The organism is Metamycoplasma auris 15026, assembly GCF_000367765.1.
Classification (GTDB): domain Bacteria; phylum Bacillota_I; class Bacilli_A; order Mycoplasmatales; family Metamycoplasmataceae; genus Metamycoplasma; species Metamycoplasma auris_A.
The window spans coordinates 57,672-115,342 of the sequence record NZ_AORI01000012.1 but is presented as its reverse complement, the minus strand read 5'-3'; the positions used below and the strand labels follow the sequence as shown (position 1 = coordinate 115,342).

Genomic DNA, 57,671 nt, shown 5'->3' with positions numbered 1-57,671 from the left:
TAAATGTCTGAAAGAAATTTCCTAAAAAGATGCTTATGGTCTTTATTTCAGCTATTTTATATAACTTAGCTGTAGCAATTTTTTTAGGAAAAGCAGCGGCTGTAGCTACAGGGCTATCTGCAATTGTGCAAGCAGTTACTTTAACACTTTCAAAAGCTGCGCCTTATTTTGCTTATATTTATTTAGGACTAAACTTACCTTTTATCTTTATTTTTTGAAAGAAAAATTCAAGGTTGTTTATGATCCTAACAACTTATTGACTTCTATGGCAAGTAGCTTTCCAAACGCTTCTTTTAGTTCCTCAAGTATCTGATATTTTTAAACGTATTTCTATTTACTATGTTAACTGATATTCACCTGATAAAATTGGTTCTCCTAAATTTAAAAATGAATTTCGTGGCCTAATTCCATGAGAAACATATGGAGCTTATAGTAATTCATATAAGAATTTATTTAGTTGAATGAATGGAAATGTTGATAAGAATAAGATTTTATTTGATAATGCAAATTCTATTTATAACTTTAATTTATCTAATCCTCTTGAAGCTAGTGTTTCTTTGGAATTAGGAAAAATTAAATTTATTACCCAAAATCAATATTTCCAATTAGCGCATTTTAAAAGCTTAATTGAAAATGGTTATAATAACCCAACTTGGCCAATTATAGTTTATGTGGCAATTGGAGCTATTATGGCTGGAATTGCAGGAGGAATGGCTTGAAAGAATTCTGCTTCAACTTCTGGGGCTGACTTTGTTGTTTATTATTTATCAAGAGTAAAACAAAAAAGCATTGGACACATTTCTTTAATTCTTTCAATTATCTTTGGTAGTTTTGCTTTCATTTTAATTACAATCGTGGAAGCTTTGGGTGTTACTGTGGATAAACCATTTAACTTTGGAGGCTTACTACTTAGATTTTTAGGCTCTGCTTTATATGTTGTTATATATATTTCAATGCTTGAATTTATTTATCCTAAATACCGCAAGATTCGCATTGAAATCTATACAAAAGAACCTGAAAAAATTATTGCAAGATTCAAAGAAATCAATTACTGACATGGCTATAACATTGAAAAACTTGTCGGTGGTTATACTAATACTGAAACAGCTAAGATTGAAACTTATGCACTATATTTAGAACAAAGTCTAATTAGAAATGAAATTCTAATTGCTGATCCAAAAGCTTGAGTTACAATTACGCGTGTCCACAAGATTTATGGTGGTTTTGATACATCTAAAATTGAATCTTAAACAAATCTCATCTTAAAAACTTGCATGTGAAATATTTGCAAGTTTTTTATTTATAAAAAATCAATAAAAAATAAGAATTTAGCAATCAAATTTCTTATATTATGAAGTAAGAAAAGATTATTATTTTTATTCAAGTACAATTATTAATATAACGTTTAACTTTTATTAATAAAGGTTTTAATGAACTAAAAATAAGATAAAAAATAGGAAGCGATATTTTAATTAATTAAGTCTCAAGAACATGATTTTTAAATTCTTTTATGGTTTAAATCGAGTTTAGAGTAATTATTTGAAAAATAGTAATAGGAATCTAAACGTTATAAACAATATTTTTAAATTTAAAAGGAGGATTTATGGGAGCTTTTTTTAGAATGCAGCTAAAAATTTATTTTAGATTATGAAGTTCGTATATTACTCCCCTAGCAATTGGAATTTTTTATATTATTCTTATTGGTCTAATTAAGTTAGCATTAAGTGCTAATGAAGTAGATAAACTAGTAAATAGCAACAACTATGTTGAAGCAATTGGAAACTTTTGTATGATTGCTTCGTTTATTATTTGTACATTTGTGACACAAACATTTTTTTACCGTTATCGAAGAGAAGGTATTGAATATATTTTATATTCCAAACCAATTAGACGTTTTGAGATTTATTTAAGTAATGTTTTTGCTAGTATTATAGGACTACTGCTTTCTATGTTTCTTATGGGATTTACTTTTTTTATTAGTAAATTAATTGTTCCAATTGAAGCAAAACAAGCTTTAATTTCATCTTTATCATTAACATGAGCAGGACTTTTATGTGGACTGCTAGGACTTGGTATTGCTTCATTAGTCCAAAATTTTGTGGAAATGAAAGTATTTCAAATCATTGTTGGAATAATTCCAATTTTTGGCGTTTTGGTGATGAATTTTGTTAAATTTGCCCAAGGGATTAATGTAGTCAAGGTTGGCTTTAGAGTAGCTAGTAATCCAGCGCTTTTAATTCCAAATAAGGATGTAAAAGATGCTAATGATGCAGTTGATAATTTAAATAAAAGAATTGCTTCACTTGATGATTTATTAATTGTCAATGAAGGTATTGGTAATAAATTTGAAAATGATAATGAACTTATCTTTAATCCACTTGAAAAAGAATTCCAAACTAATAAAATTGATACAACTTTAGATATTATTAATAACTCAAGAAATTCTTTATATTCAAGCATCTTTTTTTTAAACTTCAAAGAATACTATTTTCCTTTAGTAACATTGCACAATAGAAGTTTACAAAATGCTAGTGTTTATGTTGATTATAATCACAAACTAAATGGCAAAGAAAACAAATACTATAGGGTTCTAGATGGAAATGGTAAGCTTAATGAAAGTACACTAAAAAAACTTAAAGAAAAATATAGCTTAGATTTAAAAAAACAAATTCTTTTTAAGACTAATAATGGCGATGTTTTTGCTTTAAGTTACAATGTGGATAATTTTAGAAGTATATTTGAAATTACAAATCAATCATTTGATCCTCAATTTGAATCATTTTTAAATTATGCAACTGAGGATATTCAAAATAATAACTTTGATAAGTTTAAAGACTTCAATAACAAAGTTATTAATTTCATTTTAAATGAAGAATATACTAAAAAAATTAAAGGTCTATTATTAAATGGTATATCCCTAACGCAACAAAGTGGACTTGGACTTTCAGAATTTCTAATCCCAAAAGATAAAAACAAAAATCCAAGTGTTATTGGAGTGCATCAAATTATTGATATTCTAAGTCGTTTAACTAAATATGTAATCCTGGATGATGAAAATAAATTCAATGAAGAAAAGACTAAACTACAAAATGAGTTTCAAAATGAAAAAAACGAAGAATTAAAGAAAATTAATGCAAAATTCAGTCTTCCCTTAAGCCTATTATCTCTTAAAGCAATTAAAGAAAGATCTAATTTAAAAAATATTAGTGGCTTTGTGGATGAGTATATAAAAGCTAACTTTGATACAAAAAAACTAACTAATATTCAAAAAACAAGACTTGAACACACTCTAGCTTCCATAAAAGAAAAAGCAGCAGAAGAGCTAAGTAAACTTCTTTGAACAATTAATGTTTTTAAAATCATTGGAATCCAAGAAGATGGCAGTTTTGCAACAAAACTTTCCACTGATGGCTTACTTGATTATTTAGCAGCTTCCAAAGCTAATTACAATAAATATGTTAACTATAGATGAGGAATTATTAAGGCGATTAAATTAAATAATAATCTAATTGAATTTCAAAGAAAACCTTATTTAGAACCTCATACAGCAATTTTAATTACTTCTTTATTTTCATTATTCTTAATAGTTATTGGATATCTAAAATTTCAAAGAAAGAACTTTAAATAATGCTAAAAAAATCGATTTTACAAATGTTAAAAGAAAATAAAGTAATGTTTGTCCAAGCAAAAAAACATACGTATCAAAATCCATCTTTTGATGCAGCTTTAGCAATTCAGCATTTAAATGTCTTTTTTAAACAAGGATTTCTTAGATATAAAAAAGTCCTTAATGATATTAGTTTTGAAGTTAAACAAGGCCAATTTCATGGTTTTATAGGAAATAATGGGGCTGGAAAAACAACAACAATTCGTTCAATTTTAGGCTTTTATCCAAATGCCATTGGCAAAATTTATATTAATGGCATTGATAGCAAAAGCCCTAAATCTAAAACAAAAATCGGTTATGTTCCTGAGATTGCAATTTTTCCTAAAACACTAAGTGCTAAAGAATACTTACACACATTTGGACTTATGTCAGGGCTTAAGAAAAAAGATTTAGACAAAAAAATTAAAGAAATCATTGAGAAATATAATTTTGTACTTCCTGATTTAAATAAAAGTCCAGAATATATGTCTTCAGGCCAAAAAAAGACAATTCTTTTAATCCAAGCTTTGCTTAATGATCCACAACTTTTAATTATGGATGAGCCTGCTGCGAATTTAGATCCAAGTTCTAGAGTTATTTTATATAAAACCCTAAAACAGCTGCACAACGAAGGAAAAACTATTTTTATTTCTAGTCATATTCTTGATGAGCTAGAAAAATATATTGATAGCTTTACTTTGCTCTCCCAAGGGAATATCCTTTATTCAGGTTATATTGATGATGCAATTGATGAAACATATAACACAAAAATGATTTTAAGCAGCTATGAAGAAATAACTTTATTTCTAACAGTCAACAAAATTCCTTTTGAAATTAAAAATAATGTTCTTTTTTTACAACTTGATAAAAATCAAAAGAAAAATCTACTAGCAAGACTTAATAAATTAAACATTGAAATTCTTTTATTAAAAGAAAATAAAAACTCAATTTTAAGCAAATATTTTGAAGAAAATCCTGGAATTTAAAAAGCAAATAAAAAAATCAAAGAGTTAACTAAATTAAGTTTCTTTGATTTTTATTTTATTCTGCAAGCAACAAAAAAAGGTTATGCTTATTATTTATCTTGGCCAACTTCATCAAGTTTATTTATTCTAGCTAAATGTCTACCACCTTCAAATTCAGTATGTTCTCATGTATGAAACATCTCTTCAACAGCATCAGCTTCTAAAAGGCGGCCTCCCATGCATAAAATATTTGCGTCATTGTGTAATTTAGCAAGTCTTGCTTCTTCTTTTGATGAAACACGCGCACAGCGGATATTTTTAAAACGGTTTAAAGCAATTGAAATACCAATACCAGATCCGCAAAATGCAACAAATTTTGTATCTTTTTCATTGATATGTTTTTTTGCTTCTTTAGCAAATTCAATGCCAACATCAGCATATGAAATAGAAGTATTTGGATCCATAGAACCAAAAGTTTCTACTTCATACCCTTCCTTTTGTAATCTACGCGCTAATTCCATTTTTGCTTCATGACCAGCATGGTCACTTGTGATTTTTATTTTCATAAGTTTAATCCCTTAAAATTTCTTTATCTTCAACTCGAATGATTTTGCTTGGCTTTTGGCTCATTGGTCCAAAATTATAAATATTTGTAATCTCAGGAAAAATTAATTTGGCATTCTCAATGCTTCTGCAAACAGGGGCATTAGAAAGATTACAACTTGACATATAAACTGGCCCATTTGCTTCCAAATAATCTAAAAGAGGTTTTTGGTTTGGCATACGAAAACCTTGGTCATTAACAACTAAAGTAACAGCACCAGGTCAATATATTTTAGCTAGTTTTTCAGCTTCTATATTTCATTCTTTAAATGTTCTTGCTTGTTTAATTGATGAAACTAAAATAATTAATTTTTTATTTCTATCTCTACCCTTAATTTCATAGATAAGATCTAGAGTTTCTTTATCTACAGGTCCTCCAATTCCAAGAACTGTATCAGTAGTTGAAATAAAAAGTTTATTGTATTTATTTGTCATAGTTTTATTATATAACTTATACACTTTTAAGTAATTAAAAGCAAATAAAGATAATATAATAAATAAGATATGCCTGAATTACCAGAAGTTAAAGTTGTCATAAAAAACTTAAAAGAAGCAATCTTGTTTAAAAAAATTAAAAAGATTGAAATTTTCAAAGAAAAACTTTTTAAAGAATATAGTCCAAAAGAATTTCAAGATAGATTGCATGATGCAACTATTATAGATATAACTAATATAGGAAAATTCATTATTTTTCATTTTGATAATGATGCTATTTTGCTATCGCATCTTCGTATGGAAGGAAAATACCGTTTCTTTGAAAAAGAAACAGAGCCAAATAAGCATGTAATGGTGAAATTTGTTTTTTATGATGGAAGTGAACTGCATTATTTAGATACAAGAATGTTTGGAACAATGCATCTAAGAAACAAAGATAACTATTTATTTTTATCTCCGCTAGTAAAAATGGCAGCCGAGCCTAAAGATACTGATATTGATTGATTGTATGAACAACTATCTACTTCAGGTTCATCTATTAAATCAAAATTATTAGACCAATCTTATGTAGTTGGACTTGGCAATATTTATGTTGACGAAGCTCTTTTTGCTTCAAAAGTACACCCTTTGAGTAAAGCTAAAAACATTCCCAAAGAAAAACTTGAAGAAATTCTTAAAAATGCCCAAGAAATTATGGATCAAAGTTATTTAATGGGAGGTTCTACTATTCATACATATGAAAGTTTTAATGGACAAATAGGATCTTACCAAGAACATCTTAAAATTCATAATGATAAGCTTGAATGATGCAAGGTTTGTGGCGATGAAGTAGAAAAAATCAAAGTTAGTGGCCGGGGAACTTATTTATGCAGCAGTTGCCAAAGGAGATATTAAGCATTATGAATTTTGATTATTCATTTAGTATTGATCTTCATGGTCAAGATACCACTGAAGCAACGGCTTCTGTATTAAATGCTTTATTTTCTTTTGAGCAAAATAGAAACTACGAATTCTTTGATATTATTACAGGAAATGGTAGCGGCGCTCTTAAATTTGTTGTATTGGATTTATTAGAAAAAGAAAGATATAACTATAGATTCCTTAATCAAAGCCAATCAGCAATTCGTGTCTTTAAAAGATTTAAACGACACTTTGATTAAGGCTTCTTTAGTTTAAAAAAAGTATTTAAAATTATTCTTTGTTTAATAATGCAAACAAGTTAATTATTGTAGTTAACTTGTTTTTTTAGTTTTTTGTGTTATATTTTGAGTTATGAAAGCAAAGAAATTTTTATTGATAAGTGCAACTTTATTTGGAAGCTTAATTCCTTTAGCTGCAGTGTCATGTAAGAAAGAAAAAACTGAAAACAATACAGATAAAACTGACAAAGATAAAGACGGAAATAAAGACGGTAATTCTAATAGTAATGGAAATGCTACTAACCCAAATGAAGGTGGCAAAAACGACAATACAAACAATGATGGCAATGCAAATGGCAATAGCTCTGGGGGCAGTAGTTCTAATAATCCAGAAAATAATAATCCATCAAATCCATCAGAAGGAATGCCAAGTGATGCACCAAATGATATAGAAAAAGAAGTTGAAGACTATTTAAACAAGATAAAAGAATATGGTCCAGAAGCAAAAAAACTTCTCGACCTAATTACTCAAATACTTGATAAAAATAAAGAGAAAGGTGAAGAAATTATTAAGAAATATGCTGCTTTTGGTTCTATAGTAAAAGGAATTGCTGAAATCTACACTCTATTTCAACAAGATCTAGAACAAGTCAAAAAAGACATTAAAGAAGGTTTTGAAGATAAAGAAAAAAGAAGAAAAGATTTACTTTCTGGTATAAAACAATACGAAGATAGTAGAGAAGACATTAAAAAAGCAATTACCGACCTCGAAAATCTAGTTAAAGAAAAGTAGCACTTCCTAGAAGCCTACTTTTTTTATACTAATTAATCTTTTTTAATTCTCAATACTCAATAAGATTCAATCAAATTCAATCTTGCATACCACTTGTACTTCTTTATTGGTGTAGATTGCCTTTGATTATTAATTTTGGTATTATAATTTTTCATACTATATATTAATAATTCTAAAGATTACTTTATAAGTCAAATATATTTAATTAGGAGAAAAAATGGCCAAAAATACTTGAGAGATTGCAAAGAATGCAATTGAATCTCATGATAATATTTTTATTTTTCATCATATTCGCCCAGATGGAGATTGTTTAGGTTCACAATTTGGATTAAGAGAATTAATTAAAACGAATTTTCCAGAAAAAAGAGTATTTGTTTTTGGAGATACTGGTGGAATATTTCCATTTATGGAATGAGACTTTGATAAATTTGAAGATGTACCAAAAGAATACTTTAATAATTCTTTAGGAGTTGTTGTCGATGCTAACTCATATCACCGAATTTTACTTTCAGATTACATTAAAGAAAAAAACTTTACACACCTTCTAAGAATTGATCACCATCCTGTTGATCCAGATGTTCCTTATGATTACACTTGAGAAGATGCAACTTATGCAGCTTCTGCTGAACAAATTGGTTATATTGCAATGAAAGCTAAATGAGTAGTAACTGAAAAAGCAGCTAGATATATTTATTTAGGAATTAACACAGACTCAGGTAGATTCCAATATGAATATGTGCAAAAAAGAACATTTGAAGTTATGGCTTACTTGCATAAAAATAACAATTTTAGAGTTTGAGATGTTAACTTTGATTTATCTAAAAGAGACGAAAGAAAAGTTAGATTTGCAGCTTATGTTTTACTTAACTACAAAAAAGATGGCAAAGTACTACACTTCTATGTAACTAAAAAAATTCAAAAGAAATTTAATCTCAAGGATAATGAAGCTAATGATGTAAACATTTTAGCTAACATTGGCGATTGCAAAGTTTGAGTGTTTTTTATTGATATGCCAGATGGAACTATTAGAGTGCGTGTGAGATCAAATGGTATTTGAATTAATCATATTTGTGAAAAATACAAACCAGGTGGTGGACACGAAGTTGCCGCTGGCGCTACAGCAAGATCAAAGGCTGATATGAAAAATATCATTAGTGATTTAAAAGCTGAGGTTGAAAAGTATGATAAAAATTAGTGATGAAAGACTTGCAATTTTTAAAAATATTGAAAATAAAATCAAAGCACACAAAAACATAGTTATTTTTCATCACATTCGCCCAGATGGAGATTGTTTAGGTTCACAATTTGGACTTAAGAATCTAATTAAAGAAACATTTCCAGATAAAAATGTTTATACAATTGGAGATTCAAAAAATAGTTATCCATTTTTAGATTTTGCAATGGACAAACTAGAACTTAAAAAAATCGATGATTCATTAGGAATAATAGTTGATGCTAATTTTAAAGAAAGACTAGAATGCCGAGAATTTTTAGATAATAATGTTTTTGATGAAGTAATAAGAATTGACCACCATCCAAATGATGATGACTTAAATGCATCACTTGTTTGAGTTGACCCTTTTTCTCCTGCAGCAGCCCAACAAATTGCTGAAATAGCTTATTTTTTAGATTGAAAAGTAAATGTTGATGCAGCAACATATTTATTTTTAGGAATTTATACTGATTCAGTAAGATTAACTACTAATTTAACAGATGAAAAATCCATGTTTTTAGTTGCTTGACTTTGATCTAAGGGGGCAAAAAAAGATTTGATTTTTGAAAACATGGCAATTCGCAGCTTTGCTGACATTAAAATCAATTCATTTGTGCAACAAAATATGCAAATTAAAAATGGTGTTGTTTCATTCTATTTTAGTTTAGAAGACCAAAAGAAATTTGGTATTGATGATCCTCTTAAGGCAAATCGGCCATTTCTTTTATCTTCTATTGATGATAATAAAGCATGAGTATTTTTTACCCAAGAAAAAGAAAACCAAATCCGCTGCGAATTTAGATCAAATGGCGCTTGTGTGCGAAATGTAGCCATTAAATGAGGTGGTGGTGGACATCATCGAGCTTCTGGAGCCCAAATTTCAGATCCAAATTTAATTCCTTTAATTATTAAAGACTTAGAAGAAGAAATTAAAATTCTAGAAAATTATGACAATTAAAATGCTGCACCTTCAGCATTTTTTTAATCTAAAAAAACTAATAAAAAAAAGATTGCTCTAATTTTTAAAGGGCAATCTTTTATTAGTTTTTAAAAGTCTTTATTGTTGGACATTGATATATTTATCATAAATATAATCATCTGCTGTTTGATGAATATTTCTTATGTAAGTAAAGTAAGTTTTATATTTTTTAAAATCACTTTTTCAGATGAATTTTTTATTGATTGTTTTGGCAAAATCAATGACTAAATATAAATCAAAAAAACCAAATTCTTCAATGCCCTCCATAATCATTTTTTGCATTAGCATCCTGATTTTTGAAGAAGTTAAATCAATTTCTTTTTTATATCTTTTCTTTTCAATTTCATAGAATGCACCAAACAAAATATTTAGATTATTTATCTCAGAACTAAAAGCATCTAGGAATAGAGCATTGACTTTTTTTTCTTCATCATTTAGGGGCATATCTTCAAATAATTTATTGACATCAATTGCTTGTTTGGCATATTTGTTTTGGGATTTAAGAATTAAAATAATTTTTATAATAATTAAAAGAAAAATAAGTAAAAATAAACTTCCAAAAATATAACAAGCAATAATGCCAGCTAAATTAATTTTCCCAAGTTTTTTAGTGGCACCTAAAAAAAGAATGATCCCAATTGCTAAAAAAGCAAAAATGACAAAAAAACCAAGAATATTTAAAATGGAATCTTTAATGTTTTTTCTTTTGATTTCATTTTCATTCATTAGAGTTTTTCTCCTTTATAGATTTTTAATCTTTTATTTTGGCTGTAGTGTCTACCTACTTTTGCTACTAAATTACCATTTAATTTTGTTGCATCAGCACTGAAATTAATTCATATTTTTAGTAAAGAAGCGCCCACTCCATAAATATCAACAGGTGTATTTAGGTCTTCAAATTCTTTAATTCTTTTAGCATTAAAACCAGAAGAAACAATAATTTTTACATGACGACCATTATTTTTATCTAGTGCTTCTCTTAATCTTTTAATTTGATTTGGAGTTACGCCATATTCTTTTTGCTCTTCATTTTCAAACATTTTGTCAGAAACACCTTGGGAGGTGTCAACTCTTATTCCTCATAAATCTTTTTTAAATTTATTTAAACAAATTAAAGAGTCTTTAATGACGTCGTTATTAAAATCAACTAAGGCAATTAGATTATCATTTGGAAATGTTTCATGGAAAGCTTCTACTGCTTTTAGAGTGTCACCATTAAACATTTGAATTAAAGCATGTGGCATACTGCCATATGTTTTTTTGTAATTAAAAGAAGAAGCAGCTAAAGTAGAGTGATTATCGATACCTCCTACTTCAAGTGCATAGGCATCATTAAGCTGGTTAATGTAATGGTCGGCTCGATCTGCCATACTTACAACTTGCTTGTTTTTAGCTTCTTTTTTTATATAGTAGGCATTTGTTGCAATCGAAGTTTGACGCGCTAGAATGCCATCAATAATTCCTTCTCAAATGCCAAATAAAGAATAATGTCCTTCTAGTTCAAGGACAACTTCTTTATTGTTAATGATGCTACCTTCTTCTAAATATCTAATTGTGTATTTTTTAATATCAGTATGTTTTTTTAGCAAATTTAAAACTTCATTAATCCCACACAGTTTGACATTATCATGTCTTTGAAAAAATTGCAGTGTGACAATGTCGTTTTTTTTGTAGATTTTTGAAATCTTATTTGTCTTAAAAAAATATATTGAAATATAATCTTTTAATTTCATTTTATACCTACTTAGTAATTGCTTTTTAAGCAATCTATTAAGATTATTTAATATTATAATTATATAATTAATAACTAATTGTAATAATAGTAATTTTAGCCACAAATAAATAGCTTTTTTTATTGCTATAAAAGGAAAAAATATGGAAAAAAATCCAAAACAAAAAAAGACAGATGAATATGTAATATGCCGCTTCCAATTTTGAAGCGGACTTTGATTCCTTGTTAGTTTAGTGATGCTTATTTCTGTTGCAATTGCATTATATATCAAACTAAAAAGTGAAGAAGGTTTTAATTTTATTCCCTATGGAATAAGTTATAGTGTTGTTTTTGGAATATTTTTTATTAGCGCAATGCTTGTAATCATTAATTCAATTAAAGGCATTTTGCTAGCAAAAAAGAAAAATGATAGAAAAATGTTTGTTAGATTTCTTTTAGCTGTAATTTTAATTATTCCTTTTGTTTCAATCTATGCAATATTTGCTTCTTCAATCAGTTTAATTCATTATAAAAAATATGAAAATGAAGCAATCTCAACTCAATTAGTTGTGTAGGTTAGTTTCCAGAAAAATAAAAATAAAAAAATCAAGCTTAATTTAATTGCTTGATTTTTCATTTATACTGTTTTAAACAATCATGGACTTAATTTATTCTTGTATCATTTTGTTTTTTGAATGTAATGGACAATGACACTTTGAATAATAGTAAATATACCACCTATGATTCAATAAATTTGCAATCCGGCACTAAATAGGACACCAATAAATGAAAGAATTATAGGGAGAAGAATTGTTTTTTTACTTGCCTTTTTCATTTCAGCTTTTTGGTAAGCATCGACACGTAAGAATTTCTTTTTGCGCAGCTGCAGAATTTTAGGCATAAATTGCGCTACAATTTGCACTCCGACAGAAAGAATTAAGATAGGTAGATATTGCATCTCACCAGCTTTAAATACTCTATATAGTGAAGTTGCTGAAAGTTGCACTGAGTATAGAAATGCTTGCTTAATTTCTGGTAGCGTTGAAATAATTCTAAAGACAACGATTAATATAGGAAGCGTTATAAATGAAGATACAAGCTGTGAAAAAGGAGAAATTTTTTCTTTTTTGTATAGTTCAGCTATCTCCATTTGTTTTCTTTGTTGCATTTGTTTATCAGCTTTGTATGCTTGATATTTGGCATCAATTTTTGCTTTCTTTTGGTTTAGTTCTTCCATTTTTTGTGTACTAAAGACAGATTTAGCAGTTAAAAAGAAAGTAATAAGTCTAACAATAATAACAGTAATAACTAATGCTAAAACAATGCTTCAACCAGTCGTACCTAAACTTCTTATGATAGCATTCATAAATTGTGATACTGGATACATAAAGAATCCATAAAATGGTCCATAGCTTCAGTGATCTTTATATGTTATGATATGCTTTTGAGGAATTAATGAATCAGCTGACAACAAGTTGTTTTTTCAAGCTGCTTCATTATAGTTACCTGATGGATTAATTGGTGAATATTGATAAAGATTTACTTCAGCATTTAATTTTTCATCTTTAATCTTATAGTTAGATTTACTTAAAGAAGTAATTTGAGTGTAACTGTTGAACATTGCAGCAGTTGCATTAAAGATTTTATTTAGTTCAAATCCTTCTTTTTTACTTATTTTTCCAGGGCCAACTGAATCTTTAAACTTTAAGATATAGGCATTTCATTCATCAATTAATTGTGCATTGCTTAGTTTCTTTAAATCTTCAATTGATTTGTTATTTTTCTTTGCAATTGCTTGGGCAAAACCAGAACGATTATTTGGATCATTAACTCAAATTTTAAAAGTTTCGCCAACTAATGTTGTAAAAATATCTGAAAGAAGAATGTTATCTATGTTTTTAGTTGCAATTGTTGATAGAGAAGTTTTTGAGATATTTAACTTCTTAATATGCGAGTAATCTGTTTTAAAAATAACCTTATCTTCTTTACCATCTTCTTGTTTTTCGTATTTATTATATGTTTCAAAGACGATTGAAGATGGAATATAAATGTTTTTTATTTCATTTACTGGTGTATATGTTTGGGTTTTTCCATTTCCTTTAGCATCACCAAAGTTAACATAAATATGGTTTTTTCCATTTCCATAAACAACACCTCTTTCTCCGTCTTTGTTTGTGATGTTAATATTGGAAATATTTTGTCAACTTGTTTTGTTTGCGGAATTTGAATGGTTTGGTTTTTGTAGTTGAAGAGCAAATGAAGTTCCACCATAAATGCCATAAGTTCCACCATTATTTTTATCTTGTTCTCTTAAGGCTTCAATTTGCTTTTTATCTTCTAAACCAAGATATGTATTGGCAACAATACCTGTTTTTGAATTAGTGTTAGGAACAATAAATTCGTTTCGATCTTCATTTCATCTTAGAGTAGCAATATTTGGTGAAACATAGTCAGCTTTAGTATAGATTTCATGCCCGCTACCAACTTTGTTTCCTGATTTTGTCGCAAACGATTGGACGCAACCTACAAGACCAATTGAAATAAAAAAGATAATGAAAGCAATCTTAATTCATTTTCAAACTTTTTTCCAAATATATTTTGGTTGCTTGTCTTCAGGCGTTTTGTTAATTCTAAACGCATCATAATGTTTAGAATTATGATTTTTTGCCATTACTTATCCTTTCATAAATTTTGTGAACTGCCAATATTTTTTGCTCTCAAGATAAATTAAGAAAATTTTTTCTTGCAATGATGACAGTATCATAGTTGATATTATTTGTGTCCATTTTTCTTAAGATTGCTCTTATTTGATTTTTATAGTGATTTCTTTGAACTGCATTTGCAAATTGTTTAGGGATTGAAATTCCTACTCTAAAATGGTCAGATCTAGTGAAATAAACAATTAGATTTCTTGAAATAATTTGATTGCGACTATCAATTATTTTTTGAAATTCCCAATTTTTTTTGACAACGTTTTTTTTGTCCATAAAGCTTATTAAAATTCAAATTTAATTTTTAAATTGGATTTCTAATTATTTTTCATCTGATACAGTTAATTTATGTCTACCTTTAGCACGTCTAGCAGCTAAGACTTTACGACCATTTTTAGTTTGCATTCTAGCCATAAAACCGTGCACTTTAATGTGTTTACGTTTCTTAGGTTGATATGTTCTTTTCATATGAATCCTTCTCCTTTTTAATTATTAATTAAGATTTTTTATTAGATTAAAATACTTCTTAATATTTTACCAAAAATCTAGTAAAAGTATTTTATCAAATTCATCATAAATTTATTACTCTTAAATTAATTATTTCACTTAGAAATATAACTAATTATTTGAAATCTAACTTAAGGATTTCTATATTGCTTTAAAAGGGTATTTTAATCTTAAAAAAACACCAAATAATTTAAGCAAAAGTCTTAAGTTATTTTTAGACTTAACAAGACTTAATTTCAATAAATTCACTTCAGTTTCAGTTGTTTTTTTGTCATTTTTCATTTTAAAAAAACAAATTAAAAAGGAAAATAAATTAACTTAATTTAGCTTATTGCTATTTTGTTTTTTTATTATAAATAACACATTTATTAACTTACTTTTTAACATTTTTTAAGTAACTAACAAAAGCGATGTCAATTAAGTAAATAGGTATATTTTTTCAACTTAATTTAAGAATAAAAATAAGTTTTTATAGTGTTAATAAAATGTTAATAATTATGTTTAAAAAGTTAATTAATTCACATTTAAATTCGCATACTTATCAATAAAATATAATTTTAAGATATGAAATATAAAGATGAAGAATTAAATCTAAATATTAGTAATCAAATTTTTCAAAATGAACTAAAAAATACAGCAAGTGATGAAATGACATATAACAGTTTTTTTTCAAGCTTAAAACTTGTTTATTTTTCAAACAGTAATGCTTATGTTTTAGTTCCAAGCCACATTATTGATTTTATAAAGTCTAGATTTCTTGAAACAATTCAGCGCGCAATTACTAATGCTCTAGAAAAAAAAGTTTTTATTATTTTTGTTAGTTCACTTGATGAAATTAAAGAACTTAATAATAAAGAAAATTCGAGTTTCATAGTTGCAAATGAAGTTGAAACAAAGATTAATAATAATGTAAAAAACAATCTAACTTTTGATAATTATGCTGTGGGAAATTTCAATAAGATGGCACTAAAGGCTGCTAGAAGAATTTGTTTACAATATACTGATGAATATAATCCGCTTTTTATTCATTCAAATAGTGGACTTGGAAAAACGCATTTACTACATGCAATAGGAAATGAGTTTGCTAAACAAAATAAAACTTGTTTATATATTAATCCGGATATTTTAACAAGAAGACTAGTAGAACAATTAAGACAAAAAAACCAAGAACAAATTAATAAGATTATTGATGAATTAACCTCTTATGATTGTTTGATGTTTGATGATGTACAGCAATATGGTAGTAAAGAAAGTACACTGAATGTTTTGTTTAATGTGATAAACATAATGAAAACAAATAACAAACAAATTATTTTTTGTGCAGATAAAGGACCTAGTGACCTTGGGGGTTTTGAACAAAGATTTCTAACGAGATTTGAAGGCGGGCTAACAATTGAAATTAATAATCTACAGCTTGAAGATGTTATTTCAATTTTGAAGTTCAAACTGAAAGAGAATAATATTAATGTGGAACTTTGGGAAGATAATGCTCTTAGATATATCGCAAGAAATTTTTCATCTTCCATTCGTTCTATTGAAGGAGCCATTAGTCGGATTAAATTATTTGCTGAAGGAGATGATTTCTTTACTTATGATTTACAAACAATGCAAAGCATTTTTAAAAATGTCACAAGATCAAAAGAAAGCATTACACCTGAGCGAATTATTGAAACTGTTTGCAAATACTACAATGTTGATAAGAAAAAAATCATGAGTAGTAGTCGAACTCAAGAAATTGTTATTCCAAGAAAAATCATTACTTATTTTTTAAAAAATAATTTTGATTTTACACTTAAAGAAATAGGCAAAATGGTAGGTAACCAAGCACACTCAACAATTATAGCTTCGCTAAATTGAATTGAGGCAAATATGCAAAGCAACTCTTCATTAAAAAATGCAATTGATAAGATTCAAAACATATTAAAGAAAATAATCTAAAAAGGATAAAAAAATGAAATTAAGAATTAATAAACTGCTATTGGACCAAGTTATTGAAAGAGTAGCAAAAGCAATTGATCCCAATCCATTTATTCCAGAATTAAAAGGTATTTTAATTGTTGCTGAAGGCAACCAAATTACTCTAATTGGTTCCAATGGCACAATTAGTGTAAAACATAGTATCATAACTTTTTTGGAAGCTGAAATTATTAAGCCAGGGAAAATTTTAATTGACTTACATTTGTTTCGCAGCATCATTAAAAAATTGGACAATGACATTATATTAGAAGCAAACGAAACAAAGCTTGAAGTAAAAACTGAAAATGACCATTATATTTTGAATCTTTACAATGCATTTGAATATCCAGTGATTGATTTTTCAATCTATGGAGATCAAGTTAAAATTAAATGACAAAAGTTTAAGAGTATGGTTAAAAATGTGGCTGTTGCTGCAAGTGTGCTTGAAACGAATATCATTTTATGCTGCATTAATCTTTCAGCACAAAATGGACAACTAAAACTAATAGCTACTGATAAATATCGTTATGCTGAAGAAGTTATTGAGATTGATAGCGATATTAATTTCAACATTAGTGTTTTAGCTAAAAATCTTAAAGATTTATTAAACTTTGATTATAATGGCGATGTGATTTTAAACATTTCAGACCAAAAAATCTTGTTTGAAATGGATGGCTCTATCATTGAATCAAAAGTGGTAGACCAAGTTTATTTGGATGTTTCAAGAATCATTCCAAAAACCTTTGCTAGCACACTTTTAATTTCTAAAAAAGAGTTAAATGAGTTGTTAAATAAAGCCTCTGTTATTATTTCTGAAAATTACAATAAAATCAAACTTTATATCAAAGATGATTTGTTAACTATTTTATCTACACGTGAAGAAATAGCCAATGCAGAAATTAAATCTAAAAACTTCAGTTACACTGAACCTGAATTGAAATTAGCCCTTAATTCAAGATTTTTAAAAGATGCAATTCAAAGTTTTGATGATGAAATTAAATTATCTTTAACGGCCGATAAAATGCGGATTGTTATTACTTCAGAATCAAATCCAAATTTATTTCATTTAATTACACCACAAAGAGGTTTCTAGGATGAAAATTGAAATATACGGAGAAGAAATTAAACTAAGTCAATTTCTTAAAAAAACTTCCTTATGTCGCACAGGAGGATTAACAAAATATTTTTTAAAAGTCCACAATGTAAGAATTAATGACAAAGAAGCGCCAGGAAGAAATGCCAAAATAAAAGTTGGTGATGTAGTTTGAATTGATGACCAAGTTTATATCATTAAAAAAGCGCCACAAGATAACATTTCAAAATCAAATTAATTTTTAAAATAAAATCAATTTAATATAAAATATTAAGATAACTATTTTTATGTAATACTTTATAAGGAGAAATCATGCCAGGAAGAGATCAATTAACAGGTCAAAAAGCTTTAAGTGGTAACAAAAGATCACATGCACTTAACACCACAAAAAGAACTTTTGATCTTAACTTGCAAAAAGTAACCGTTCTAGCTGACAATGGATCTAAAAAAACTGTAAGAGTTACTGCAAAGAATGCACGTACTTTAAAAAAATATGGTTTAGTAGCTTAATTTCAATATATAATAAGTTCTTGGATAAAAAAGGCCAAGAATTTTTTATTCTAAAAATAAAAAATCACTCTTAATTTATGAAGAAAATTACATTATTTATTTTTGCTGAACAAACTGAAATTAACCTTGATTCAAAGACGAATATTTTGAATCAAGTTCTTTATCAATATAAACAAATTAGCTTGTCTATTTATACTAACCTAGTTTTTCAAAAAGACTATGCACTACTAATTTGTGGAGTTGGCAAAACTAATGCTTCTTTTGCTTTAACTAATGCAATTTGAAAACTTAAAGAAGCAGGATTTTGTGTTACAAATATCATTAATATAGGTCCAGTGGGAAGCTCAAAAAAAGAAAATAAAATAACACAAACTTTTTTAATTGATAAAGCTTATTTTTTTGATGTTGACTTAAGGGCAATTGAAGGTTATAAATTAGGTCAGCTGCCTGACAATGAATATGAGTTTCAAACATCAAAAAACCTAAATTCCAAACTTAAGCAATTTTTAAATTTGGAATTTAGTAATATCTTAAGTGCTGATCGATTTTTTGCTTTTAATGATATAAAAACTATTGAAATTAATTTTAGTAGCACTTCGCTACTTGATATGGAAGTTTGTTCTTTAATTAAAGTTGCAAATTCCCTTAATATTGAAATAGCTGCAATCAAAGTTGTTTCTGATAATTTATTTGCGACTGAAAATTATTATTTAACAAGAATGAATGATTGAAAAAAGCAAGTCTTAGAAGTTTTTTTAGCAACTCTTAAGGAGATTTAAATGCCTAAATATATTGATATTCATACACATCCTTTTAAAGAATATTATTCAGATCCTTATGCAGTAGTAAGCGATTGAAAAAAGCAAGATCTTGAAAAAATCTTTATTGTTGGCACATCCAAAGAAGATTCAATTGAACTACTTGAATTATGTGCCAAGGATAAAGATTTTATGCATCCAATTATTGGCATTCATCCAACGCTAGCCCAAGGGAAAGAAGATGGCGAATTTTTGCAATCAATAATCAATGATGATGTAATTGCAATTGGTGAATTTGGACTTGATTATCATTATGAAGATTCTCCTTCGAAAGAAATTCAAAAAGAATCATTTATCTCTCAGCTAGAAGTAGCTAAAAAAAATAATATCGTTGCGATGCTTCATATAAGAGATGCCCTTGAAGATGCTTTTAAGATTATTACTAAAGATGAATATAAAAATCTTAAGATTGTAATGCATTCATTCAGTGGCGATGCGGAATTTGTTAGAAGATTACTTCCTTATAAGAATATCTTTTTTTCAATTTCTGGCGTTGTGACATTTAAAAATGCCAAAAGCTTACAAGAAGCAGTCAAAGAAATTCCAATAAACCGGATGTTTGTTGAAACTGACACTCCCTATTTAGCGCCTACACCAATGCGTGGTAAACCTAATATTAGTCCATATGTCAAATATACATATGCATATATAGCAACTCTTAAGGAAATAAGTGAAGAAGATTTTGTTAAGCAAATAAGGGATAATATTAAAAATGTTTTTGGAGTTTAATTTATGGAAATAAAAGCAAAAAAAAGCTTTGGGCAAAATTTTTTAATAAATAAAGATATTCAAAAACAAATAGTAGACGCCGCTTGTGTTGCAAATGAAGATGTTATTGAAATAGGTCCAGGACTTGGGGCTTTAACTAATTTACTTATAAATGAAGTTAAGAGTTTAAGCGCATATGAATTAGATAAAGAAATTTATCAACTTTGAATTGATAAAAAACTACCTAATAATATTAATTTCTTAAATCAAGATTTCTTGGAAGCAAATCTAGAGGCATCTAATAAAAGAATAATAATTGGCAATATTCCATATAATATTACTTCGCCAATTATTTTTAAGTTAATCAATAATTTTATTTATTTAAAACATGCAGTAATTATGGTGCAAAAAGAAGTTGGTCAGCGTTTAATTGCAAATCCGAATTCCAAAGAATATAGTAAATTAAGTGTTGCAATTCAAAGTGTGGCTGAGATTAAAAAAGTTTTAATTGTCAAGGCTTCCAATTTTAATCCAGCTCCCAAAGTAGATTCAATGGTGCTAAAAATTACTTTTAAAAACCAAATTAATTTTGATTTAAATAAGTATTTAGATTTTATAAAATTATGCTTCCAATTTAAAAGAAAAAAACTGCTAAATAACTTGCTAACTAAATACAAAAAAGAAGAAATAGAAGCTATTTTTTTAGCAAATAACATTGCTATAAATGCGCGTGCTGAAAGTCTAAATGTTAAACAATTTGAGGTACTTTTTAAAGAATTTGTTAAATAATTTCAGCATGCAAAAATAAAAAGAATTTTTTTTAAAAAATTCGCTACAAAAACTATGAATTAAATTAAAAAGTAATATAATTATAGGCGTAACAAAATAAGTGTTGCGCCACCATAGCCAAACGGCCAAGGCATAGGTCTGCAACACCTTGATTACCGGTTCGAATCCGGTTGGTGGCTCCAAATTTGCGCCCGTAGCTCAATTGGACAGAGTGTTTGGTTACGGCCCAAAAGGTTGCGGGTTCGACTCCTGCCGGGCGCGCCAAATCAAAAAAATTGCCCTCCTTTAAAAAACACAGCGATGTGTTTTTTTATTTTGCCTTTTTTTAGTTTGTTAAAATAAAGATATGAACTAAAGTTTTAAAAAACTGATGTTCATCAAACTAAAAAAGAAAGAAGATTTTAGAAGATATGGAAAGATTTGAAAACAAGTTTAAAAATGTTATTGTAAAAATTCCTGCTGCTTCCATGGTAAATGGAATTACTTCAGCTCCTGAATTAGGAAAGCCTATTTATTCTTTAGCACTTGAACAACACAGCAAATATATTGAGGCTCTAAAAAGTTGTAATGTACAAGTAACAATTGCAAAAAGAAATGAAGATTTTCCAGACTCATGTTTTGTTGAAGATGCCGCCGTTATAGTAACTGGTGAAATTGCAATTTTAACTAATCCAGGAGCGCCTTCGCGGAATGCTGAAAAGTATGAAATGCTACCTTACTTACAACAATTTTTTGACGAAGAACATATTTTTAAAATTGAATCTCCAGGAACTTTAGATGGTGGAGATGTGATGATGGTAAAAGACACTTACTATGTTGGTATGTCTGAAAGAAGTAATCGGGAAGGTATTCGTCAATTTCATAATATTTTAGCGAAAGTTAACAAGAAATGTATTCCAGTACCAATGACTGAAATGCTTCATCTAAAAAGTGGCGTTAATTATTTAGAACACAATAACTTATTGATTTCTGGTGAATTTATTCATTATCCAACATTTAAAGACTTCAACCAAATTATTGTTGAAAAAGATGAAGGATATGCAGCAAATTGCATTTGGGTAAATGAAACAGTAATAGTTCCAAAAGGTTATCCAAAAGTTCTAAAAAAAATTGAGGATTTAGGCATCTATAGGGTAATAACTTGTGATACTTCTGAATTTAAGAAACTTGATGGTGGACTTAGCTGCTTATCTCTAAGATTCTAAAACAAAAAAATTAAGGTTTGTTATTTTTAAACCTTAATTTTTATTTGATTTAACTTTTAACAAGTAAACTTTTTCCAGTCATTTCTTTAGGTTGAAAAATTCCTAAATAATCTAGAATTGTAGGTGCTACATCACAAAGAGAGCCATTTTGAAGTTCAATACTTTTATCACTGCTAATAAACATTACAGGACTAGTTGTATGTTTTGTTGCAGGTTTGTTATTTATATCTTCAGTAATTTCAGCATTACCATGGTCTGCTGTTATAAATCAAGTTACTTCATCAGCATTTTGGGAAACAAAATCAAGAATTCTTTCAAATTGTAAATCAAGGAATTCAATTGCTTTGATTGTGGCTTGCAAGTTACCAGTATGTCCTACCATATCAGGATTTGCATAATTCATAATCACAAAATCAAAATCATTAATTTTTTCAAGTAATTTATCAGTAATTTCTTTTGCTGACATATGTGGATAATCAGCAAAAGATTTTGCCTTGATACTATCTACTAGTATTCTTTCTTCGTTTTGATATAAGATTTCTTTTCCACCATCCATAAAGAAAGTAACGTGGGCATATTTTTGTGTTTCAGCTAAACGTAGTTGCTTAAAGTTATTTTTTTCAAGCACCTCACCTAAAGGGTTATTAACTTTCATCTCTTCAAAAGCAATTAATGAATTAATACCTTCATATTTCATCATTGAAACAAATAGTCCAATATTAATCTTATTTTTTGGTTCATATGAATATAGATTGCTCCCTAAAATTAAATGGCTTAATTGGCGTGCTCGGTCAGGGCGGAAATTAAAGAATAAAAGATTGTCATCATTTTTTAAAAAAACACCATTTTTAGCTTGTGCTGGCACAAAAAATTCGTCATAAATTTTTTCTTCATATTGGTCTTCAATGTATGCATTAATATCATTAAATATATTTTTGGATTTTCCTAGGATTGCTTCTAGTGCTAACTCATTACGTTCAAAAATTCAATCACGATCCATTGCATAGAATCTCCCACTGATACTTGAAATTGGATAACCAAATTCTTTTGATAATTTTTTTAATGTAATAAGTGAGTCATTAATGGATTGAGGTTTCACATCCCTTCCATCCCCAAAAATATGAATTGAAACTTTTTTTAAGCCCTTTTTATTAGCTAATTTCATTATCTCAAATAAATGATTATCTAAAGAATGCACTCCTCCATTGCTTAGAAGCCCCATTAAATGTAGAGTGTTATTTTTTTTAATTGAATCATCAATTACTAAATTTAAAATCTTATTATTATAAAAAGTTTTATCTTCAATTTCTTTATTGATTAATGAAAGTCCTGTATAAACAACTCTTCCAGCCCCAATATTTAAATGTCCCACTTCGGAATTTCCAATTTGATTTTTAGGAAGCCCAACATATTCACCTGAAGCTTGCAATACTGAATTAGGGCACATTGCAAATAAATAATCAAAAATTGGATGATATGCTTGTGCATAAGCATTTCCCTGAATTTCTTTTCTAAGTCCAAGACCATCAATGATTGTTAAAATAATTTTCTTTTTTTTATCCACGTTATTTCCTTGATAATTAAAATAATTTGTTATTTATATATTGTTAAATTTTATAACTGTGATTTAAATTATATATTTAATAAAAATCTGTTTATTTAGATGAGACTTAATTAAAGAAGTATTTAATATATTAAATAACAATTGTGTAAGTTTCTATTTCAAGTATCTCTAAAAAAAGAAGCTTAATATTTTTTAAAAAAAATAAAATATTTTTTGTAAATAAAAAATTTTTATATATAATAATATGCATAGCAACCATAACGAAGGGGCCCACCTGATTCCATTCCGAACTCAGCAGTTAAGACCTTCAGTGCCAACGATACCGCAAGGGAAAATAGGTCGTTGCTCTTTTTTTTATGCTTTTTTTGCTATAAAATTAATATTAATATGCAAAATCGTGAATATGAAACTAAAGGAATTATTCTAGAAGTTAGAAATCATCAAGATAATGATGGAATTATTAAGGTTTTAGTTGATGGTGGAATTAAGTTTTTGTATGCAAAAGGCATTCAAAAACCCCAATCTAAAAATAAACTTAATATGCCAATTTTAGCCTTAGTTAATCTTGAAATAATTAAATCCAAGTTCATTGACAAAATAAGTACACTAAAAAAAGCAAAGATAATTTCTTTTTTTCCACTAAATCCACTTTTGCAATATATCTATAATTCAGTTTTGCATTTTTTAAATTACATTAATAATAAAAATTTAGATTTTAAGAAGTATCAAATTTTTTTAGATAATCTTGAAAGATATCCTAACCAAAGTTTTAGTCTTGTATTGCTTGAATTATTAAGAGTTTACGGTATGAAACCTAATTTTGATGCATGTGTTGAATGCAAAAATAAAAATAACATTATTGATTTTGAATTTTATAAGGGAGGTTTTCTTTGCAAGCAACATTCAAGTAACTATAAAGATCCGAATTATCTAAGAGCCTTATATTGACTTGAGCATGATTTTTTTAGATTTGTAAATGAATTTGATGAAAATATTTCAATCAAAATCAATGCACAAATGATAGAAATTCTTAATTCAATAATTTAAAAAAAAAATTACGAAAAAAACTGCAGTTTTCGTAATTTTATTTTTCTTTAACTAACTGTTATTTCATAAGTTTGGGAAGCTAGTGTTGTATTATTTGCTTTTGTTCGAATTTGATAAGTTCCTTGTTTTAGATTTGTAATTTTATTTGATTGAATTGGAATTCATTTTTGTGTATTCTTCAGACGATATTCCATCATTGCATTAACACCAATTAATGTGTTATTTTGGGTTTTGATTTGGTTATCAATATCTGAGGCTTTATGCATTTGTATAGTTTGAATATCTGAAGCTAGTTTATTATTATTTTTTTTATAACGAACAGAAATACTTCCTGGCACTAAATCAGAAATTTCAAAATTATCAGATTTAATTTCTTTTCATTCTAAGGAATTATTACGATACTCCATTCCTTCTTTTACATTAGTTAAAATTGCTTTATTGGAATCAATTGCTATAAGCTTAGCTTGCGGAGTTTGATGTTTTTCAATATTTAATTCAATTGAGTTATTTTTTGAATTAAATTTGTAACCAAATTTTTTAATTTCTAATTTAACTTCTTTTTTTCCATAAGTTTCAAAATGATCTAAATAAACTAAATAACCATCGCTAGTTTCTTCTACTTTTTTAACTAATCCTTTGTTTGTTAAAAAGTTGGCTGCATCTAATTTATCATTCTTAATTTTACTTTTATCAAGGGTAACTTTTAAAATCAATTCTGAATGTTTTTCAATACTAAAATCAATATTTTCTTTATTTAGTTTATTCTTTAATTCTTCATTATCAAATTCAAATCTAAATTTCCGATATCCCATTTTTCAGGTTTTCTCATCATTAGCTCTAATTAAGGCAGAATTTTTTATTCTATATCCTTTAGATAAAAAAGCTTCTTTAATTTCTTCAAAAAGATTTTCATTGCCATATAAATCTAATCATTTTGGCAACTTATTAGCATCTTCAGGGCTATATAATCTATCAAATTGTTTTAAAGCTTCCTCTTTGTTTTTTACAAAAGAACCATTTTCTAAATGATAAAAACTTCTAAAATCTTGACCCATTCTTTTTTCAAAATAATTAAAATAAGAATTACCTTTACCAAAATCATTATCATGAATTAAAAAGAATTTATAGCTCATTGGTATATCACTATTGTTTCTTTTCTTCTTTTTATTTGTTTGATAAATAATATGGTCAGTGGTAGTATCAACATGATACCATTGTCCATCAATTTCAACAAGATTTCAAGCATGGCGTGTGTGGTAGTTTGGATATAAACTTTGGTCCATTTCTCCAGTAATAATGCTACTTGGAATGCCTAATTCATCCATAAGCATTTTAAATGCTCTTGCATAACCTGTACAAATTGCTTGCATTTGAACTAATGCTGAATAAGCACTTTGGTCTTTTCAGATATCTTTAGTATCTACATACATAATATTTTGGACAATTCAATCATGAGCTTTTTTAATTTGTTGCAAAATTGGTAAAGAAGTTCAATCTTTAGTAATTTCTTTAGCTTTCTTTTTAGATTCTTCTTCTTCAAAAACTCTTCTTTCTTCATCCTCACCGCCAATATGCACTAAAACTTTGTATAGAAATCCCTGATGCTCACCTCAAAGTTCAGCAATATCATTTTTATGTGCTTCTGGAGTTTTTTTCTTTTTAATCATTCCATTACTTGTAAGAGTTATTGATGAATTAGGATCATCTTGATTTTCTTCTAAAACTAAGTCATTAAGATATCTTAATCTTTGAAATCATCTTACATTATTTATTTCATTTTTAGTTTTAGCGTCTAATAATTTCAGTTTAATTGTTTCGTTTTCTTCGAGTTTCTTATTCAAACTAACAGTGTTGTTTTCTAAAACAAAATCAGGACTTTCATAGTAATTTGAAGCATACATTTTATTGATAATTAGATCTTTAATTTCATCAACACTAAGTTTTTTGGGTTCAATATGGCTATTATTTTGAGAAGGATAGAAATTGCTGATTTCTTCATTGCTCATTTCTATCTTATTTGTATCTTCTTCAATATTTTCAATGTGATTATTAACTTCAATTTTATTATCAATGGGGCTTTCAATAACTTCATTTTTTTCAGCAATTTCGTTAATTTCTTTAGTTTCTATTTTATTTATTTCATTAGCTGGTAAAGAAGTTGCAGAAGGGTTATTTATTGGTTTTTCAATTGAATTTGAAGAGTGTGTAGATGAATTATTTTGAGGAAAATTGTTTGAAATAGTTTCATTAATTTTTGGAGGCAAAGCTGGAATTATTTTTGTCTTAGTGGTAGGAGATTTTTCAATGTAATTTTCTTTTTCTTTTGGTTTTTTATTCTTATTTAAATTGAAATCAGCAAAATTATTTTCAGAGCGATTATTGATAATTTCATTAATCTTTTCATTTCTCTTTTCACAACTTGAAAGAAAAATAGGAAATAAAGAAAATGAACTTAAAGAAAGCATTCCTAAAAGCATTTTATTTGATTTTTTCATACCAATTCTTCTCCTTATTTTACAAGTACTACAAACCTAAATTTAATGAATGAATTTTACATGAAATTTGTTTTTATTCAAGAAAAAAATATCAAGCATGCTTCTTAAAAAAAGCAATAGATGCTTGATATTTAATATTGCAATTTAATCAATTTGGGGTTCATCTTTTTTTGCATCAGTAAAAAGAATTGTTGGAAGAATAACAACATTTCTTCTTTTGATTTTATAGAAGAATGGCGCCAAACGATCAATGATAAGTTGTTTTAGTTTTGGAATTTCTCATTCTTTTTCATTTTTAATTGTGTACAAGATTGCTCCATGAACTAATCTTTTTGCTTCTTCAATAAGATGAAGTTCTTCTTTAACAAAAAATGCACCACGTGAAACGATTCTTGGTTTTCCTAGAATAATATTTTTTTTCTTATTGATTGCAATTACAACATGCACAAAACCATTTTCACCTAATTCCATTCTTTCTTTGATTAGCTGTGTATTGGCTTTTGAAAGGACATTACCATCAATATAAACAGGACCAAAATACACTTTTTCATCAGAAAGATATAGATGGTGGCGATCTAAGTAATAAACATCTCCTAAATTAGCAATTAAAACATTATTTGGATTAACGCCTGATTCAATGGCAGTTTGGCCATGCACGACGCTCATTCGATATTCACCATGGTATGGCATAAAGAATTTTGGCTTTGTTAGTTCAAAGATTTTTCTGTGTTCATCTTTATAAGCATGTCCAGAAGTATGAAGATATCCGTCCACTCCATTTTCATAAATAGTTGCACCTAATTTATATAAACGGTTAACTAAAAGTTCACATTTGTAACGGTTTCCAGGAATTGGACTAGATGAAAAAATTACAACGTCTTTCGGCTTAATTGTTACATTTGGGTGTTTGGCATATGACATTTTTGCAAGGGCAGCCATTTCTTCGCCTTGGGATCCAGTAGTTAAAATCAAAAGCTCATTTTCATTGTATTTTGACATTGCTTTTTTATCAATGAAAATCTCTTCAGGAGCATTAATATATCCAAGTCTTTTTCCAATGTCAATATTATCAACCATCGAACGCCCAAAAGCAATAACTTTTTTACCAAGTTTTGCAGCTAATTCAATGATAGCTTTAATTCTTGTTAGATTAGAAGCAAAAGCTGTTACAATGATTTTTCTTTCAGCTTGCACCATGTATTTTTTTATGTCTTTTAGAATATCGCTTTCAGAAGGAGAATGCTCTGGACGCATTGCATTTGTAGAATCTGAAAAAAGTACATCTAGTCCCTCATTACCAATTTCTTTAAGCTTCGAAAAATCTGTTAGATTTCCAATTGGTGTGTAATCAAATCTAAAATCACCAGTCATCATTAAATTGCCATTGGGTGTTTTAATGCGAATTCCAAAAGCATCAGGAATGGAGTGTTGCGCTGTTCATCAGTCAACTTTACAATCACCAAAATCAGCAACTAAATCTTTGTTTATTTCAATAAATTCAACATGGGTTTTTATTTTCATGTCTGTAAATTTCAGTTTCAAATATTGAATGGCAATTCTTGGAGCATAAATTCTTTTGACATTAACTTGTTGAACTAAATAAGGCACTCCACCAATATGATCTTCATGTCCATGAGTTATAAAAAGACCTTCAATGCGATCTTGATTTTTTGCTAGATAACTAAAGTCAGGGATTGAACCATTAACGCCAGTGATGAATGTATCAGAAAATTTAATTCCAGTATCAATTATGAAAATATGTTTATCATACTCAATCACAAGAGTACTTTTTCCAATCTCCTGCATCCCCCCTAAACCAAAAATTTTTGTTGGATTCATAATCCTTCTCCATGTGTTTAATATGTTTAAAAATTATTATAAAATGAAAATAACAATAGACTTTTATTAGAGATTATTTTAGCAAATTTGTTATAATAATCTAATAATTTTGATAAAAAATTAGTTTCCAAACTATTACTATTAAAACAAAAAAAGAGGCAAAAGTATGACAAGTGAAAGAAAGATTTCAATTGTATCAATAATCATTAAACTTATTGCAATTGCCCTTATTGCAGCAGGTATTTATTTGTTTGTTAAAGCAACAGCAAAAGATATTAAGGTTATTACTGATAATTTTGAAAAAGAAGGCTTTAAAGAAACAATTGGAAGAATTGTTGAATTATTAAAAAATTTGATTGACAAAAAAATGATTTTTATAATTCTAGGAGTTGGAATTTTTCTTGCTATTCTTACATATATTTTAGATCTTATTATCTTATCAATTGCTAGTTGAAAATCGCAAGCTTTTGGAAAAGTAATTTTATTTATTACAACACTTCTTCCCATTCTTTGAATTATTTCAGGCTTTGGTAATATTGCCATTGCAGTTAAAAAAAGAATATATCCTGAAAATGCTTAAACTATTTTTTAGTACATATAAAAATATTTTATTTTTAAGACTAAAATAGAGTTATAAAAAAAGGATTTATTTATGACAAAAAAAGAAAAAGACGAAGCTAAAAAATATGCTAAGAAATCCTGAAAAGATGCAGGGTCAATTCTAAAGCGTGGAAATATTTTATTACTTGCTATTGGTGTATTACTAGGGACAGTACTTGGAAATGTTGTTAGTTCATTGGCAAATGATGTTATTATGCAAGCTATCTCACCTGCTTTCAACTTCGAAAATCTTGAAAACTGAAAAGTTGGCCCTGGAAAAAATATTCTAATTGGAAAATTTTTAGCAGCACTTTTAAGCTTTATAATCATCTCATTCTTTATATTTTTCTCAGCTTTAATTTTTTATTTAATCAAGAATGCAATTGAAATGCATAAAGCTAAAAAACAAAAGAATGTTGAACCTCAAGTTGAAGAAGTAGTAGCTCCTACAACTGAAATGCAAATTCTAGAAGAACTTAAGAAAATTAATGCGGAACTTGCCAAAATAAAAAGCCAAGAAAAGCAAGATAGACCTCAAAAATAAATACTAAAAAGTTAGTGTTATAAGACCTAACTTTTTTATTTACTTTAATAAGTTCTAATATATCAATAATATACTTTGATAATGCTATAATTTAAACGAGTTTTAATTAGTTTTATTATTTATTTAACTAATCATAAAAAAAAGATAAATAGTAAGAATAATAATTCCACTTAAAACTTTTAAAAATTTTAGAAATAAAATAAAAAAAGAATTTATACATAGGAGAATTTACTTTAAAAAATGCCAATGAATTTAAAAGGTCGTAGTTTAGATTCAGCTCTAAACTTTACAACCGATGAAATTAATTATCTTTTAGATCTTTCTTTAGAATTAAAAAAGGCAAAAATGCAAGGATTACATGTTAATAACCGACCATTAACTGGCTCAAACATCGTAATCATGTTCCAAAAAGATTCAACAAGAACACGTTGTGCTTTTGAAGTTGCAGCAGCTGACTTGGGAGCAAGTTGTACATACATCGGACCAACAGGATCAAACTTTGGTAAAAAAGAATCAGTTGAAGATACAGCTATGGTTTTAGGACAAATGTATGATGGTATTGAATTCCGTGGATTCAAACAATCAGACGTTGAAGCTCTAGCTAAATACTCAGGTGTTCCAGTATGAAACGGATTAACAGATGCTGAACACCCAACACAAATGTTAGCTGATTACTTAACATTCAAAGAATTTGTTGGAGACTTAAGAGGCAAGAAAATTGTTTTTGCTGGTGATATTAAAAACAACGTTGCTCGTTCATTAATGATTGGTGCTGCATTCTTCGGTGTTAACATCGTTATGTGTGGTCCAAAAGCACAATGAGACATTGTTAAAAATGGTCCAGACCACAAACATGTTTACGAAGAAGTTCTAAAATTATTTGAACGTAATGGTGGATCTGTAACTTTCTCAGATAATAAATTAGAAGCTGCTAAAGATGCTGATGCAATTTATACAGATGTATGAGTATCATTAGGAGAACCATTTGAATTATTTGAACCTCGTATTCAAGAATTAGGTGCTTTCCAAGTTGATATGGCTATGATTAAAGCTGCTAAAGAAAATGTTATTTTCTTACACTGCTTACCAGCATTCCACGATGACAAAACCTTATTCTCAGCAGAAATTAAAGAAAAACTTGGTGCTAAATACCCAGTTGTTTCAACAGGTGCAATGGAAGTTACTGACGAAGTATTCCAATCAAAATACAACAAATCAATTCAACAAGCTGGAAACCGTATGCACACAATTAAAGCAGTTATTCTAGCTACATTAGGATACTAATTATGAGTAGAATTGTTATTGCTTTAGGTGGAAATGCGCTAGGAAATACTCCTGCTGAACAAAAAGAATTAGTAAAAATTCCTGCCAAAAAAATTGCTGAATTAGTTAAAGCTGGACACGAAGTTATTGTTGGACATGGAAATGGTCCACAAGTTGGAATGATTTTCAATGGTTTTGTAAGTGCTGCATCAGTGAATCCAAAATCACCATTAGTACCATTGCCAGAAGCAGGTGCTATGTCACAAGGTTACATTGGATACCACATGGTTAATGCTATTACTAATGAATTTACAAAAGAAGGACTATACAACAAAGAAGTTTTATACATCCTAACTCAAACATTAGTTGATGCACAAGACCCAGCATTCCAAAATCCAACCAAACCTATTGGCCCATTCTTTGCAACTAAAGAAGAAGCTGAAGCTGCAAATCCAAATAGTGTAATCGTGGAAGATGCAGGTCGTGGATTTAGAAAAGTTGTAGCTTCTCCAAAACCTTTAAACTTTGTTGGAATTAACCAAATTAAAAAAGCTATTGATGCTGGTGCTACTGTGATTGTTGGTGGAGGTGGTGGAATTCCTACAATCCAACACACTTGTGGTTCAATCGAAGGTGTTGATGGTGTTATTGATAAAGACTTTGCCTTGGCAAAAATGGCTTCATTAACCAATGCAGATTACTTTATTGTTTTAACAGCAGTTGACTTTGTTAAAGTAAACTACGGAAAACCAAACCAAAAAGACCTAAAATCAGCAACCAAAGCTGAATTAGAAAAATACATTGAAGAAAAACAATTTGCACCAGGTAGCATGTTACCAAAAGTTCAAGCAGCAATTAAGTTTGTTGAAGAAGGTGGCAAGGCCGCATTCATTGGTGATCTAAAAGATTTAGAAGATATCATTGCCGAAAAAGTTGGTACAAAAGTTACTTTAAACTAATTTAATTAGTAATAAAACTTCTAAAATAAAAATTCAAAAAAACTTATTTTAAAAAACACTTCTTTAAGACTTAATTTTAAGTTTTTAAAAAAGAAGTGTTTTTTTCTTTATGTCTTAATTCTTTATTACAATCCTTTTTATTTTCTTAATGAAAAACTAACTTTTATACTTATTAAAAACATTATGCAATTTCTTTTAAAAATCAATATAATAATTCTTAATTATCCTAAGGAAACTTCTAAAAGTTTTAAGGATTTAATTTTTTGGATTTATATATGCAAATTAGGGAGGCAAAAAAATGAAAAAATTAATTTTTGTTATTGATATGCTAAATGGCTTTGCAAAAAAAGGTAACCTTGCAAGCAAAAGAATCAATAAACTAATTCCTAAAATTGCTAATTATTTGCAAAAAAATGTTGATGCTGATAATATCTTTTTTTGTGATGCCCATAGTGAAAATGATATTGAAATGCTTTCATATCCCTCACATTGTCTAAAAGGAACACCGGAATCTCAAATAGTTTCTGAATTAGAAAAATATGCTAAAACAATCATTAAAAAAAATACAACTAATTCATTTTTAAATCTGCAAAATAAAGAATTTTTGGATTCTTATCAATCATTTGAAATTCTTGGTTGTTGTACAGATATTTGTATTTTGCAATTTGCCATTAATTTAAAAACTTATTTTAATGCCAAAAATATCAATAAAGATATTATTGTCTTTAAAAATTTAGTTGACACATTTCATTCAAAAAACCATAATGGAAAAAAATTTCATAAGTTTGCTTTAAAACTTATGGAAAATAGTGGCATTTTAATCAAATAAACTTCCCTAAAATGATGTTTTAAAAAAATTTAATACAAAATAAAAAAAGTTTATATAATTATTTAGGCATATAAAAAAAGCCGTTTTAGCTCAGTTGGCAGAGCAACTGACTTGTAATCAGTAGGTCGTAGGTTCAAGTCCTATAAACGGCACCAGATTATGCGCGAGTGGTGAAATTGGCAGACACGTTAGTTTTAGGCACTAATGCCTTTGGCGTGAGGGTTCAAGTCCCTCCTCGCGTACCATATCATTAAAAAATGACTAAAAGAAGACATACAAAATGTCTTCTTTTTTTAACATTTCTTTCTTATTTTATTAATAAAATTAATAAAAATACAAGGTTATAAAAACGGCAGTTTTTAAAACTTATATAATTTAAAACATGAATAAATTTAAACTTGTTACAAATTTTTCACCAAGTGGCGACCAACCGCAAGCAATTGCAAAGTTAGTAGAAGGAATTGCACAAAATAAAAAACACCAAGTGCTTTTAGGAGTAACTGGTAGTGGAAAAACTTTTACGCTTGCAAATGTGATTGCAAAAACAAACCGCCCTGCGCTTGTTATTAGTCATAATAAAACTTTAGCTAGTCAACTTTATTTAGAGCTTAAAGAATTATTTCCGCATAATAAGGTGGAATATTTTATTTCATATTTTGATTATTATCGTCCAGAAGCCTATAAGCCCGCTGAAGATTTATATATTGAAAAATCTTCAATTACAAATAAAGAAATTGAAGCAATGCGAATATCTACTCTTAATTCTTTAATTACAAGATATGACACAATTGTAGTAGCATCAGTTGCAGCTATTTATGGCGCCTTTAATCCAGAAGAGTATAAAAAACACTTCTTAAAATTAAATGTATCCCAAGAAATTAGCAAAAAAAGCATCAAGAGTGCACTTGTAAAAATGCACTATCAAAATATGGGAGCTTTTCCTGAAATTGAACAAGGGCAATTTAAAAGTGTAGGGGATATGATTACACTAGTGCCTGGGTATAAATTTGATTATCTTATTCGCATTGAAATGCAAGATAATCAAATTATCGGTATTAAATTGCTTGAACCAATTACAATGGGAATAAAAGAATCACTAAGTGAAATTGTAATCTATCCATGTACTTCTTTTTTAATTGAACAAAGTTATGTTGAGCGCATTTGTGATGAAATTGAACAAGATTTAAAAGAAAGAATTAAGTATTTTAAAGATAACAACAAATTAGTAGAAGCCCAAAGACTTGAATCTCGGATTACTTCAGATATTGATTCAATTAAGGAATTTGGTTATACATCTGGCATGGAAAACTATGCTAGATATATAGATAATCGTCTTCCTGGACAAAAACCTTATACACTTTTTGATTATTTAAATAAAGACACCATTTTATATATTGATGAAAGCCATTTGATGCTTCCTCAAATTAAAGGTATGTATGAAGGGGATAAATCAAGAAAAGAAAAACTAGTTGATTATGGCTGAAGACTTCCTTCCGCTTTGGATAATCGTCCCTTGCGTTATGATGAATATAGCCAAATTGATTTTCCAAGAATTTATTTGTCAGCAACTCCAGCTGATGAAGAAATTGATCTAGCTGGCGGTGAAATTATTACACAATTCATTCGCCCCACAGGACTTCTTGATCCAGTTATTGAAATTAAACCTAAAATGGGACAAATTGAATTAATTCATGATTTAATTCAAAACCAAATTAAAAATAATGAAAGAACTCTTATTCTTACACATACAAAAGAAAATGCAGAAGAGTTATCTAACTATTTAAAAAAATACAAAATCAAAGCAGCCTATATTCATGAGGAATTTGAAGTATTTGAAAGAAATGCAATTCTAACAGACTTAAGACTCGGAAAATTTGATGTTGTAATTGGAATTAATTTACTAAGAGAAGGAATTGACTTACCTGAAGTTAGTTTAATTTTAGTCTTAGATGCAGATTCATCAGGGCTAGGTCGTGATAAAAAATCTTTAATCCAAATTGTTGGAAGAGCAGCCAGAAATGACCATGGAAAAGTTATCTTTTTTGCAGATATGATGTCCAAAGCAATGGAGGCTACTATTGCTGATAACAAACTAAAAAGAGAAATTCAGCAAAAATATAACAAAGAACATAACATTATTCCAAAAACAATTATTAAACCAATTTCTAAAATGAATTTAAATATAGCTTCAAATATCAAATTTAAAAAGAAAGATAAAGCATCAATCAATAAATCATATATCCAAGAATTAATTAAAGAAATGAAATTAGCAGCCAAAAATTTAGATTTTGATAAGGCTATTGAAATTAAAAATTACTTATCTGATTTAGGATGGGAACCTTCAAAATAATTAATCTTCAAAATTTAAGTTTCAATAATGTAATAAAATTAAGATGTTATGAAATCTAAAAGAAACATTTTATTATTAGTTACAACACCACTAGTTATCCCTTCATTTTTAATTGCAGCCTCATGTGAAACAAATGCACCTAAAAACACTCAAAATGAAGAAAAATATAACGCAAAATTATCTGAATTAATGAATAATATTAAAAAAATTGAAGACAAAGATATTCAAGATCAATTTAATAACGAAGCTCTTTCAATCATTGAATCAAAAAAAACAGATCCAAAGATAAAAATATTAGAAAGAATTGAAGCATTATTAACTGAGATTAATAAGAAATTGCAAGGTAATAATAATCCGGGTGGTAATTCTAATCCAAATCCTTCAATTACACCTGAACCAACACCAACACCACAACCTTCAGTTTCTCCTAAACCTAATCCAGGTTCAAATAGCAATAGTTCAACTTTCAAATGAGGTCATTGAAATATTTTGAATTTTACTGGAAATGAAAGTAAACAAAAAGACAAGGCAAAACGTATTTCTTTACTAATCAGTGAAGAAAAATTTGATGTTCTTGGATTAACAGAAGTAGTAGAAGAAAACGGAATAAAGAAGTTAGTTGAAGATATTAATAAATTAACTAATTCAAATCTATACTCTTATACAATATCTGGTAAAGAAAAAGGTGATAAGTTCAATGCTGGTTCAGCTGAATATGTAGCAATTCTTTACAACAAAAATAAGTTTGAGCCTATTCAATTTAATAATGGCCAAGTTGGATATAGCTACAAAGATAAATTTAATGATAATCTTGGAGATAGTGCTGCACAATATGCAAGACCTCCATATGGTGTGCAATTTAAATATAAATTAAAACCTAATACTAAAATGACCTTTGTATTTGACCATTTTGATGGGCCTGGAAAGCCTAAAAAAGATTTGGGTGAAAAAATGATTGATGGTATAGGTTCATTTGAATATCGCGAAGCTAAACATCTTGGAAATGTATTGCAAAAATTTGATAGCTTAGGCAATAATGCTGGAAATATCTTTTTTGCTGGTGATACCAATATTAAGACTGGTCGAGAAAAAAAGACTTTTGACTGACTTGATAAATACGGTGGCAACCTTGGATACAAATCAGTGTTTGAAGATGATAAGAAATATAGTTCGTCTTTAAGTACAAGAGGTGGGTTTGCAAATCCTTATGATAAAATGTTTTATAAAACTGATTTCAAATTAACTAATTCATTTATTTTTGACATATATAAGGTAGCTAAACAAGGTGATCCTTTATATGAATTATTTAAGAAACATGGTGTAACTATTCAAGATGGTAAAAAAATAAGAAATCAAAACATTCTAAGTGACCACACATACACAGTAGCAGAGTTTCAAGTTCAATAATAAAATAGGCAATTAAACAATAATTGCTTATTTTTTTTATTTGGTTTGAATAGAAAAAAACTTGCTAAAATATTTATATTTAAGTTTTACTTAATTTCTTATATTTGAAAGTATATTTCATTCCAACACACTAATTAATTAGATTAAAGAGGTATTTATGAATAAGATTAATTTCTTTGCATTAGGAGGCCTAGATGAAAATGGTAAGAATTCTTATGTTTTAGATATTAATGGCAAATTATTTATTATTAACTGCGGAACTAAAATTCCAATCAACACACATAATGGTGTTGATACATTAATTTGCAATTATGAATATCTAGAAAGAAGAAAAAGAGACATTGTTGGTCTTTTTATTACAGATGTTAAAGATTCAAGTTTTTCAGCTATCCCTTGATTAATAATGAAAATCCCTGGGTTAAAAATTTATACCAGTGTTTTTAATCGTATTGTCATTATGAATCGTATTGCCAAATACAATGTTGAAAATCGCAATTTTGAAATTAAAACATTTAATTCACCTCTTAAATTTAATGATGTTATTGTTTCAAACTTTGATGTTGCTGGTGGTCTCCCTGGGCAAATTGGACTAAATTTTGAATATAGTGAAGGAAATATTTTATTTTTAGTTAACTTTGTTATTGGCGATCTTGGTTCATATGGAAAAACTGATTTGTATAAGATTAAAAAACTTGTTAACAATCATAAGCCCTTGCAAATGCTAATTATGGATGTTTCTAGAGCAAATTATTCAGGAAAAAGTATTGATAAAATCTGAGTAACGAAAAAAATTGAAAGTAAATTCAGTGATACTCCAAATGATAGACGTATTATTTTTGGTCTATATGATGAAGATATGATTATTGCCCATGAAATTCTTCTATTAGCCTATAAATATAAACGTCCTGTTATGATTTATGGAAAAAACTATTCAGCCTTAATTGATTTAGTTTCCAAGATTAATCCCAACTTACAATTTCCCCAATTTATTGATATGCGAGCTATCAATGATATAAATAACGCTGTTGTTTTAGTTACTTCTTCAACTGAACGTCTTTATTCAAGATTAATGCGGATTGCAACGAACAACGATGTTTATTTAAAATTAAAAAAAGATGATACTGTAATTATTATTGCTCCCCCAATCAATGGACTTGAAGTTAGTTATGCTTTAACACTTGATGAAATTGCCCGCCGGGCAATGAATTTAATTGAATTAAGTTCGGACCAACTTTATCCATGTAATCCAGCAAGAGATGATATTTATAACATAATAAAAGAACTAAGACCAAGATATTTTATTCCAATTCAAGGGTTATACCGTTATTTAGTTTTAGCAACTAAAATTGCCAGAAGTGCGGGGATGAATATATCTAGATGTATTGTTTTGCAAAATGGTAGAGTTGCGGAATTTCATAATAATGAACTACACTCCCAAAAACAAGGAATAAAAAGTGTCGGGGATGTTGTTATTGATGGTTTTGGAATTGGAGATATCTCCCAAGAAGTAATCAATGAAAGAGAAAATTTATCACGTGATGGAGTAATAGCGCTTAGTTGTTTAATTGATTATAAAACAAGAAAACCTCTAGGTAAACTTCATATTAGTTCATATGGAATTATTTCAAAAGATAACAAGGATTTAATTCTTAAAATTGTTAACAATTTATTTGCAAAAGAATTTGATAATAAAAACTCCAGTCAAATTGATTTAAAAGAAATTCAAGAGCATCTAAGAAAAACAGTAAAAAGAAAAATTTTTAAGACTCTAAACAAAGAACCAATTATTGTTGTAACACTATATGAAATCTAAAAAAGGTTATAAAATTTAGAATATGATAGATAAAAAAAACATTGAACAAACAAAAGAAGAAACAAAAAAAATTAAGCAAAAAAAGACATATTTTTTTCTTAAAGATAAAACTTTTATCTGAACTATAATTGCTTTTTCAATGGTTTTTTTTAGTATTATTGCTTTTTTAGATATTAAGGGCTTAACATCCATTTATTCATATACTTTTGGGTTAATTTTTGGCTTATTTTCCATTGCTATTTTTGTTTTTGTTTTTCTTCTTGCAATCAAAAATATTTTTAAAATGAAAAACACCTATTCAGCAAGTGTTTTTCATTTTAGTTTTTTAAGGCTTGGACTTTTATTGTTTGCTCTTATGATTTTAGGAACCTCCATTTATTATGCCAAACTAAAACCAGAAGCTTATACATATAAAAATGCCCTTTTTGTAATCTCACAAAAATGGTATGAAGATTTTATAGCAAACAAAGAACCCCTTTTACCTAACAAATGGACACCAGGTTTATTTTTTAGTTTTATTTATTTTTTAATTGCTTTTCCTGGAAAAACAACTGGATTTGTTTTGTCTTTTATTATTTCTATTATTTTTCTTTTAATTGCATGTGCATCATTTTTTATTAGTGATAACACTTTTAAAAAAATCCTTAATAAAAAAAGCAATCAAGAAAAACACCAAACAAATATTAATCTTAATCTTGATAAGCAAAATGTTTTTGAAGAATCTAAAGATGATATTTATATTGAAAAGAATGCTACCAATGAACAAATAAAACCAGAAATCGAAGAAGATGACTTTGTTTCTAAAACTATTGAAAATAATGAAGCAAGAAAAGATGAAGCAAATCTTAACAAAAAAAATATTCAAATTATTCCAGATGAACTGGATTTTTCAACACAAGAATTTGATCTTTCATTTATTAAAGAAGAAAATGAAGAGGATTTAATTCCAGATGAAATTGCAAAGCAAAATGAAATAGAAATTCAAGAAGAAAAAGAAATTGAAACTACGGATAATAATCTAAATAATATAGAAAATAATGAATTAGATTTCTTTGATGAAACAGGAAAAAAAGAAGAAAAAATAACGAATTCGAAACCAACAAAATTTTCTATAATTGAAGATAAGGAAGATTTGTTTTAAGCCTTAATTTTTTATCTGTGGGGGTAGTTTATTAACTAATTGGGTGATTGTGATGGAAGAAAATATTGAAACAAAAAAAACAACAAGTAATTTGGATTGAAATAATATTTTTGATAATCCAGTTAAACAAGTTTATGATAGACTTGTTGGTGAATATGAAAATGCTTGTGAAAGAGTATTTCAAAAATATATTGTGCAAAATAATGAAGAAACTAATAATTTAGTTGCTAACAATGTTAAGGACATAAATAGGTTACAAGAAGAAATTTCAAATGAAAAAAATCGACTAAAAATAACCAAAAGACAAATTCAAAATGGTTTCATTTTATTCTTTTGTTTTTTAGTTTTTGGTCTATTTTTCTTAAAATTCTTTATTTCTAATAATAAAATTATTCACCAATTTAATGACTTTAAAAATGCAAGAATGAAAGTCATATATGAAAAAATAAATCAAAACAAAAATAGTTTTGTAAGCCTTTTTAATCGCTTTTCATTTACAGAATGAAAAAGCAAAATTCTAGAAGAGTTAGATATTAATAAAATAAACCAAATTAACCCCAATGAATTTAAATTTTTAATTGAAAAAGATGGCTTTTATTCATATGATGCAATTGAAAAATACCAAGTGCGCAATTCTTGTTATTATGATATTTTATACACCAAAGAATATTGAAAAAACGTTATTACTTCCAACCAAAAATGAGTTACTATCCAAACAAAAGATGGCCCAATTACTAGACTTATTTCAGCAAGTCATGTTGAACCTACGCCATTTAGTTACAAGAAACATATTTTTGTTTTGCCCACTAATTACAAACCTAATTTAAATATCTTAGAAAATGATAAAAATCTATCAAAAAAAGATTACGATAAACTTCTAAAAGAAGGAAAATTTCTTTTAGAAAATCCAGAATTATACCAATACTATAATTTTGCATACAATGACAAAATTGGTTTCATTGATTATTTCAAGGTAAAAACACAAGAAAATTTTATTGAGTATGCAAAGCATCTTAAGTCTAGATATCCATTTGGAAAAATTAAAAATGCAATTTTTGCTTCAAGAAATTATGAAGCAAGTCTTCTTCCTTATTCAGAAGAAAAAAATTGGTTTGAAAAAGCAAATTTAGTAAACCTTTATAAGCCAATTACACTTGATTATACTTTTAAAATCATGTGCAACTTAATTAAAGAAGCAATAATTCCAATTTTTAAATCAATTTCGCAAGCCTATTTAAATATAAACATAGCCTCTGAAGTTTATAAAGGAAACGATAGATATCTATCAGATTACTATTATGAAAAAAGTCCTAAAAATAATAGTTCAGATACCTATTTAAATATTTATGATCTTATTAATAAAACAATTAAGTTAAACCCTTATTTTTTTACGACAGCATCACCAGCTAAACATATTGGAATTGGATTAGATAGCTATATAACAGATGAAAAAGAAAATATTAATTCAGCCTTGTTAACTTTAAGAATGTTTTCATACTGAAAAGAAGAACTTATTGATTCAGTTTGAAAAAATAACGAAGTTATTGATGTTCCATATGTAAAATATCATCCATTAGTAGAAAAAAAACAATTGCTTTATATAAGAAATTACCGTTTTGAAACTAATAAAAAAGAGTTATATTCAAAATATATTTTTTATAATGACAAAAGAATATTACTTTCAAATTTAAATTTAATTATTAATGAACTTGAACCAGAAGCAATCACTTCTTTAACTAAAGTTACTTCTTTTGATGAAATCTGTGATTTAAAACTTATTGATGCTTATTTTGAGATGTATTTTGATTCTGATGGTCTATTTATTTTTATAAACAGAGAACTAGATGAAGAAGAGATGAATAGACTTTTAAATTATTTTTCAATAAATATTGAAACTAATAACTAAAAGTTTTTTTCAAATATATAATTTAAATAATTAAAAAATTTTCTACTCAAATTAAAAATAAAATAAGTTTAAAAATACTAAGATTAGAAGTTAAAATAAAGGATTATTATATGCTATTTGACTCCCGAGCAGAACAATCAAAAGAAGGTTTTAAACCTAACGTTGATAACTCAATTAAAATTCCTGAAGTTACTGGTGGACAAAAATTTTTATATGTCTTATTTTTCATTCTAACTTTAGGTTTCTTTTTTATTGCAGTGATTATTAGAAAAAATGAATTATTAGCAAGAATTAATCGTATTCAAGAAGCATCTTCTCTAATTCAAGCTGCTGAAAAGAAAAGAAGAGCAATTTTGCTTAAACAAATGGATGCGGTTAAAGGATATGCTGAATTTGAACATGATACATTAACCGAAGTTGCTAAATTCCGTTCCCAATTAGTTGATTTGGAACATGAAACTGACCCAACAGTTTTAGCATCAAAACTGAACAAAATCCAAGCGGCGATTAATATTCAATTTGAACAATATCCAGATTTAAAAGCAAATACATCATTCTTAAGATTTCAAACTGAAATTGCCATCCAAGAAGATGAAATCTATGCAACAATTAGAAATTACAATGCAATTGTAAGACATTTTAATTCAGATATTTACCAATTTTGAACAAATGTTTTAGCTAAAAAAATGAATGTATACAACCAACCTCTATTCCAAGCAAGTGAAGAAGAAAGGGCGGATATTGATACAAGTTCATTAGCTAACCACATTAGTAAATCACACTAAAAAATAAGTCTAAAAATACTATCCTTGATAAATTCTCTTAGCAAAAAAAGCATAAGAGAATTTTTTTTATGTTTTCTTTTTCAAAAACCAAGAAATTAAGACTTTTATAAGACAAATTCTGCTAACTTTTTTTGCCTTACTTATTATATAAGTAAGGTAAAAAAGATATTTGGTATAATTTAATAATTATATTATTGCTAAATCTTATTGAGGAAACTGAAGGAGTTTTTTATGTCAGATGAAAAAAAATATGTAGCTAGTGATATTCAAGTTCTTGAAGGACTTGATCCAGTTAGAGTTAGACCTGGGATGTATATTGGTTCCACTGGATATCGTGGGATCCATCATCTTATATGAGAAATCCTAGATAACTCAGTTGATGAAGCAATGGCTGGATATGCTAATGAAATAAGCATTGTTTTGCATCCTAACAACTTTATTGAAATTGAAGATAATGGTCGTGGAATGCCTGTGGATATCCATCCATCAACAAACAAGTCTGCTGTTGAAACTATTTTAACTGTGTTACATGCAGGTGGTAAATTTGATTCAAGTAACTACAAAGTAAGTGGTGGACTTCATGGGGTTGGGGCTTCTGTTGTTAATGCTTTAAGTGAATCATTTGAAGTATGAGTTAAAAGAAATGGCAAACTATATTACCAAAAATATCAACATGGTGGAAAACCTCTTGATGATTTAAAAGTAATTGGTGAACTGCAAACTAATGAAACTGGAACTAGAATTAAATTTCAACCTGATTATTCAGTAATGGATCACATCGATTTTGATTTTGGAACAATCAGTGACCATGTTAAGCAAGTTGCATATCTAAATAAGGGTTTAAAATTCAATCTAACTGATATTACTAAAAATATCAAAAAGAGCTTTTGTTTCGATGGTGGTATTATTGATTATGTTAAAGAATTAAATAAGGGTAAAAAAGTAATTAACCATGATGTAATTTATGCCCATGGTGAAATCTCTGATCTGGAAAAATCCAAAAATTTTCATGAAGATCCAAATAAAAACCAAAAGAGAGTTGATATTCTTGTCGAAGTTGCTCTTCAATATAATGAAGCTTACCAATCAACTGTTATTTCCTATGCTAATAATATTCAAACTACTGATGGTGGCACACATGAAAATGGTTTTTATGATTCCATTGTAAGAATCTTTAATAAATATGCTGAAGATAACAAACTATTTAAAGCAAATGAAAAAATTAGCAAAGAAGATTCTAAAGAAGGATTAGTTGCTATTATTTCAATTAAGCATAGCGATCCTGTTTTTGATGGACAAACAAAAACAAAATTTGGGTCAGCTAATGCAAGATATGCAACAAACAAAGTAGTTTCTGAAGTTTTAGAAAGATATTTAAACGAAAATCCAGTTATTGCTAAAAGCATCATTAATAAATGTCTTCAATCCCAAAGAGCAAGATTAGCAGCAAATGCCGCTAAAGAAGCTTCAAGAAAAAAAGATGGGATGGAATTTAGTGGACTTCCTGGAAAATTAGCTGATTGTTCTTCGAAAAATGCTGAATTAAGAGAGCTATTTATTGTCGAAGGGAATTCTGCTGGAGGTTCTGCTAAGGGAGGCAGAAACCGTGCTATTCAAGCGATTTTACCACTTAGAGGTAAAGTTATTAATGCTGAAAAAAATGACCGTGTAAAATTCTTATCTAACCAAGAAATTCAAACAATAATTCATGCACTAGGAACAGGTATTGGCGAAGATTTTAATATTAACAAATTAAAATATCACAAAATCATTATCATGACCGATGCTGACGTTGATGGGGCACATATTTCAACACTTCTATTAACTTTCTTCTATCGTTATTTAAAGCCATTGATTGAATATGGATTTGTTTATATTGCAATGCCACCTTTATATAAAATTATGGCTTCCAAAAAAGTTGAGTATGCTTATAACGATGCCCAAAAAGAAGAAATTCTTGCTAAATTAGATGATAAAAACATTTCTATCCAACGTTACAAAGGGCTAGGAGAAATGGATGCAGAACAATTATGAGAAACAACAATGAATCCTGAAACTAGAAAGATGTTGCAAGTGCAAATTAATGACATGGCAATTTGTGATTCAGTTTTTTCAACGCTAATGGGTGAAGAAGTTGAAGCAAGACATGATTTTATTGAAGAAAATGCCAAATATGTTTCAAATATTGATTTTTAATAAGGAACTAATTTAAAAAATGAAACTAATTAAAAACCAAGGTTTTACAAATAAAACGTATTATGACGAAGAAAAAAATCAATTTATTAAAATAAAAAATTACGATACTTTTAATCATAAAACACCAAATATAATTTTTAATGCTCTAGATTTTGTTCCCAAAACAATTTATGAAGATGAAACAAAAGTAGTTAACGAATGAATTGATGGGCCAATTATGAGTCCCCAAACTCTTACTGATGAAAAATTAAAAGAAATTGGCAAAAAATTAATTACGCTACATAATTCCAAATTGGAATTTTATAAAGAAAACCAAATTGCGCGCCGTTTCAAAGTTTATCGTGAAAAAATTAAAGAGTATGGAAAAAAAATCCCGCTTCTAGATAAGCATTATAAAAAAATCAATTTATTTCTTAAGAATATTGATAATTCAGCACCAGTGCATAATGACCTTTGACTTTTTAATTTTATTGAAAGCAAAAACGGACTTTATATAACTGATTGAGAATATGCAACAATGGGCGATGTGCATTTTGATTTAGCTTACTTTATTGAATCATCTGAATTAGATGCAAGACAAGAACAAATATTTTTAGAAGCTTATGGTGATGACTTTGAGCCAAAGTTTCTTTTAGCCCATAAAATTATTGTCAATGCCTTAATTGTGCTTTGAATTAACAAGCATGAAATTAATCCTTTTGATGATAGTCATTATCTAAAAAGAGTAGATCAATTAATAAATGAGTATAATAAGCAATATAACTCCTAGTTTTAAATTTAATTTAATGAGTAATTTATGATTAAAATAGCAAAAAATACAAACACAAAAGAAAATATTGAAAAAATAAATTTGATGTATGAAAGAATCCTAGGCACTTTTTCAGCAGAAGTGGCCGACCAAATTACTCATGCAAAATTTCAGCTAGAAAAAAGTAATAATTTTTATTTTATTGCTAAATATAATAATATTTGAGTTCAAATAAGAATCCCCCTTGAAAATTCAACATCATTATTTGATAATGAATTTAAATTAGTTAACGACGTTGATGAGTATTTGTTTATTAAAAACGGTGTTTTTATTAAAAAATGATTTCCTGGTTCTGATTTATACCAGATTGAAATTAGCGATTATCAAATTAAAAAAATTTTTAGTGCAATTACAAGATTTCACAAAAAAAATATAGAAGTTAGCAAATTTGATTGAAATAGATTCAAAATTAAAGACAAAAAATATCAATCTTTAGTTGCAAAATATCAAAATGACGAATTAGTTTTTAGTCATAACAACATAAGAAAAAGTAATGTAATAATTAACAAATTTGGCTTTGTTAAATTAGTTGATTTTGAAGCAGTTTGTCTTAATTCTTCTTATTATGATTTAGTGTGTTTACATCTTAATATGGGCATAAGAAAAGACAAAATCATTAATTACTTTAAACTAGAAAAAGAAAAATTTGATGATTATATTTATTTGTATAAAGTATATAAAGATAATGAATATAAAAACCTTTATGCAAAAAATAAAGAAGCCATCGCAAATAACTCAAATCCAAAAAATAAAGATACTCTTAAAGAAGACCTTTATTCTTCAAAATTCATTACATTTAAAAGAAATACAAATTTCAATTACAGATTAAAAATCCAAGAACTTGAATGCTTTTATTTTGTACCTCCTTATATTTATGAGGATGACAATTATATTGTTTGAAAATGATCAAATAGCTCTAGTCCATTTGAAATTAATTCCAAAGCAATCAAATGTCTTGCAAAAATTATGAAAACATACCACTCTGCCAGTGTACTTTTTCCTTCTTTTTTACTTGATAAACAAATTAAAAAGATACTTTTAGATATCAATATTAATGATTTAAGCAAAGACATTGGCTCAAAAGCCTACATAGATTTAATTTTAAAATGGATTTCGAATATCAAATTAGATGCCAATTGCCATCATAATTTGAATTTTCAAAACATTTTTTGGGATGAGATTGATAATCTTTTTATTGTAGATTGGGCAATGGCTTCTTTAGGTTCTAAATTTCTTGATATTGCTTTAATGTTTGAAAATTTGCAGCTTAGTGCATACTATAAAAAAATGTTTTGAGATGCATATAATTTAGAAGTTCCTAAAGACTTTTATAAATACCAATTAATTGCATTATTTATTAGTTATTTAAAAAATGAATTAACTAATAAAGATAAAAAAGTAAGCAAAAACTTAAGCAAAAAAATAAAGTTGATAATAAACAAGAATAAAATTAAAATTAGCAAATAAAAAGGAGGTTTTTGATGAAAAAAAATAATGCTAAAAACTCTGAGGATACAATAAAAAAAACTCCAAGAACAAAAAAACAAAAGCTTAATATAGCTCTTGCTACCATTATGTTTACAGGAATAATTGGCTCAATGGCAACAATTCCAATTGTTTCAACTTTTTTTTCATCAAAACAACCTAAAAAAAATAAATCAATTTCTGATGTTGCAGCAAATACAGAAATTAAAGAAGAAATAAGTAAAAAAAACAATAAAAAACAAGTTGAAATTAAATTAACTAAAGAAATTGATGCTTCGCAATTATTTAATTTTGAAAAAGAAATTGCCTACAAAAATATTCCTTCTAAAAATAGCAAAAATGTAGACGAAAAGGTAAATTCTAAGATTAAATTAAAGCAAGAATTTACTTTTTATACTACAGGATACAAATTAAAAGAATTTTTTAATAATAAAGAAGCAACAAAAGTAGCTAATTTAGATTGAAAAAAAGAAAATGAAATTCAAATTCTTAACTTAGATTTAGTTAAAAGACTAAATGAATTTAATAAAAAACCTAGACCAGCTGGTTTTGAAAAACTGGAATTTAAAAATTTCATTAAAGAAATTTCGAATTTAAAGCTTTCTTTTACTTATTCATTTAAAAAAAATGATTCTTGATATTTTTATGATACAAAAAACAAATTATTTGGCATTGAAATCAATAATTTCTTTAAGCAAGTAAAAAAATTTGTTGAAGATAAACTTTCTAATAAAAAAATAACTAATGAGGAATCAAATATTCTTATTTCTATAACAAAATTAAAAGATAAAAGCAAACCACTCGATAAGATTACTATTGGAATTAATTTTAAATATGATGAATAAAAAAATTCAGGCTATCCTGAAATTTTTTTTGCATTTAGTTTTTTGTGAATGTGTTCAATTTCAACTGTGACATTTCTTTTTCAATTTGTTTTTCAAGCAATGATTTCAAAAATTAATAGTCTTACTATATCAAAACTATAGAATAAGAAATATGTAATTTCTAAACTTAAATGGTATGGCTTAGAAATACCAAAGATTAGAATATTTAACCAAATAAAAGAAGACCAAAAAGCACCAAGAATTGTTAGGGAACCAATGATATTTCTTCCTCCTGCTCTAGGAAGAGCAGCGGCAGTATAAAATCAGCATCAAAGTGGATTAAATAAAATAAATGATAAACAGCAATATAAGAATGTTTTTCTAAAAACAATGCCAATTTGGTCTTTCATCTGGGAAATTCAGTTAGTTATTGCTTTGTTATTTGAATTAATTAAAAAATCATTGAATTGCTCTGGGCTTTTATTGTAACCAAAAATATAAATTTGATTTTTTGCTTCATTAAGAATGCCTTGCTCAATTAAATTTTTTTGGTCATTAAAAATATCATTAAATAAAAAAGCAGCATTTTTTTGTTTGTAATAGAAATCAAGGTTTTTAATAATACTATCTTGAGCCCCTTTAATTGTTGTTTTACTATAGGCAATAATTAAAACAACAAATAACATAATGATTGATAAACAAAAACCAAAAAATGCATGAAAACCTCTTAATGCATAAGCATGTTTTTCAGCATCTTCATAATTATCTCTTCCTAAATTACCAGCAACAAAATATGAGACATTTGTTGAGCATGCAGAAGTTATAGCAGATGCAATTGTTGCTAAACTTTCAACCAATCCAAGAATTGTAATTGCCCCAATTCCCATTCAAAAATGTCCAATATTAGAGCCATGAATTAAATCATCTGGATAACCTCTAGACCAAATTATCATTCTAATTGGAATAGTAATCATAGCAGCAATTGTAATTAGCATTGCAGGAATTCTTCTTAGAATCTGAATAGCAATAGGTTTTGAAACATGAAAAATCTTAAAGAAATTAACAAATATAGCTCTATCTTTATAATAAGTTAAGAGTGAATCTGAAGTAAGACATACAAGGGCACTTGCAATTGTACCAATTGCTGCATAATAAGCATTACTCTTAAATGCATATAATAAGATTGCATTGACAGAAGCATTTGAAACCAATGTTAGACTAGCTGAAATAAAAGCTAAATTTGAATGCCCAGTTTCATTAAGTTGCATATTCGTATTGAAATTAAAGCAAGTTATTAACCAAGAAACTGCTATAAGCATTAAATACATTCTGCCTTCGCTTATTACATCTTCTTTAACTTTCGATCCTCCAACTAAATAAATCAGTTGGTTAGGAATAATTCAAGCACTTAAAGCAAAAGGCAGCACAATAATTAAATAAAGAAGAATTCTTAAATTAATAATCTGTTTAACTTTATCAAAATCTTTTTTGCCATAATACTGCCCCACAAACATCGCAGCTATCCCTTGAATGGCAAAAAAGATTGTATAAATGATATTCGTATATGTATTTGAATAAGTTAAAGCATCAATACCAGAAGGGATATGGCTTACCATAAAATTATCTAAAAAACCATTAATACAAAAGAGAATTTCACCAATAACAATTGGTCAAGTCATTGAAAAATACATTTTAAAATCAGATTTAGATTGTGGATAAATACGTCTAAAATAATTTTTCTTTTTTATTGTTTCTTTTGTCATTTTTATCTCCTTTCATTTATTTTATATATTTGTTATAAGAAGTAGCTTTGTTAAAAGTAACTAAAATATCTAAAGATTTCAAATCTTTTCTTTAATTTCAGCAATTGTTAAATTAGAATCAAAATCAATATTCTTAAGCAATCGTAGTAGCTCTTTTTTATAAAGATATCTTTTAATTAAAATATTTGTTTGATTAGGATTAAGAGCTAAAAAAAGCATTTTATTAACATCATCTTTTGAATATGCTTTTAATTCTTTAAGTAAAGAATTTTTTTGCAAAGGCAAGAAATATTTTTTTCTTTTATCATTTAACCGGAGATTGCTAAGGGAGTTTACATATAACCAAAAACCAACAAAAGAAGCAATAAAGCCGTTATTTTTTAACATAATTTTCTTAAGAGTTGGAATATTCGATTCAATGATACTTTTTTTAGTTCTTAAAAAGTATTCATCCTTAAAAATTGTTCCAGTTAATTTTGAAAGTGATAAGTTTGGATTATTTTTATCATCAATAAGAGGTTGAATTTGGTTTTTTGGAAATAATCTTGAAAGAATTTGTTTTTCTAATATTGGATTATGTCCAATAAAAACAACTTCATTAATTTTTAAATGTGAATTAATTTGGTAGATATGTTTGATAATATTTTGTTTGAGTTTCGACCAAATTTCTTTAATTGATTTTGTTTTGTGAAAGTCAATAATAAAAGTTTTTGTTTCAAGTTTATTATCCGAATTAATTCCACCAAGCGAATAAGCAAAAGGCGTATTCGCAGGAATTCCTAGAATTCTTGCGAAAGGATTAGAAATAGCTTCAAAATCAATGTATATATAATTTTTATTGATATTCATATTAAAAATTATAACATTTAACAACTAAAAACACCTAGTGAATGATGCAGTCTTTTTTATACGTTTTCTATTGAAATTAAGGAAGTTTTTAAAATAAATTTGCAATTAAAAAAAGGCATTTTTTAATTTAGATAATACTAAAAAATCAAGTACTTTTTTAGTTAATAAAATGTAATATAATATTATTGCTATGGAATTAAAAAAATATATAAGAACCGTCAAAGATTTTCCTGAACCAGGTGTGAAATTTAAAGATATTTCATTGCTTTTAGCAAATGGAGAAGCTTTAAATTACACAATAAATAAGATGTCGGAATTAGCGAAGGATGCTGATATTATTGTTGGTCCAGATGCCAGAGGGTTTTTATTTGGAACTCCAGTTGCTGCAAAGCTATCTAAGCCTTTTATTATGGTAAGAAAAAAAGGAAAATTACCTGGCGAAGTTATCAGTTATGCATATGGACTTGAATATGGTCGCTCAATTCTTGAAATTCAAAAAGGCCTTGTAAAACCTGGACAAAAAGCCGTTATCATTGATGATGTTTTAGCAACTGGTGGCACACTAGAAGCAATCATTAAATTACTAAAAGACCAAGGTGTAGAAATTCTTAAGATAATAGTTTTAATGGAATTAGGCGGATTTAATTCAAGAGAAAGATTAAATTGTGATATCGAAAGTTTAATTTTTGTGGATGAAAATGAAGATAAATAAGTTCTTTATGAACTTTTTTATTTAATAAGGAGATTTTTTTTATGAAAAAATATGAAAAATATGAAGATATTGAAGAAAAATATCGTTTTGATTTAGAGGATATTTTAGGAAATAAAAAACTAAGTGACTTAGAGGATGAATATTTCTTATTACTAGATAAACAGCTTGAAATCAAAGATTCTAAATATAATAGTCTAGAAGAATATGTAGCCTCCCTTGAGTTATCTAAGCAAAGCATTCTTTTAGCCAATAAGATTGATAATTATTTATCAAATAAATTGAATACAAATTTAGTTGATCCAAAAATCAATAAATTAATTTCGCAATTTGATGCAAAAAAATCAGAATATGATAAGAAATTTGGCTCCGAAATTAATCGAATTGCTAAAAACAAAGAAAAAATTTTGCAATGAATTAAGCTACTTGAGCTTAAAGAAGTAAAAAAAGACCTTGAAGCATTGCTAAATGAACTTGATCACAAATTAGATGACAAAATTGAAAACTATTTAGCAGCTACTGCTAATGGCGAACCTGATGTTGAAGAGCTTTTTAGTGTTTTAACAGATAGTGAAATTGATTATGGATACGCATCAAATAAATGGGGTAGAAGATTTAAAATTACTGAAGGAAGTAGACTTAATCTTTTAAAAAATTCTGATGAAAAAGTAAGAAAAGAAACATATTTTAATTATGCAAATGCATACCTAAAACATAAACAAAGTCTTGCAAAAATGTTATATCAACATATTAAATCAATTTCTGTTGATGCTCTTTCAAGAAATTATTCTTCATCAATTGAATCAATCTTAATATCAGATAATATTGATAAAAAACTTTTAGAAATTCTTTTTTCTAATGTTAAAAATAACATTTCTATCTTTAGGAAATATTGAAACGCACATGCAAAATTCTTTGAAGCTAAATTTAATAAGAAAATGGAACTTTGAGATAGTGCTATTGATCTAGTTAAAATCAAAAATAAATATTCAATTGAAGATGGTCAAAAAATTCTTAAAGAAATAAGCGCTATTATGCCTTTTGAATACAAAGAAATTGTCGATAAAGCAATCAATGAAAACTGAATTGACTATATAAATGTGCCTTCGAAAAGATCCGGCGCTTATTCCATTGGTGGCTCACATGGAATTAATAAAATCTATATTCTAATGAACTGAGATAACACAATTAATTCAATAAATACTTTATGCCATGAAATGGGACATTCGATGCATTCATATTTTTCAAATAAGAACCAAAGTGTTTTTCGAAGCCAATATCCACTTTTTCTAGCTGAAATTGCTTCAATTTTTAATGAGTTATTATTAAATGATTATTTGATTTCCAAAGCCAAAACTAAAGAAGAAAAATTCTTTTTATTAAATGAAAGTATTAATGATTTTATTGGTACTGTTTTAAGACAAACTCAATGAGCTAATTATGAGTTTGAACTATATAACCAAATTGATAAAAACGAACCTCTTAATTCTTATGAGGCTCTTGAAGAGTTGTATGTAAATATTTCAAAAGATTATGCAATTACGAACAAAGAACCACAAATCAATGATGTAGCAAATGTATATAGCATTATGGTGCCACATTTCTATTATTATTTCTATGTTTATAAGTATGCAATTGGCTATATTGTTGCTAATGTTTTCTTCCAAAAATATAAAAAAGATAAAACAAAAGCTCTAGAAGATTACATTAATAAGTTTCTAAGTGCTGGAGATAGAGATTGACCTGCAGTTATTCTAAAAGAAGCAGGAATTGATGTTTATTCTAAAGAAATTTATGACTTAGCGTTTTCTCTTTTAAATGAAAAAGTTGATGAATATATTAAACTAGGAAATGAGATATTTAAAAAATAAAAGAAATTAATTCTAGAAAAAAAATAATAGACTACTTTAAAAAAGGTGGTCTATTATTTTTTAGTTTCATTAAGAATTAGCTGCATTTCTTATTGCTGATTTTGAAAATAATCATATAAATAAAATAAAAATCATAATAAATGATGCAGCCATTATAAATGGTATAGCAAGTATTCATGCCGTTAATACAATTGGCGTTTTTGTACAATATTTCTTAGTCAATGACAGTATCATTAATATACATACTGCAATACTAAGTAATTGAAATGCTACTAAAAAACTTTTGATTGCAAAAGGTGAAATTACTTTTAATTCTTCAGGAGTAGCAAGTGATTTTCAAGTTGCTAAAACATATCCTGAAGAAAAAATAGTAACAATTGCAACAAATATAACTATATACTCAATAGCCATAACGAACTTATTTTTACGTCCGTTATATTTTGGTTCATCAGACTCATATTCTTCTCAGTTATTTGGTTCGTTTCTTCTTTGATTAGGTTCCTTAGGTCCATCTCAAATAACTGAGTGGTCATTGTCAGACATCTACATTCCTCTCATCTAAAACAATACATTTAAAATAAAAATTATCTCACTTAAAAAACTAAAAATTCATCAAAAAATAAATTGAATTTGCTACTAAGGATAAATAACTATCTTTGACATGAAAGCAAAACAATTTTTAAAGTTTTAGAGAATTAAAATAACTAAAAAATAAGATTTGATTAGCTTTATTTTTCTTATTTTTTTACTTATTTTAAGTACTAATAATCTAACTTATTTATAATTATGTTATTTAAAAGATGAGGAAGAATAAATTAAAAAATCATTGATGATTAAGCTCAGCAATAGCCTTGAGTTTCTTTCCAATTTCTTTAGTATCTTGTAATAATACAAATAATCAAAATATTTATAATAACCATTCACATCACGAAATTCCATGAACCAATTTAATTCCTTCAATTCCTTCTAATCCTACTCCAAATAAAAATAAAAATAAGCAAGAATTTTATAATGTAAATTACTTTTTTAATGATAAGTTATTCAAATCTGAAAAAATTAAATCTAATAGTATTTTTAAACCTGAACTAATAGAAAAAGAAGGCTATTTTTTTGATTCTTATTATTTGGATAAATATTTTAAGAATAAACTACCAAATAACTTAGTTATAACACAAGACTTAAATTTGTATTTAAGATATTTTCCATATTCTAACTATTCAGTTACTTCATTGATAGATACAATTAAACCTAAAACCAAAAATTTAAAAATGCTTAAAGATAATGATATCTGTTATGTTGAAATTAAGGATTTCTTTAATTTAATAAAGGAAGTTACTTTCATTGCACAAAAGATTGAGAATCTAAAGTTTAATGAAAATAAATATGACTTAACAAAGCATTTGACTTATTTTAATAAGAATAAAGAATTGCTTATTAATTTATTAAGTAGATATCAATCAAAAAATAAAAAAAATTCAGATTTTTCTTTTAATTCATCAATCAAATTTGATGCATTAAATAATCAAATAATTGTTTCAGATTATTCTTTTTTTAAGCAAATTAATCCTTATGAAACTGAATCTAATTTAGATTTTAAATACCAAGATTTTAAAAAACAAATAACTATTGATTTAAATAAATACAATCTTAAAATGCTTGAAATTAACAATCAAATTTATATGCCTTTTTGTTTGTTAAATTTAATTGTTTTAAATGAGTATGAAAATGCATTTTATTTTAATGAAAAAGAAGTCTTTTTGATTAGTTACCATGACATACATTCTGCAGGAAATTCATTTAAAAGAATTAAAGAAACTCTTACTAAAAATAATCTAGATAATAAAGAAATGCCAAAAAATCTTAAAGAATTTCAGTTTAATTATTTGCATTTCTTACTTGATAATTTTTATGGCATTAAACCAAAAAACAATGAATCATATTTGAAATTGCTATCTTCTTATAAAAATAAGTTTTTAGGCAATAATAAAGAGCATTATTTAGCGCTGCATGATTTAATTAATAGTTTAGATGATTTACACACTAAAGTATTGATGCAAGGATTATATGAAAAAGAAGAAAGCTACATGTCTTCAGTTGATATTGATACTAAGAAAAAAAATTTTAAAGAAAGAGTTAAGAAATTTTATTTAGTAGATGATGAATTATATAACTTGGAAACTCAATTACAACTAGAAGGAAAATGAATTAGAAATACACAAGATAATAAAACTAGAATTATTCGTTTTGATGTCATCACAAGAGAAACAAAAGAATGAGTTAAAAAAGATCTTGAGCAAGCCGAAAAAGATGGAATTAAAAATATTGTTTTTGATTTAACACTAAATAGAGGTGGCTCAGTTCAAGCTACTTATGAATTACTTGGTTTTATGAGCAATGAATACTTTAAATACTTTGAGTATAATCCTTTAACAAATGAAAAAATTGTCACACAAATTAAATCAAATGTTGGTAAACAAGATTTTAAGTATTTTATTTTAATTTCTCCTAAAACCTATTCTGCAAGTAACATGTTAGCCGCCACTGCAAAGGAAAATAAGTTAGCTAAAATTATTGGATATAAATCAGCAGGTGGCGCTTCTATTGTAAGATTTGCATGTTTACCAAGCGGCAACATATTGCGATTAAGTAGTAATAATGTTCTAACCAACAGAGATTTTGTTTCCTATGAAAATGGTGTCATACCTGATATTAATTTTGCAAATGATAAAAATGCCTCATATAAAAACTTATTCGATTTAAACTACATCGAAAACATAGTTAATAAAAATTCTTAAATTTTATTGTAATTTTATTCTCAAGACTTCAATTAATTACATAAATAACATTAGTAAAATGACTTGCTAATTAATACAGTTTAATTTTTACTGTAAAATTTTAATTAATGAAATTAGGTAAAAAAACTTTTATCTTTTCTTTGTTGGTAAATGCTATTCTACCAATGTCTCTTTTATCTTTTTCTGTTCAAAATAAGAATACAAATAAACGTCTGAATAATAAAAATAAGCTTTTAAAGAACAATTCCAGTTCAACTTTTAAACTAAAAGAATATGAATTTTCTGATTTAACAAAAAATAATTCAAATGAGTTAAAAAAGATTGAACTCGGTTTATATAATGATGTAGCTTACATTGGAATTAAAGAGTTCCTTAAAGCAACAAAAACAGTTACTAATTTCAATGATTATAGTTTTAGTTGAATAAAACTAAATAACAAACTATACAAAAAACAAAAGTATTTGGAACATAATTTTAAAGATAATAAAGTTACTCTTAATGTTATTAATAAACTTGTTAATGACAGCGATCCAGATGACCAAATTCAAAATAAATACAGCATTGAAATTGATTTTCAAACAAAGAAAATCAATGTTTCAAATTATAAGTTTTTTACTGAAATTTTAAAAGATTACAAAAGAGGTGAAGAAGAGCTACAAATTGAATTTTTGTCCAAAAAAAATCTCAATGAAAAAACTCATTTTTCTTATGATTTAAGTAAGTATGACATTGAAATTTTAAAAGACAAAAAAGATTTATATCTACCAGTAGTACTCCTAAATCAAATTCTTTTAAATGAATCAAATTATCAAACATATTTCAATGGTGAATACTTTAATTTATTTAATTATTTTGAAACATTAGGAAGTTCTTATGGTCCTGCACTGCTGAAACAATCAAATGTAAACAATGAAAATATACCTTTAGGTCTAAAAGAATTTCAATATAAATATTTTCCTTTTTTATTTGATTATTACTATGGAATTAAGAATAAAAATAATCAATCTTACAAGAATTTTTTTGCTACTTATGAAGATGATATATTAGCTGAAAATGATAATCATTATTTAGCAACCAAAGATATTATTAATGACCTAGGTGATTTGCATTCAACTTCAATTATTGATGGCTATTATAATCATGATAATGATGCCATTAAAAACATTGAAAAAGAATTTAGGAAAATAAGAAGAATAAGAAAAAGAGCTGAGATTGAAAATGAATTAGGAAAAAGAGATTTTGGAAAAATTGAATATAGTATTACATATACACCTGACAGAAAAACAGGTATTATTTCATTTAGGGCATTTGATAAAATGACAGCTAGTGGAATTGAGAAAAGTTTAGAGATAGCTAAAAATGAAGGAATTAAAAACATTGTTTTCAATATAACAGTTAATTCAGGTGGCTATGTTGGAAGTGCTTTTGAGATTATGGGATTTATGACAAATAAACCTTTTTATTCTTACACATATAATCCTTTATCGCAAGAAAAAAGTGTTGAAGAAATCAAATCCAAATATAAAAAGTATGACTTTAATTACTTTATTTTAACTTCGCCCTTTTCTTTTTCAGCTGCCAATATTTTGGCTCAAATGGTAAAAGATAACAAAGTAGCCAAAGTAATAGGTTATAAAACTCATGGGGGAGCTTCTGCAATCAATTATGCAATTCTTCCTACTGGAGATATTATTCAGATTAGTAGTAACCATGTTTTTAGCGATAAGAACTTCAATAATATTGAATTTGGTGTTAAACCTGATATTTTTTTTGAAGAAGATATTTATAAGAATCAAGACCAATTGTATGACTTAAATTACATTCAACAAATAGTAAATAAAGAAACAAATGAAGAAGCTAAACAAGATATTTCTTTTTTAATTAAAAATCCAAATTTAGGCTTATTAAAATCTAGTGATTTTGTTAGTTTATATGAAGCCTTAAAGAATAAGAATCCTAATTTCAATATTGCTTTTGATGATCTTGAATTTCAATCAATTAATAAAATTCCTAATGAAAAAAATGAGTATGAAGTATCCTTAAAAATA

Annotated in this window: 50 protein-coding genes, 4 tRNA genes and 1 rRNA gene (2 of these 55 cut by a window edge); 42 read left to right on the top strand and 13 right to left on the bottom strand. The window is 27.1% G+C overall.

The window, feature by feature from the left end; translation table 4 throughout:
• From MAU_RS03260 to MAU_RS03250, 3 genes are all read left to right on the top strand, one after another.
• Window positions 1-1,250: the 3' portion of a YitT family protein gene (locus tag MAU_RS03260; protein WP_152414856.1), read on the top strand. 154 nt of this gene lie to the left of the window's left edge; the window shows 1,250 of its 1,404 coding nt (coding positions 155-1,404); its start codon lies off the left edge, out of view; the stop codon is at window positions 1,248-1,250.
• 353 nt (window positions 1,251-1,603) lie between these two features.
• Window positions 1,604-3,628 carry an ABC transporter permease gene (locus tag MAU_RS03255; protein WP_004425389.1) on the top strand — a complete coding sequence of 675 codons (2,025 nt, stop codon included), beginning with the start codon at window positions 1,604-1,606 and terminating at the stop codon, window positions 3,626-3,628.
• Entirely contained in the window at window positions 3,628-4,632 is a 1,005-nt protein-coding gene (locus MAU_RS03250; protein ID WP_004425388.1) for an ABC transporter ATP-binding protein, read from the top strand. The genes MAU_RS03255 and MAU_RS03250 overlap by 1 nt, the downstream gene beginning before the upstream one ends.
• Window positions 4,633-4,721: 89 nt before the next feature.
• Here MAU_RS03250 and MAU_RS03245 read toward each other — a convergent pair whose 3' ends face one another.
• Together MAU_RS03245 and MAU_RS03240 are read right to left on the bottom strand one after the other, a co-directional pair.
• Window positions 4,722-5,177 (bottom strand): RpiB/LacA/LacB family sugar-phosphate isomerase, encoded by a 456-nt coding sequence (locus tag MAU_RS03245; protein ID WP_004425387.1) that lies wholly within the window; start codon window positions 5,175-5,177, stop codon window positions 4,722-4,724.
• A gap of 4 nt (window positions 5,178-5,181) precedes the next feature.
• On the bottom strand, window positions 5,182-5,649 hold the full coding sequence (locus tag MAU_RS03240) for an L-threonylcarbamoyladenylate synthase (protein WP_004425386.1): 468 nt from the start codon (window positions 5,647-5,649) through the stop codon (window positions 5,182-5,184).
• A gap of 69 nt (window positions 5,650-5,718) precedes the next feature.
• Between MAU_RS03240 and mutM the strand changes: the two genes are divergently transcribed.
• The 5 genes from mutM to MAU_RS03215 all read left to right on the top strand — a co-directional run bounded on the left by mutM (window position 5,719) and on the right by MAU_RS03215 (window position 9,752).
• Window positions 5,719-6,543 carry a DNA-formamidopyrimidine glycosylase gene (gene mutM / locus MAU_RS03235; protein WP_004425385.1) on the top strand — a complete coding sequence of 275 codons (825 nt, stop codon included), beginning with the start codon at window positions 5,719-5,721 and terminating at the stop codon, window positions 6,541-6,543.
• Window positions 6,544-6,548: 5 nt separating this feature from the next.
• Window positions 6,549-6,809: a Smr/MutS family protein gene (locus tag MAU_RS03230; RefSeq protein WP_004425384.1), complete on the top strand. Its 261-nt coding sequence runs from the start codon at window positions 6,549-6,551 to the stop codon at window positions 6,807-6,809.
• A 112-nt stretch (window positions 6,810-6,921) separates the two neighbouring features.
• Window positions 6,922-7,581, top strand: coding sequence for an Mbov_0283/Mbov_0339 family surface lipoprotein (locus tag MAU_RS03470; protein ID WP_004425383.1), 660 nt, complete (start codon window positions 6,922-6,924; stop codon window positions 7,579-7,581).
• 217 nt (window positions 7,582-7,798) lie between these two features.
• Window positions 7,799-8,776: a DHH family phosphoesterase gene (locus tag MAU_RS03220; protein WP_004425382.1), complete on the top strand. Its 978-nt coding sequence runs from the start codon at window positions 7,799-7,801 to the stop codon at window positions 8,774-8,776.
• Window positions 8,763-9,752 carry a DHH family phosphoesterase gene (locus tag MAU_RS03215; RefSeq protein WP_004425381.1) on the top strand — a complete coding sequence of 330 codons (990 nt, stop codon included), beginning with the start codon at window positions 8,763-8,765 and terminating at the stop codon, window positions 9,750-9,752. Before MAU_RS03220 ends, MAU_RS03215 begins: the two co-directional genes overlap by 14 nt.
• 99 nt (window positions 9,753-9,851) lie before the next feature.
• Here the strand turns inward: MAU_RS03215 and MAU_RS03210 are convergent, their stop codons facing one another.
• Window positions 9,852-10,499 (bottom strand): hypothetical protein, encoded by a 648-nt coding sequence (locus MAU_RS03210; protein ID WP_004425380.1) that lies wholly within the window; start codon window positions 10,497-10,499, stop codon window positions 9,852-9,854.
• Window positions 10,499-11,539: a nicotinate phosphoribosyltransferase gene (locus MAU_RS03205; protein ID WP_274517392.1), complete on the bottom strand. Its 1,041-nt coding sequence runs from the start codon at window positions 11,537-11,539 to the stop codon at window positions 10,499-10,501. Before MAU_RS03205 ends, MAU_RS03210 begins: the two co-directional genes overlap by 1 nt.
• A gap of 109 nt (window positions 11,540-11,648) precedes the next feature.
• Here MAU_RS03205 and MAU_RS03200 point away from each other — a divergent pair, with 109 nt between their 5' ends.
• The gene (locus tag MAU_RS03200) at window positions 11,649-12,059 is read left to right on the top strand and encodes a hypothetical protein (protein ID WP_004425378.1); all 411 of its coding nucleotides are present in this window, start codon (window positions 11,649-11,651) and stop codon (window positions 12,057-12,059) included.
• Between the two features lie 62 nt (window positions 12,060-12,121).
• Here the strand turns inward: MAU_RS03200 and yidC are convergent, their stop codons facing one another.
• From yidC to rpmH, 3 genes are read right to left on the bottom strand one after another with little or no spacing between them, the layout of a single operon-like run.
• The gene (yidC, locus tag MAU_RS03195; RefSeq protein WP_004425377.1) at window positions 12,122-14,155 is read right to left on the bottom strand and encodes a membrane protein insertase YidC; all 2,034 of its coding nucleotides are present in this window, start codon (window positions 14,153-14,155) and stop codon (window positions 12,122-12,124) included.
• Window positions 14,139-14,471: a ribonuclease P protein component gene (gene rnpA / locus MAU_RS03190; protein ID WP_004425376.1), complete on the bottom strand. Its 333-nt coding sequence runs from the start codon at window positions 14,469-14,471 to the stop codon at window positions 14,139-14,141. Before rnpA ends, yidC begins: the two co-directional genes overlap by 17 nt.
• A gap of 45 nt (window positions 14,472-14,516) precedes the next feature.
• Window positions 14,517-14,663: a 50S ribosomal protein L34 gene (rpmH, locus tag MAU_RS03185; RefSeq protein WP_002881399.1), complete on the bottom strand. Its 147-nt coding sequence runs from the start codon at window positions 14,661-14,663 to the stop codon at window positions 14,517-14,519.
• Between the two features lie 603 nt (window positions 14,664-15,266).
• Here rpmH and dnaA point away from each other — a divergent pair.
• The 10 genes from dnaA (at window position 15,267) to MAU_RS03135 (ending at window position 21,781) form a co-directional block, all read left to right on the top strand.
• A complete protein-coding gene (gene dnaA / locus MAU_RS03180) occupies window positions 15,267-16,640 on the top strand; it encodes a chromosomal replication initiator protein DnaA (RefSeq protein ID WP_004425374.1) in 1,374 nt (457 codons plus the stop codon).
• A 13-nt stretch (window positions 16,641-16,653) separates the two neighbouring features.
• On the top strand, window positions 16,654-17,751 hold the full coding sequence (gene dnaN / locus MAU_RS03175; protein ID WP_004425373.1) for a DNA polymerase III subunit beta: 1,098 nt from the start codon (window positions 16,654-16,656) through the stop codon (window positions 17,749-17,751).
• Between the two features lies 1 nt (window position 17,752).
• Complete coding sequence (locus MAU_RS03170; protein WP_004425371.1) at window positions 17,753-17,989, top strand: RNA-binding S4 domain-containing protein; 237 nt, start codon at window positions 17,753-17,755, stop codon at window positions 17,987-17,989.
• Window positions 17,990-18,063: 74 nt separating this feature from the next.
• A complete protein-coding gene (rpmB, locus tag MAU_RS03165; protein WP_004425369.1) occupies window positions 18,064-18,261 on the top strand; it encodes a 50S ribosomal protein L28 in 198 nt (65 codons plus the stop codon).
• 77 nt (window positions 18,262-18,338) lie between these two features.
• Window positions 18,339-19,040, top strand: coding sequence for a 5-methylthioadenosine nucleosidase/S-adenosyl homocysteine nucleosidase (locus MAU_RS03160; RefSeq protein ID WP_004425367.1), 702 nt, complete (start codon window positions 18,339-18,341; stop codon window positions 19,038-19,040).
• Window positions 19,041-19,808, top strand: a complete 768-nt coding sequence (locus tag MAU_RS03155) for a TatD family hydrolase (RefSeq protein WP_004425365.1) — start codon at window positions 19,041-19,043, stop codon at window positions 19,806-19,808.
• 3 nt (window positions 19,809-19,811) lie between these two features.
• Window positions 19,812-20,576, top strand: a complete 765-nt coding sequence (rsmA, locus tag MAU_RS03150) for a 16S rRNA (adenine(1518)-N(6)/adenine(1519)-N(6))-dimethyltransferase RsmA (RefSeq protein ID WP_004425361.1) — start codon at window positions 19,812-19,814, stop codon at window positions 20,574-20,576.
• Between the two features lie 107 nt (window positions 20,577-20,683).
• Window positions 20,684-20,758: transfer RNA gene (locus tag MAU_RS03145), tRNA-Cys, on the top strand.
• 5 nt (window positions 20,759-20,763) lie between these two features.
• Window positions 20,764-20,840: transfer RNA gene (locus MAU_RS03140), tRNA-Arg, on the top strand.
• 146 nt (window positions 20,841-20,986) lie between these two features.
• Window positions 20,987-21,781, top strand: a complete 795-nt coding sequence (locus MAU_RS03135) for a dimethylarginine dimethylaminohydrolase family protein (protein WP_004425360.1) — start codon at window positions 20,987-20,989, stop codon at window positions 21,779-21,781.
• A 49-nt stretch (window positions 21,782-21,830) separates the two neighbouring features.
• On the opposite strand, the gene gpmI is transcribed toward MAU_RS03135, so the two are convergent.
• The gene (gene gpmI, locus MAU_RS03130; RefSeq protein WP_004425358.1) at window positions 21,831-23,345 is read right to left on the bottom strand and encodes a 2,3-bisphosphoglycerate-independent phosphoglycerate mutase; all 1,515 of its coding nucleotides are present in this window, start codon (window positions 23,343-23,345) and stop codon (window positions 21,831-21,833) included.
• Window positions 23,346-23,592: 247 nt separating this feature from the next.
• On the opposite strand from gpmI, the gene rrf reads away from it, so the two are divergent.
• Together rrf and recO are read left to right on the top strand one after the other, a co-directional pair.
• Window positions 23,593-23,696 (top strand): 5S ribosomal RNA (rrf, locus tag MAU_RS03125).
• 36 nt (window positions 23,697-23,732) lie between these two features.
• Window positions 23,733-24,392, top strand: a complete 660-nt coding sequence (recO, locus tag MAU_RS03120; RefSeq protein WP_004425356.1) for a DNA repair protein RecO — start codon at window positions 23,733-23,735, stop codon at window positions 24,390-24,392.
• Window positions 24,393-24,439: 47 nt separating this feature from the next.
• Here recO and MAU_RS03580 read toward each other — a convergent pair whose 3' ends face one another.
• The gene (locus MAU_RS03580) at window positions 24,440-26,887 is read right to left on the bottom strand and encodes an MAG6410 family transglutaminase-related lipoprotein (RefSeq protein ID WP_004425355.1); all 2,448 of its coding nucleotides are present in this window, start codon (window positions 26,885-26,887) and stop codon (window positions 24,440-24,442) included.
• A gap of 144 nt (window positions 26,888-27,031) precedes the next feature.
• The gene (locus MAU_RS03110; protein ID WP_004425354.1) at window positions 27,032-28,726 is read right to left on the bottom strand and encodes a ribonuclease J; all 1,695 of its coding nucleotides are present in this window, start codon (window positions 28,724-28,726) and stop codon (window positions 27,032-27,034) included.
• A gap of 166 nt (window positions 28,727-28,892) precedes the next feature.
• Here MAU_RS03110 and MAU_RS03105 point away from each other — a divergent pair, with 166 nt between their 5' ends.
• The 17 genes from MAU_RS03105 to MAU_RS03025 all read left to right on the top strand — a co-directional run bounded on the left by MAU_RS03105 (window position 28,893) and on the right by MAU_RS03025 (window position 47,657).
• The gene (locus tag MAU_RS03105) at window positions 28,893-29,306 is read left to right on the top strand and encodes a hypothetical protein (protein WP_004425352.1); all 414 of its coding nucleotides are present in this window, start codon (window positions 28,893-28,895) and stop codon (window positions 29,304-29,306) included.
• A gap of 72 nt (window positions 29,307-29,378) precedes the next feature.
• Complete coding sequence (locus MAU_RS03100) at window positions 29,379-29,870, top strand: MscL family protein (RefSeq protein ID WP_004425350.1); 492 nt, start codon at window positions 29,379-29,381, stop codon at window positions 29,868-29,870.
• A gap of 240 nt (window positions 29,871-30,110) precedes the next feature.
• Complete coding sequence (argF, locus tag MAU_RS03095; protein WP_004425348.1) at window positions 30,111-31,154, top strand: ornithine carbamoyltransferase; 1,044 nt, start codon at window positions 30,111-30,113, stop codon at window positions 31,152-31,154.
• 2 nt (window positions 31,155-31,156) lie between these two features.
• Window positions 31,157-32,092, top strand: coding sequence for a carbamate kinase (gene arcC / locus MAU_RS03090; protein WP_004425345.1), 936 nt, complete (start codon window positions 31,157-31,159; stop codon window positions 32,090-32,092).
• Between the two features lie 298 nt (window positions 32,093-32,390).
• Window positions 32,391-32,921 carry an isochorismatase family protein gene (locus tag MAU_RS03085; RefSeq protein ID WP_004425342.1) on the top strand — a complete coding sequence of 177 codons (531 nt, stop codon included), beginning with the start codon at window positions 32,391-32,393 and terminating at the stop codon, window positions 32,919-32,921.
• A gap of 79 nt (window positions 32,922-33,000) precedes the next feature.
• Window positions 33,001-33,076: transfer RNA gene (locus tag MAU_RS03080), tRNA-Thr, on the top strand.
• Between the two features lie 6 nt (window positions 33,077-33,082).
• Window positions 33,083-33,166: transfer RNA gene (locus MAU_RS03075), tRNA-Leu, on the top strand.
• A 137-nt stretch (window positions 33,167-33,303) separates the two neighbouring features.
• On the top strand, window positions 33,304-35,271 hold the full coding sequence (gene uvrB, locus MAU_RS03070) for an excinuclease ABC subunit UvrB (RefSeq protein ID WP_004425340.1): 1,968 nt from the start codon (window positions 33,304-33,306) through the stop codon (window positions 35,269-35,271).
• Between the two features lie 48 nt (window positions 35,272-35,319).
• On the top strand, window positions 35,320-36,678 hold the full coding sequence (locus MAU_RS03465) for an endonuclease/exonuclease/phosphatase family protein (protein WP_004425337.1): 1,359 nt from the start codon (window positions 35,320-35,322) through the stop codon (window positions 36,676-36,678).
• Window positions 36,679-36,835: 157 nt separating this feature from the next.
• Entirely contained in the window at window positions 36,836-38,491 is a 1,656-nt protein-coding gene (locus MAU_RS03060) for a ribonuclease J (protein WP_004425335.1), read from the top strand.
• Between the two features lie 22 nt (window positions 38,492-38,513).
• Complete coding sequence (locus tag MAU_RS03055; protein WP_004425333.1) at window positions 38,514-39,632, top strand: hypothetical protein; 1,119 nt, start codon at window positions 38,514-38,516, stop codon at window positions 39,630-39,632.
• 52 nt (window positions 39,633-39,684) lie between these two features.
• Complete coding sequence (locus MAU_RS03050) at window positions 39,685-41,538, top strand: hypothetical protein (RefSeq protein ID WP_004425331.1); 1,854 nt, start codon at window positions 39,685-39,687, stop codon at window positions 41,536-41,538.
• A 110-nt stretch (window positions 41,539-41,648) separates the two neighbouring features.
• A complete protein-coding gene (locus MAU_RS03045; RefSeq protein ID WP_004425327.1) occupies window positions 41,649-42,323 on the top strand; it encodes a LemA family protein in 675 nt (224 codons plus the stop codon).
• A 231-nt stretch (window positions 42,324-42,554) separates the two neighbouring features.
• Complete coding sequence (locus MAU_RS03040) at window positions 42,555-44,519, top strand: DNA topoisomerase subunit B (protein ID WP_004425325.1); 1,965 nt, start codon at window positions 42,555-42,557, stop codon at window positions 44,517-44,519.
• A 19-nt stretch (window positions 44,520-44,538) separates the two neighbouring features.
• The gene (locus MAU_RS03035) at window positions 44,539-45,288 is read left to right on the top strand and encodes a phosphotransferase (protein WP_004425323.1); all 750 of its coding nucleotides are present in this window, start codon (window positions 44,539-44,541) and stop codon (window positions 45,286-45,288) included.
• Between the two features lie 27 nt (window positions 45,289-45,315).
• Entirely contained in the window at window positions 45,316-46,794 is a 1,479-nt protein-coding gene (locus MAU_RS03030) for a hypothetical protein (protein WP_004425320.1), read from the top strand.
• Between the two features lie 14 nt (window positions 46,795-46,808).
• Window positions 46,809-47,657, top strand: coding sequence for a hypothetical protein (locus tag MAU_RS03025; RefSeq protein ID WP_004425317.1), 849 nt, complete (start codon window positions 46,809-46,811; stop codon window positions 47,655-47,657).
• Window positions 47,658-47,668: 11 nt separating this feature from the next.
• On the opposite strand, the gene MAU_RS03020 is transcribed toward MAU_RS03025, so the two are convergent.
• Both MAU_RS03020 and MAU_RS03015 read right to left on the bottom strand, forming a co-directional pair.
• Window positions 47,669-49,399 (bottom strand): MATE family efflux transporter, encoded by a 1,731-nt coding sequence (locus MAU_RS03020; RefSeq protein ID WP_004425314.1) that lies wholly within the window; start codon window positions 49,397-49,399, stop codon window positions 47,669-47,671.
• Window positions 49,400-49,468: 69 nt separating this feature from the next.
• Window positions 49,469-50,248 carry a DUF2779 domain-containing protein gene (locus tag MAU_RS03015; protein ID WP_004425312.1) on the bottom strand — a complete coding sequence of 260 codons (780 nt, stop codon included), beginning with the start codon at window positions 50,246-50,248 and terminating at the stop codon, window positions 49,469-49,471.
• Between the two features lie 190 nt (window positions 50,249-50,438).
• On the opposite strand from MAU_RS03015, the gene MAU_RS03010 reads away from it, so the two are divergent.
• Window positions 50,439-50,960 (top strand): adenine phosphoribosyltransferase, encoded by a 522-nt coding sequence (locus MAU_RS03010; protein ID WP_004425310.1) that lies wholly within the window; start codon window positions 50,439-50,441, stop codon window positions 50,958-50,960.
• Between the two features lie 41 nt (window positions 50,961-51,001).
• Window positions 51,002-52,828, top strand: a complete 1,827-nt coding sequence (gene pepF / locus MAU_RS03005; RefSeq protein ID WP_004425307.1) for an oligoendopeptidase F — start codon at window positions 51,002-51,004, stop codon at window positions 52,826-52,828.
• Window positions 52,829-52,897: 69 nt separating this feature from the next.
• Here pepF and MAU_RS03000 read toward each other — a convergent pair whose 3' ends face one another.
• Window positions 52,898-53,371 (bottom strand): hypothetical protein, encoded by a 474-nt coding sequence (locus MAU_RS03000; RefSeq protein ID WP_004425304.1) that lies wholly within the window; start codon window positions 53,369-53,371, stop codon window positions 52,898-52,900.
• A gap of 257 nt (window positions 53,372-53,628) precedes the next feature.
• Here MAU_RS03000 and MAU_RS03635 point away from each other — a divergent pair, with 257 nt between their 5' ends.
• On the top strand, window positions 53,629-55,623 hold the full coding sequence (locus MAU_RS03635; protein ID WP_004425301.1) for a S41 family peptidase: 1,995 nt from the start codon (window positions 53,629-53,631) through the stop codon (window positions 55,621-55,623).
• 107 nt (window positions 55,624-55,730) lie between these two features.
• Window positions 55,731-57,671, top strand: partial view of a S41 family peptidase gene (locus tag MAU_RS02990; protein ID WP_004425298.1) — the 5' portion only. It continues 255 nt past the right edge of the window; only the first 1,941 of its 2,196 coding nucleotides appear in the window; it begins with the start codon at window positions 55,731-55,733; its stop codon lies beyond the right edge, outside the window.